The sequence below is a fragment of the Algoriphagus formosus genome (genome assembly GCF_002807035.1).
Classification (GTDB): Bacteria; Bacteroidota; Bacteroidia; order Cytophagales; family Cyclobacteriaceae; genus Algoriphagus; species Algoriphagus formosus.
The window spans coordinates 897,267-954,937 of sequence record NZ_NIUC01000002.1; the positions used below are offsets into that span (position 1 = coordinate 897,267).

The following is a 57,671-nucleotide window of genomic DNA, read 5'->3' on the forward strand; positions in this document are numbered from 1 at the left end:
TCGCCAACAGACACATCGCCAGAAGCATCATTGTCTGCATAGTCGTTGCTCTTCGCAACCGTCAGAGCAGGCGACGCTACCGGAATCGTATTGGTGTCGGTCTCAGGACCTGTCTGATCAGAGTCAGCAGTCGCGATGTTCACGATGCTTGTGCCCAGATCGCTTTCCTGAACCGTGTAATCCAACGTTCCTGTCGCGGTCTCACCTGGAGCCAATGTCGTCGCAGACAAGGTCACTGCTCCTAATTTATCATCCACTACCGTCACGTTAGTCAAGATCGCTGATCCCGTGTTCTCTACCGTAAACGTGTAAGTAATCACATCGCCAACAGACACATCGCCAGAAGCATCATTGTCTGCATAGTCGTTGCTCTTCGCAACCGTCAGAGTACAAATAGGCTGAGCATCAATATCAAATCCAGTCGAAACAACACATGAAGTGCCTACAGTTCTTGCATAAACAGTTCCCGAACTTCCTGCTGCCAGACCTGAAACGGTAATAATTCCATTTATAGGAGTAAGAATAGAAGCTGGGGCAAAATTAGGATCTAATGAATATTCAACATTATTATCTACGTTAAATGAGATTTCACCAGTAGCCACCTGGCAGGTAGGCTGAATTACACTGATTACCGGCGCAATGGGAGTCTCATTTATCACCACATCCACCGGCTCAATTACAAAACAGCCAGCGGCATTCTCAGCTCTGATATAATATGTACCTGAAGCGGCTACAGCAGCTGGATTCTGAAGGGAAACAGTCGCATCCTCATCTGTCCAATAAGTAAATGTCAAATCAGCATCACTTCCCGCAGTAACTGCAGCCGCAGTCAAGTCAACTGTACCTGGAGTACAAACAGCGGCTGGATCTGTTATTACTAAACTAGGTGCTGGATTAACAGTAATAGTAAACTCTGTATAGCAACCAGAGAATATATCTGATTCAAAGGGGAATGCATAGTAAGTACCAGCTCCTGGGAAAGGAGTATTTGCATCAAACTGATTAGCTGTGCTTCTATCCGTACCGTCATAGAATGTATACCCATCAGGGAAGTCATAAATCGCTTCAAGCTCAGCCAGCGTAACCTCATCCTTAGGCGCGCAGAACTGAAAGTCGGAAATAAACTCACCACACTGAACATTGCTGGTGTCAAATGATATTTCGATAGGCCCTCTTAATCCGGTATCGCCGGCACATGGATCCGATGTATCTCGTTCAATTATTAGTCCATCAACTAAAGTTGATCCAGAAATAGCTCCCACTACAGTGACCGATCCATCCACATTCATACTTGGAGTACATGTGTTATCAAAAAGAATCAAACAATCTTCCGTAGCTCTTAATTTATAAGTAAGCGTAGCAAGGACATCATCAACAGTCAAGCCAACATCACTGGATAAAGGCAAATCGCCAAATTCCCAAACTATACGATTAGTAATAGGGTCAAAAAATGGAGCATTATTATTATTAGGTGTTACAACCGGGTGAAATGTACCTGAAAGGCTGGCTACATCTACAATTGAACCAAAAGGAACATTAATTTCCAATACACCCTGCTCATCTCCTTCCGTAAGTGACTTATTGGTCAAATCTACAGTGAACGTCGCTTCCTGCCCTGGTTCAATGGTATTCCCTGGTCCTAGACCATTGATATCAATAACCTGATTGAAAGCCTCTACATCAGGAACATAGGCATCTACCGCAAAGGCTACGAAGTAAATAGCATAGAGATCCTGAGTCGTTCCGTACTTAAATCGAGTGGAAGTCTGACCGTTTGCAATGATTTCATTATTCGTATTATCAATATTCCACATGGCAATATCGATCCCCGTATTATTCAGGATATTTGGATTCCGAGGGTTTACAACAAGATTATTACTTGCATCCCTATTTGGGGTATAAATGGATGAATTAAAAAAGTTGGTTGTTGTGTTTAAAGGGTGGCGTAGTCGTACCCAAGTATTGGTGTTGACTCCTTCTTCGATTTCCAAAAAGTCCCCAGAGATTCCCGTGTCTCCTTCTCCGGCCATTACGCCAAGCTTCACGTTCACATCCCCATTTTGAGCAGCATTGAAGCCAGTTATCGGAAGAATCCCTTCAGCCAATGCTCCAAATCCAGGAGACTGTACAAAAGAAAAACCATCAAACAAGGTAATATCCCTCCAAGGCATTCTTTCATTTTGATATACCACTACGATTCCCCACTGACCAAAATAACCAGTAGCTCCTCCATTTCCTTCGACTAAAGCTAAATCAGCAACCGTATATTCACCTAATCCATTGTCTCTTACATATTGGGTGATATCCGAATAACCGACGAAAATGTCGGCTAGATTACCACCTGAAGAATATTGAATATCAGAGTTATCAGCAGTGATGGTGGTATATGTACCAACTCCAGGACCTTTGAGTTTAACCTGTCTTTTGTCTAGAGTTCTTCCCCCTACATTAACTAAATATTGATCAGAAGTAGATCTTCCTGACCAATATAAGCCTGCATAAAGAATCTCCGAACAAGTAGGGTCAATCCCATTTTCTTGAGAAAAGACCAAAGTGGATGAAGAGGAGTTGAGCGTCTGGGTATCTCCATCTATATCCACATAGATCATTTCATTTTGAGAGTTGTTCTCGTCATCATCATAAAACTCCAAGGTGAGATTGGTATTTCCAATCATGGTGTAGTCACCCTTGATTCGGAAAATTCCATCCGGCGGCGCCGGTGTACCTACACGTTGAGTAAATGGAACGACATTTTGATTCTGTGCATAGGCCTGATTGAAAACGCTCAGTATTAAGAGCATCATCAAAGCAAAAGCTCCGCTGATCTTTCCAAAAATTTTGTATTGCTGATCCATAATATATGGGATTTAGATCTGAATTATTTAATTAGACAGGCTGCGAATAGAAGTAAAGAATTTTCACCGCTGGATTCTGAATAGATGAAACCATAGCTTGAACATCCGATTGGGAAATCGGCACTTGAGACAAAATGAAAACCACTTTCAAGGAAGGCATTTGCTCCTCGATACCGGAAGGCAAAGCGATCGCTTTATCCGAGTCACTAGAAACTTTTAATTGAAGAATCTCCACAGATTCCAAAGCATCAACCACTTCAGATAGACGACTTATCCCATTCATTCTTACTTCGGCTTTGTGAGCACTGCCTTCTTCAGGAAGTTTAATTCTCCCTTGCGTCACATAGATGATCGATTGGCTTCCGTAGAGGTAATCTCGATCTATCCCGAGTTCTGATGCCTCCTGAGATCCTAAAAATTGATTCAACTCACTGATATTCTGTGCATTTACCTTCGAAACAGTGAAAAATGACAGCATCAATAACAATAATCCAAAAATGGAAACCCGAGGGGCTGATTTGGATTTGAAAATCAAGGTAGAAGTATTCATAGCTTTTAAAATTTTCTCGATTCTTTTATCCACCAAATCTCAAGAGGAGATATGATGGCATTAATTTGCTGTAAAAATACACTTTAATGTTTTTCATTTCCAAACCTTTTTCAAAAAAATTTGATACGTAATGCAAAATTTTTGGTATGAAATGAATTTTTACTACTCTAAAATGCAATATTGTTTAATGTTTAGTCTTTTTTATTAAACATTTCGGAAAAAACTTTTTTCTTGCATCTTTTTGTCCAGAATTAATAACTGGACAAAATTTTCAGCCTTTTGACCCACTTTATGTATCTTGATCTCAGAAAAATTTGGTTCTATGGAAAGCACATTAGATATAACGACAACCAATCTTCAAGACATTCTTAAAAAACAGCAACAAACTGCAGTCGCCTGGAGATCTTCTACCGCTCAGGAAAGAATCAATCGATTAAAGGCAATCAGATCTTGGATCAAGGATCATCAACAAGCCATCAGAACAGCTCTTTGGGATGATTTTCAAAAACCGGAAACGGAAACAGATCTTTCGGAAATCTTTCCGGTAACCTCAGAGATCAACCATTCTATCAAACATCTAAAATCTTGGATGAAGCCCAAGTCCGTGTCTACACCGATGCCCATGCTTGGGACTAAAGCCAAGGTACAATTTGAACCAAAAGGTGTGACGCTGATTATTTCACCGTGGAATTACCCATTTAATCTCGCAATAGGGCCATTGGTCTCGGCACTCGCCGCTGGCTGCCCTGCAATTATCAAACCTTCCGAACTCACGCCTCATACATCGGCTTTGATTGCAGAAATGATTCAAGATATATTTAATGTGGATGAAGTGACGGTGATTCAAGGGGATGCATCTACAGCCCAGGCACTTTTGGCCTTGCCTTTTGACCATATATTTTTTACAGGCAGCCCGCAAATCGGTAAAATCGTCATGGAAAATGCTGCAAAGCACCTGACTTCAGTCACTTTAGAGCTAGGAGGAAAGTCACCAACAATCGTTACCGAATCAGCAGATATCAAAGATGCTGCGCAAAAGATCATCTATGGAAAGCTGGTGAATTGCGGGCAAACCTGTGTCGCTCCAGACTATATTTTGGTGCAAGAATCGCAAAAAGACTTACTTCTAGCTGAATTGAAGCAGGCTATTAAGCAAATGTATGACCCGGACTACAAAGGGATAGAAAACTCCAAGGATATGGCGAGGATTGTAAATGATAGGCACTTTTCAAGATTAGAATCCTACTTGGATGATGCTGCAGAAAAGGGAGCTGAAATAGAATTTGGAGGAAAAAAAAATCATCACCATCGATTTATCGAACCTACACTGATTACCAAAGTGCAGGATGAAATGCTAGTCGCTCAAGAAGAAATTTTTGGACCAATTCTTCCAATTCTTACATATACTGATCTTCAAGAAGCCATTGACTATATCAATAAAAAGCCAAAACCCTTGGCGCTTTACATTTTTGATCAAAGTAAGCAATACGAAGAGGTGCTACTCCAAACGAGTGCAGGAGGAGCAGTTATCAATGACTGTGTGCTCCATTTCATCCATAATGAGTTACCTTTTGGGGGTGTGAACAACAGCGGAATTGGAAAAGCTCATGGATATTATGGCTTCTTAACTTTCAGCAATGAAAAAGCCGTATTGAAACAACGCGTGGGCTTAAACAACGCGACCCTTTTACGACCTCCCTTCGGAATAAAAACAAAACAAATTATTCAATCACTTATCAAATGGTTTTAATATGACAAGCGAACAATTTTTATCAAAAGCTTCGAAATGGATTTTTTACAGTTTCTTTTTTGCAGTTGTTCTTCTTCAGGGATGTAGCTCCACAGATGACCCATTACCGGATGGCCCTCTGATGGCCATGGAACTTACCAATGAGGCATATGGAACAGATACCCGCCAAGTGATGGATGTATTTCTCCCTGCCGGGAGGACTTTGGAAGACACCCCCACACTTATATATATACACGGGGGCGCTTGGATAGATGGGTCCAAGGAGGAGTTTTTGGAGTTTCGCACAGCATTCGAACAAGCTTTACCGGACTTTGCCTTTGTCGCCATCAACTACCGCCTTTATAATTTCATTACAGATAGCAATGGATTTCCAACCCAAGAAAATGATGTGATAGCTGCCGTAGAGTATGTGCTGGAAAATCAACTCGAATGGAATATCAGTGATGAAATCTACCTAGCAGGGGCCAGTGCAGGAGGTCATTTGGCACTTTTACATGCCTATAAGCATCAAGAAATCGGAAATATTAAGGCGGTAATGGCTTTGTTCCCTCCTACTGAACTTGAATCACTGCACAGTTTTAACTTTGTAACGCAATCAGGATTGACAGCATTATTGGGAGGAACGCCGGAGTCAAATCCAGATGCTTATTTCCAATCTAGCCCGGTAAATTTTGTTAGTAGCTCTACTGTTCCCAGTATCTTCTTTCATGGTACCGAAGATACGGTAGTACCGATTTCACAGAGTGATTTGCTTGCAGCCGAATTAACTGGCGCTGGGGTAAATTTCCAGTATGAAATCATTGAAGGACAAGGCCATGGTTTTACGCCAGCTACTTATGCATCAGTGATTTCAGACGTGGAAGGCTTTATTAATTCGCTACGCTAAAAAGAAAAAACCCTGCCTATTGGCAGGGTTACCGTTTCCTTAGACTTTTTGAAGTCCCGTAGAATGGGCTCTCGATTTGATAGCCTTTACTACTTTTTCCGAAGGTAGAGGTCGGATTTGATCGAGTGACTCTATCGTGCTCAGCATTTCTAGGTATTCTTGCATGAGATCTTGATCATCCCGCAAGGCCTGCATTAAGAGTTCTTGTTCTACCTCCGGCATTTCCTGATAGATATATCTGACCAGGTCATTTGGGGTAAATAGTTTTGTCATAGGCAAAATTTATTTGTTTCATTTTCTTTCGTAAGTGGATCAATGCGTAGCGCATTCTTCCTAAAGCTGTATTGATGCTGACACCTGTCTGATCGGCAATTTCCTGAAAACTCATATCCATGTAGTGCCGCATAATCAACACTTGCTTTTGAGCTTCTGGCAATTCATCGATCAATCTTCTGACAAGTGCAATCTCTTCTTCTTTCACTTTTTCGTCTTCCGCATTTCCTTCTGAAAAGCGCAAGGAATTGAACACATTGGAACCATCTTCCATCATGATCATCGGATACCGCTTAGCTTTCCGAAAGTGATCTACTGCCAAATTGTGCGCGATTCGCATGATCCAAGGCTGAAACTTGCCTTCTTCATTGTATCGATCAGAATTTAGCGTGTTGATGACTTTCACAAATACCTCTTGCAAGAGATCCTCTGCCAAATCCTGATCTTTTACAATCAGAAAAATAGTAGTGAATACTTTTGACTTATAGCGATCTACTAATAGATCAAAGGCGGCCTCATGGCCATTACGATATTGCGTGATCAACTCACCATCTCGGGGTCCTATCTGCTTACTCATTGTTTATAGTTTATGAACAACGTAAAAGTCTAAGCCATAGTATAGATTTTGGTGATTTTTGATTTTTAGTGAGAAATGGATTTAAAAGTAGTGTTTTAGACTACTTCTCCCAAATGGATTTGAGGATTTTTTTATTCCTCGTAGTTTCCCCAAATTTTATTCTGATTTTATTCAAAATTGTAATTTCTAATCTAAAACTATTGGGAAACTTTAAAACAAAACCAATTCAAGTGCCAAAAAATGTTAAATCCAAAAAAGATGCCTTTTCAAAAAGTAAATTCTGCCAAGGTCTTTCCGTAGGCATTCCTTAACTTCGTCCTTAGAAATATAAAGACTATGGAACTGAGCGGAAAAGTAATTCAAAAACTGGCAGAGGTCAGTGGTAACTCTAGAAACGGAAATACCTGGAGAAAGCAGGAATTCATCATCGAAACTCCTGGAAACTACCCAAAAAAGGTGTGTGTAGCCCTTTGGGGAGACAAAATCGATCAATTCCCAATCTCAGAGGGAGAAGAGGTAAAGCTAAGCGTTGATCCAGAGAGCCGAGAGTACAACGGAAGATGGTACACGGATATCAAAGCATACCGAGTAGAAAAAATGGGAGCTGGCACAGAAAATACTTCTGCAGCCAATGCCCCACTCGATGTGGACACTTTTCATTCTGACGAAGAAGACCAGCTACCCTTTTAAATAAAAAAATCATGTGGGACGATTTTGATGATGAAGATCCGGATTTCGATGGAGATGATGAGTTCGACTTTCGAAAAGAACAGGATAGAATCTACAAGCACCCCTTAATGAAGAAAGCGAAAGATGTCGTAGATCTCACGAGGGCACTGGTCGGAAGTCTTGATGAGGCACGAAAGGAGCTCTATGGTAGCATCATGATGGAAGATGCCATGATTATGAGCGCCAAATTCGCGGGAGCGGAAGCTATTCCTGATTTCGTCGCAAAAATGGAAAATGCCATGCTTATGAAAATCCATGCCAAAAGCCTGAATTCCATGACCTACCAGCTAGCCATGGAAGAAACTCACGCCGAAGAGCATCTTCAACTACTCCGTGCAGCTATTGAAGAATACAGGAAACTATTTTTGGAATGGATCAAGGGTTTTGATCCTTCTGAAAAATACGATGACGGGTGGGGAATCTTTACGGATTGAAAAAAACGCTAATCAAAAAATATGATTCAATTAAGCCGATTGGTATTTCAATCGGCTTTTTTAATATAATCTATTCAAGCTGCCCAGAACCAAACCGAAAGCCCATCCAAGCTCCACCGATCATTAGAACCAGGGCTAAACCGATCAACAAAATCAAGATCGACAGGGGCATTTCCCAATCTTCTCCACTGATTTTGAATTTGACAGGTCTATTCCAGTTCATAGCGTGATAAAACTTCTATTTCTTCACGATAGCCTTCCAGCCTTTGGCCTCAATTTCTTGAGCTGATTGTTCTACTTTTTCCTGAAGACCTTTCTTATAGGCATCTAGATTTTTGCCTACCTGCTCATCGAAAGCTCCTACCATAGATGCCGCCAAAATTCCCGCATTTTTTGCGCCATTCAAGGCTACAGTAGCTACAGGAATCCCTCCCGGCATCTGCAAAATGGATAAAATGCTATCCCATCCATCTATAGAATTGGAACTCTTCACGGGAACTCCGATCACAGGAAGACTGGTCATCGAAGCGACCATACCTGGCAAATGGGCTGCTCCACCTGCTCCAGCCACGATGACTTTCAGCCCCCGCTCGCGAGCAGATCGGGCGTATTCCACCATTCGATCTGGGGTTCGGTGAGCAGACACAACGGTCAATTCATAAGTGACTCCGAGTTCCTCGAGCATTTGTGCTGCTTCAGCCATAACCGGAAGATCTGACTGGCTGCCCATGATGATTCCTACCTGTGGGTTCATGCTTTTATCTTGATTAGGTTTTTGATCGCGATAGCTCGCTTTTTTAAATTATCCACATTTTCGTCCAAAACAGTCACATGGCCCATCTTTCGAAAAGGTTTGGTGATTTTTTTGCCATAAAGATGAATGTAAACACCTTTTTCGGAAACGGCTTCTTCCATTCCTTCTACGTAAGCTTCCCCTGTGTAGCCATCCTCCCCGAGCAAGTTGATCATAGCTGCAGGAGTCCGAAGATCGGTAGCTCCCAAAGGCCAATTCATCACGGAGCGGAGATGCTGTTCAAACTGACTGGTAAAATTAGCTTCAATCGTATGGTGACCACTATTATGCGGACGAGGCGCTATTTCATTGACAAGGACTTCTCCGGTTTTGGTCACAAATAATTCCACAGCCAATATCCCTACCATCCCCAGTTTGGTGATGACCTCTTTGGCTATCTTTTCAGCCTTTTCAGCTACCTCTGAGGAAATACTCGCAGGGGCAAAAAGAAACTCAACCAGGTTAGCTGTTGGGTGAAAAGCACATTCTACAGCTGGATAAGCAATCAAATCCCCTTTTTCATTCCGAGCAACTGTGACGGCTATTTCGGTTTCGAAATCGATCAACTTTTCCAGCAATCCCGGTGCATCAAAGGCCTTATCCAAATCGGATTCATCCCGCAAAATTTGTACTCCTCGGCCATCATATCCATCCTTCCCAAGTTTGTTTACAGCAGGAAGAAAAGCTTTATTTCGAAGCACATCTTCCTGATCCGCTGTCAAAATAAAATCGGCTGTGGGTATCCCGTTTTTCTGGTAAAACTGCTTCTGCTCCCGCTTATCTTGAATGAGTCGAATGATCTCCGGCTGCGGGAACACTTGCTTTCCTTCTTTTTGAAGCTTTTCCAAAGCCTCTGTATTGACGCTCTCGATCTCAATGGTAATGACATCGCAACCTTGTCCAAATTGATAGACTGTATCGAAGTCTCTCAAAGACCCATTTACAAACTTTTGACAAAGATCACGACAAGGTGCATTGGGGTCCGGATCCAAAATATGGATATCCTGATTGTAATTAATGGCTGACTGAATCAGCATCCTTCCTAGCTGACCGCCGCCAAGAACGCCGAGTATTTGATTCTTTTTGCTCATGATTTTAGAATGCCCAAAAATACATCTTTCATTCCGAAGGAAAAATTAAGCGCTTCCATCGAAGCGAATTCCCATCAATTCCATCAGTTTATGGGCATTGAAACTTGGACACGGGCCTTCTTTGATCAGATAGTCAAACTCGATGGTATCTTCCTTGACTTCGGAGTGAAAGCTGAAATTGCGCACATAATCAATTTTCTCCTCCAAGCGGCTCAATTCGATGTCGTGAGTACTGATGATTCCCAAAAAGTCCAATTCCTCCAACTGCCGAATCAATGCCTCACTTCCCGCAATTCGATCTTCGGTATTGGTTCCTTTCAGAATTTCGTCCAAAAGGAAGAACAGCCTTTCTCCAGACTCCAAGCGATCAATCATTCCCTTAATCCGGCTCAGCTCAGCATAGAATGAGCTGACACTTTCACCGAGATTATCCGAATTGCGCATGCTGGTGTAAAGCTGACATTCTCCTACTTGTAGACGCTTCGCAAAAGGACTCACCCCCAGATTCAAAAGGACCAAATTAATCCCAAGGGTACGCATGAAGGTGGTTTTCCCACTCATGTTTGCTCCTGTCAAAAGAATAAGTTTGCCGGATTGATCCTGACGAAAATCATTGGCAACTGCTACCTCAGGATGGAGCAAAGGATGTGTCATGCCAAGAGCAGAGAAACTCAATTCTTTAGAGATTTCTGTTTCACAGGTTTGATTTTCGGCCTTTTCAAAGGCTGCCAAAGAAACCCAAAGTTCCCAATCAGCTAAAGCATCAGGTAGCTCACTGATTAGTGAACCCCATTGACTTTTCCAGGTCATCAGTCGATAATGAAGCAGGAGATCCGTCCAGAAAAATAAATTCAGGGGAATGTATAGCAGGTTGAGACGATTCTGCACCCAAAGCAAATGACCATCCAGTTGCTTCAGAAGTATGGAGGCCTTAGGACCATTTTTCTGAACGATGACCTCTTTTTGTGCAACTAACAGTGGATTTTCAAATTCTTCATCCTCCAAAAGCTCAACCCAAAGCCGGTATGTTTTCAACAAATCAGAAGAGGGTATCCGCTCATCAGCTTCTTTAAGATCTCCAAAAACCAAGCCCAAAAAAGGTATTCCGATCAAAGTCCAAAGCCCTAGCCATGCCAAAGGCAATAGCCCCAAATATCCAAGACTCCCCAATATCAGCCCTCCGATAATCCCGACGATCCCCAATCCTAAGGTGAAGGATTTTTTACGGGCTGGTGCTTTCATCCATGTCTGCCAGGCTGTGGTGGATTTACCTTCTTGATAAAAAGCTTCCCCCACAGACTCAAAAGATCGGAGAAAATCGTTTTTCAAGGAAAGTTCTTTAACTGCTGAGCGGATTTCTTCACTTTTCTGGAGACTAAAAGAAGACTTCAATCGATTAGCTAGCATGGTTCGTGCCTTTTGGGATTGAGTGCGATTGATCAATTGAAAAAGAGAGTGCTCCCCAAAGAGATCCAAGTCATTGGTGAAAGGATGGCTTTTTTCCAAAAATTCTTCTCCCCCATCCAATTCCTTAAGTTTTCGATCCGCTCGGAATTGATTTTCCAACTGAATCTTTTGAAGGCTTTTATAAATGGCTTCCTGGTCTTTTAGATAATTGAAGCGCTGAATTGCTTTGACAAAAGCTCCAGAAATAACCAGCAATGCGAGAATCCAAAATCCTGAATCAGAGAAAAAAAGTACTCCGCTCCCTAGAACTCCCATAAATAATAGAAGTCTCAGAAGAGAAAGGCCTGATATTTGTCTTTTGAGGGAAAGAGTTTTTGCGGGAATTTCGCTAGGGTCAAAATCAAATCCTTTTTGCATCCTCAAATATAGATTTCCCGTGATTATTCTATGTTGATTCTTTGATTTTCATCGTTAGAAAACAGAATTGAAAAAAGTATGTCCAAAAAGAAAAAAGAAAAACATAGCCCTCCTGATTATGAAAATAGCTTTGATTATTCAGAGAAAATGGGGCTTTTTCCAGAAGACATCCCCTTTGGAACTAATATAGGCTGTGGGGGAAAATCAACGAATAAAGACACACAAAAGCCTAAAAACCAATAAAATAAAAGCTAACTTCCCACTTTCAAACTCAAACGATTATGAATAAGAAATCAATAATTTTTAGAAGTATCCTTGCGATAGGACTTCTTGGGATACTTTTCTCCTGTAGCGAAGACACAGATCCAACCACCGCGGAGGTAGATCTTACTCTGGTAAATGAAGATATTACCGTGAATCAGGTATATGAAGATTTGGACAATTTTACGCTGACCGTTTTTCAGTCTCTCAATTTCGGGGGTCGCCTACTCAATGAAGGTTTTGATAAAATATGTCCTGGCGTAGATGTGACTTTCAATGAGGAAGAGAAAAAAATCACTGTGGACTTTGGCGAAGGATGCACCTCGCCGGGAGGAACTGTACGGAAAGGAAAAATCGTATTTACGTACAATCAAAACTTTCTCTTTCCAGGGGCTAAGGTCATAGCAGTTTTTGAAAGCTATGAAGTGGATGGACTCGCGGTGCAAGGCACTCGAACCATAGAAAACCAAAATATCGATATTTTCAATAATCGTGTGACATTAAAAGTGACCGTCACGGATGGAAAAGTTACTTGGCCTGATGGCACTTTCGTCACCTACACTACTACGCAGGAGCGAGTTGTCACCCTCAATGACCAAAATGGGTATGAAATTTCTATCACAGGAAATGCTTCAGGACAAAGTAGAGCAGGACTTGACTATACTACAACTGTCACTTCCCCGCTTTTAGTAACGCAAGATTGTGTAGAAACCGGTGTACTAGTCCCAAGCTCAGGAGTTATGGAATTCAACTACAGCGGGTTCAACGTTTCGGTTGACTATGGCGATGGTCAATGTGACAAAAACATTATAATCACCTATCCGGGAGGGACAAGAGAAGTTACTCTCGATTAAGTTTCGGCTATTCTGCTAAAAACGGCTATCTTCAAGGGTAGCCGTTTTTTTTATGGAAAAGAAAATAATCAAAGGGTTTCCACACCTCAAGTTTGAACATCAGGAATACACCGAGGAAGAACTGATTCAGCGCTCCGATGAATTTTATCAAATGATGAATCGGAGAAGAACCATTCGGGAATTCGATGATCGAGATGTACCAAGAGAGGTATTGGAAAAAATCATTCTTACTGCAGGAACTGCCCCCTCCGGGGCCCACAAGCAGCCTTGGACCTTTTGCCTGATTTCAGACCCCAAGATCAAACAAAAAATCCGGGAAGCAGCTGAAGAGGAAGAACGGATCAGCTATGAATCCAGAATGACCGAAACCTGGAAATCCGATCTAAAGCCCTTAGGAACGGATTGGGAGAAGCCATTTTTGGAAATCGCTCCTTATTTAATTGTAGTATTCAAGCAATCCTATGGAATGGAAGGTGATGAAAAAATCCAACATTACTATGTGAATGAATCCGTGGGAATTGCTTGTGGTTTTTTGATTGCGGCGATCCATCAGGCCGGGTTAGTCACGGTGACACATACTCCTAGCCCGATGAATTTCCTCAGTGATATCCTTAATCGTCCCAAGCATGAGAAGCCTTATCTACTCCTACCGGTAGGTTATCCTAAAAAAGAGACGTTCGTACCGGATATTCATCGAAAGAAATTGGAAGAAATTTTGATAAGCTATTAAACCTATGGCTTTTGCCTCAGTCAAATGGGCAGTTTTGGATATAAAATTTCCCGATCATGAACAGACTACAAAAAACACTAATTGCCCTTGCAGCAGTAGGCTTTCTTTTTACAGCCTGCCAAAAGGAGGATGAAGCTCCCATCAGCCAACTGGAGGACTCGGAAGAGGTAAATCGTGAAACCGACCTGACTGGAACACTAGAAGATATTGATGATGTCGTCCTGACAGGATTTCAGCGAAATGGATTTGCAGACCGGACCGTAGCCACTGTAGAGGAAGACCTTTGCGAGCGGGTGGATATCACCTGGCTACCCAATGAAAAGAAAATGATCCTAGATTTTGGAGATGGATGCACCAGCCCGAGAGGAATCACGCGAAAAGGTAAAGTAATTGTAAACTACACCGGCAGATATTGGGCACCCGGATCTGTCATCACGACTACCTTTGAGGATTTTTACATCAATGAGCGAAAAATCGAAGGGGTCCGAATTGTAAGAAATGAAGGCTTCAATCAAAATGATAGATTTTTCACCTTTATCACTCGAGTAGAAGGCGGGAAAATCACCTGGCCTGATGACACTACCCGTACTTTCGAATCCAGACACACCAAGCGTATCTTCCTACCAAACGGTGATAGAGGTTTTATTTATGCAGTGGACGGAGGGTCTGAAGGAATCAATCGCAGAGGAAATAGCTATCGAGTAGAAATCACCGATCCCTTGATCTACGCACAGCGTTGTATCAATACCGGCATCAAAATTCCTAGCAAAGGTCTCCTTACCTTGAATGTCTCCGAAAGACCTCAAATTTCTGTTGACTTTGGAGATGAGGGTTGCGATCGTGAGGTGACTATTTCCAGAGGTGACCAAAGCAGGACGATCACCATCCCAAGAGGATAATTTTAGACTATATTTCACAAAAAAGGCTGTTCCGATTTATATCAAAACAGCCTTTTTCAATTTTTACCTTTTTGATAATTATCTAATTCGCTCTAGTTGAGAAAAGTAGAAGTTTCCTTCGATCGCTGCATTTTCATCAGAATCGGATCCATGTACTGCATTCGCTTCGATGGATTTTGCAAAGATCTTTCGGATAGTTCCTTCCGCAGCTTGCTCAGGATTAGTTGCTCCAATCAGTTTTCGGAAGTCCTCCACCGCATTGTCTTTTTCCAAGATAGCAGCGATGATAGGTCCTGAAGACATGTATGCACAAAGATCCTTGTAGAAAGGTCTCTCCTTATGAACTTCGTAGAATTTTCCAGCAAGTTCTGTTGTCAATCGGGTAGCTTTCATGGCCACGATCTTAAAGCCTGCTTCTTCGATCATTTTCAAGATAGCCCCTGAATTGCCAGCTTCGAAAGCATCCGGCTTGATCATGGTGAATGTTCTGTTTCCTGCCATGTGTTTTTGAGTTTACATTGGTTTATTTCGGCCGCAAAAATAGCGGAAAAGCCCAGAGTTTCCGAAGATCATGCAGTATTTATCCAGTAGCCCGTTCATTTTCAATAAAATGGGCACTTTGGCATTTGCGAAAAAATTACTGACCTTTGCGGACTACTAGTGCATACGTGCCGTAGAAAACTGACAAATGGAAGCATTAGCCTCATTCAAAAGAGAACTCTCCTCCCCCAAAAATATATTCATTACCACCCACGTAAAACCCGACGCTGACGCTTTAGGGTCTTCGCTTGGTATGGCTGGCTATTTGAAAAAGAAAGGCCACCAAGTAACCGTGGTAACACCGACTGATTATCCTTCTTTCCTAAACTGGATGGAAGGAAATGATGATGTCTTGGATTTTAGCAGGGAGGATCACCGAAAAAAAGCAGATAAAGCTCTAAATCAAGCAGATATTGTCATCTGTTTGGATTTTTCATGCTTGAACAGAGTCAACGAACTCGGAGAGCTTATTCGCAAATCTGACGCCTACATCGTCAACATTGACCATCATCAGGATCCGGAGGATTTTGCAGATTATAGACTCTGGAGTACAGAAGCTGCAGCTACCTGCGAACTGGTGTATGAATTGATAGTAGCCCTGGAGGACAGAGACTTGATCGATGAAAGTATCGCATCTTGCCTCTACGCAGGGATCATGACAGATACCGGTGGGTTTAGACATCCCAATACTACCAAAAACGTCCATCTCGTCGTTGCAGACTTAATCGACCTTGGTGCCAATGTGACCCAGATTGCTAACTGGATCTATGACTCCAATTCGGTCAATAGGCTGAAATTTATTGGTTTTGCTATCAGTAGACGTTTGGTGATTCGTGAAGATCTACACATGGCATACTTTGCCATCAGCAAAAAAGATCTTAAAAAATATCAAAGCCGAACCGGAGATACCGAAGGCTTAGTAAATTACGCGCTTTCTCTGGATGGGATCAAATTAGCAGCCCTTTTCTCTGAGCGGGAGGATGGAATCAAGATTTCATTCCGATCATCAGCAGAAGTGGCCGTGAATAAGTTTGCAGCCGAATACTTCAACGGTGGTGGACATAAAAATGCCTCGGGAGGTAAGTCCGAACTAAGCCTGAAGGAAACGGTTGAAAAGTTTGAAAAGCTCGTAGAAAAGCATCAAACCGAACTTTTTCAAGAGGAAGAGGTCTCTGTCCAGTAACAATTCGTAAAAATTTCTTCAACACCCATATGAAAAATTCACTTCGCCTGACGGCAACACTTGCCAGTTTAGTATTGGCAGCTTCCATTACTTCTTGTAAAAAAACTCAAGTAACTGAGCGGGATGGAATCGAGTACACCTACATCAATGAAGGTTCTCAAAAGCCAGAAAATGGTGAGATTTTGATGTACCACCTTCAGATCAAAAATGCTGAAGACTCCTTGATCTACAATACCTATGATCAGCCTGTACCTGGCTATTTGATGGCGAATGACAGTATCCCAGTCAATAATGGGATGGATGAGATCTTCATGGCATTGAAAAAGGGAGACAGCATTACCTTTACCTCTCAAGTTCAAACCATTTTTGGCCCGAATTTCCCTCCTTTTTTAGACGCTGAAGAGGAGTTGGTAGTGAATCTTGGTGTGATGGATATCATCTCTCAGGATTCTTTGAGCCAATACTTTGCTCAAGTTTCCATTATCGAAAATGAGAAAAGAGCAGAGCGTGCCAAAGTGCTTTTGGTAGAAGACGGAAAGAAAATCGAAGAATATGCCGCTGCCAACAACTTGGATGTACAAAAGACTGAAAATGGTCTGTACTATGTCATCGAGCGGGAAGGCACTGGCCCGGAGACTACTCCTGGTACGACTATGTATGTCAACTATGCTGGATACCTTCTAGATGGCACCATCTTCGACACATCTATTCAAAGTCTTGCGGAAGAAAAAGGAATTTTCAATGCTGGACGCCCTTACGAGCCGCTTCCAGTAAACGTGGGAATGGGCCAGGTTATTCCAGGATGGGATGAAGGATTATTGCTATTGAAAAAAGGATCCAAAGCAAAGTTTCTGATTCCTTCTCCACTTGGCTATGGAGAAAATGGTGCAGGAGCGCTAATTGGACCCAACTCCATTTTGGTTTTTGACGTAGAAGTCACAGACGTACAGAAATAAAAATCACTCAATCCAATCATGAATACAAAGCTTCTATCCTACTTAGGTTTTGTTCTTTTGGCAATCGGATTTACGGCCTGTATAGACTCAGAGTCTACAGTAGAAAGTATCCTAGAAAAAGACAAAAAAGCCATTGAAGAATATTTGGCAGCAAATCCACTTACAGGACCCAAAGACTTTGTGGATGAAGTCTCCGGTTTTCGTGTCATTTGGCAAGAACTTTCGAATAGCGGCAGATTACCAGAAGCGGGAGACACCGTACAGGTAAACTATGTGGGTAAGCTTTTGAATGGTCGAGTTTTCGATACATCGATTGAATCAGTCGCAAGAGAAAACAACATCTTTTCTGAGAATAGAAATTATATACCCTTGCGGTTTATTCTGGGAAGAGGACAATTGATTGAAGGCTTCGAATCAGCAATCGCGATCATGGAGGCTGGGGATAAAGCGACCGTCATCATGCCTTCCCTATTCGGATATGGAGGTGCGGCTCAAGGTGACATACCACCCAATTCTCCCCTCATCTTCGAGCTTGATTTTATAGATTTGAAAAAAGGACCTCAGCAATGATCAAACGACTAAAAGTCTTATCCTTATTTGTATTTTCCTTTGTGGCCTTGATGGCTTGTGAACCCAACAACCCCTTTCAAACAGGCCCAGTTTACGATGAAGCGGGTAATTTGGCCATTGACCGGGAGAAAATTGATGCCTATCTGGATACAGCACGGATTGACAGTCTTTACCGCATCCATGATCCGTCAGGGGTTGTGGTGATTGTTCAGGAGGAAGGAACAGGTACTAGACCTACAAGTGGAACGGTCGTTTATTCAGATTATGTCGGTTCCCTAATTACCGATGGATCTGTTTTCGATACTACGATCGAGCAAGTGGCTATCGATAATGATATTTGGGTAGAAAATAGAGTTTACACCATATTCAGTTTTGTAGTAGGATCTGGCAATGTCATTAGAGGATGGGACTTTGGTTTCAGAAGACTCCGACCAGGATCTAAAGCCGTGATGATTATCCCATCTCCACTTGCATACCGAGACCAAACAAGCAATGCTCGAATTCCTGCGAATTCAGTCCTTAGATTTGATATTGATTTCTACGGAATTGATTGATATTCGAGAATAATATTACAAATGACCCCGTCAAAGTTCATCTCTGACGGGGTTTTTTATTTCACCTAATCTGTTTAGCCAGTAAGGAAAACATATTACCAAAATCTCATTTTGGGAAAGATGGCTGGCACCTCTTCTCTGTATTTTTTATAAGCATCCCCAAACTCAGCGATTAAGTTCTTCTCTTCAAAGTAAATCCCAATCGGCAAATAAGCGATCAGGCAAGCCAGATGTACCATGGCTGAATATGTCCCAGCCACAAAAAAGTATCCCAAAAAGATCAAAAGTAAACCTGCATACAATGGGTGCCGCATTCTACTATACCATCCTGACCGAATCAGTTTCTTTTCAGTTTGTGGTTCTTCGGGCCTAGTACCTATAAACTTCCCGATGGACCACATTTTAGAGCTTTGGACGATGATAATCGTCCCAAAAGTGGCAGCCATGTAACCAAAGTAAATCAGGAGATCACCTTCTGCTAAAAGCCGTTCTGCAGGAATCCTTATACTGTAAAGAACTAAAATCACGAAAAAGAGCAAGGAAAATAAGGAATAAAAAAGGCGATACCATTTATAGGCCTTTCCCAATTTTGACTCAAGTTTTCTTTTTAACTTGCCCGAAGCCAGAAAACTATGACTTGCATAAAAAACTGCCCAAAGCAGAATCAAATAGATGTAGTTCATTTGTAAATTTATCCAGCATCAAGAAAACAACGGTATGAAGATCGGCATTATCCGCGAAGGGAAAAATCCACCGGACAAGCGAGCTCCCTTTTCTCCCGAGCAGCTCCAAAATCTTAATGAGGAATATCAAGGCAAACTCCATTTCTACGTAGAATCAAGCCCGATACGGGGCTATTCGGACGAGGAATATGAATCAGCCGGAGTGGAAGTTTTGGAGGATATCTCTGGCTGTGATGTACTTTTTGGAGTGAAGGAAGTGCCTATTGAAAAGTTGATTCCAAATAAGACCTACTTTTTCTTTTCTCATACGATCAAAAAGCAGCCTTACAATCGAAATTTGCTTCGGGCTGTTTTGGAGAAAAACATCCGACTGATCGATTATGAGGTCCTAACCGATGATAATAAACAGCGAGTAGTCGCCTTCGGACGCTGGGCAGGCGTAGTCGGGGCATACAATGCTTTCTGGACCTACGGTCAAAAGACTGATCTCTTCCACATCAAAAGAGCTCATGAGTGTTTTGACCTAGTGGAGCTAAAAGCCGAACTCAATAAAATTCAGCTTCCGCCGGTGAAGATTGTGTTGACTGGAACAGGACGAGTAGGAGGTGGTTCAAAGGAAATCCTGGACAGTATGGGTATCCGAAAAGTTAGTACGGAGGAGTTCTTGCATCAGTATTTTGAAGAGCCCGTCTATGTGCAATTGGACGTCGGAGATTACAACCGTAGACGCACGGATGGGGCATTTAGCAAAGAGGAATTTTATACTCAGCCGGAGCTTTACGAAAGTCACTTTGCAAAATTTGCCGAAGAGGGTGAAATCTTAATCGGTGCAGTCTATTGGGACCCAAAAGCGCCTCAGCTTTTCCAAAAATCAGAGATCGCCTCGCCGGACTTTTCCATTTCGGTGATTGCTGATATCACATGTGACATCGATGGCTACATCCCCACCACAGTTAGGCCTTCTACGATTGCCTCCCCCGTTTATGATATTGATCGGGAAAGTGGTGAGGAAATCGAAGCTTTTGGAAAGCAAAGCAGCATTTCCGTCATGGCTATCGATAATTTGCCTTGCGAGCTACCCAGGGAGGCCACCAAGGATTTTGGCAGACAGTTGAGTCAGTGGATTGTTCCGGAGCTTCTAGAGGAAAACTCTGCTATTCTTGAGCGGGCCACTATTGCCAGAGATGGTGATTTGACGTTGGAGTTTATGTACTTGAAAGACTACGTGGCAGATGAAGAATAACTTTAATCGATTTTTAGAATCCACTCTGCTAAAGCCTACCATGAAGCAGGCGGAAGTTGAATTATTGATTAGGGAGGCAATCGAATATCAATTTGTGGGTGTTTGCGTTCCGTCTTTTTGGGTCAAAAAAGTCCACCGCGAACTCGAGCAGGAGGATATACAGACAGTCACGGTGATTGGATTCCCTTTTGGATTTGAGGATACAGCTACTAAGGTGGCAGAAACCCGCGAAGCAATCAAAAATGGAGCGGATGAGCTAGATCTCGTTTGGTCACAGACCGCCTTTCACTCAGGAATGAATTGGCCAAAAATAGAAATCGCCCAGATCGCAAAAATCTGCCATGAGGAAGAGCGGGTTTTGAAAGTGATCATCGAAACAGCTTACCTCGATGAAAGTCAAATTCGGGAAGCTTGCCTAATCTGTCAGGATGCTGGTGCCGACTTTGTCAAAACCTCCACCGGTTATGCGCCTTCAGGAGCCAAAGTATCCGATATTCAGCTTATGAGACAGACACTTTCTTCGAATATCGGAATCAAAGCAAGCGGAGGAATCAAAACATTGGACTTTGCTTTGGAACTGATCCAAGCTGGTGCTGACAGAATTGGAACCAGTAGTGCCAAGGTCCTTTTTGAAGCTTGGAAAGACACCCAGTCTTAATCAGAACTGAAGTAAATCAGAAGGAATGGGATGATAAAAAACATGAGCAAAAGGTAAGCAAACCCCCAAATTCTGGATTTTACTGACTTTTTCCCCATAAAGTTTGCCAAACGAATCGGAACCTCTCTGAATCGAGGAATCCCCAAAATCAAAATTGCTCCAATGGTGTTGAACAAAAAGTGTACAATGGCCAAGGCGATTGCAGCTTCGCTTTTATAAAGCGCGGCTATTGCTGCTGTGATGGTAGTTCCAATGTTTGCTCCAACTATGAAAGGAAATACTTTTTTAAGGCTTACTTTTTTGGTAGCAACGAGCGGTACAATCAGCGAGGTCGTCACAGTAGAGGACTGAACAGCTGCCGTGAAAAAGGTCCCGTAAAAAAAAGCAAGGCTGCTATTCTTGAAGATAACTTTATTGATATCCTGAAAACTCTGCACTACAAAGGTTTTGTAAATGGAGGTCGCCAACAGCTTGATCGCGGCAAAAACCAAAAACACGGCAAGGATAGTAGTCAAAAAGGGAATCCCAATAGATTCAACCAGCCAATTGGTGAGAGGCCTGGTAAACAAGGAGTGATAGACTACCGGTCCGGAGAAATCCTCGTTAGGTGCAAACCAATGCGCAAAATATAGAGCCGATTTGGTCAGCGGCTTGAAATAAAGCTCCAAAGGAAGCAGAATAAATACCGTGAAAATATTGAAGATATCATGAATGATACCTGCTGAAAGCGCGCGCTTGAATTGCTTCTTCTTCATGATGTAGGAAAAAGAAACCAGGGTACTGGTCAGCGTCGTGCCGATATTGGCTCCCATGACCAAGGGGACAGCCTGCTCCAAAGAAATAGTCCCGGCTGCAACTACCGCCACTACACTTGCGGTCACTGTACTGCTACTCTGAAGCAAAGCAGTCATCAAAAGACCGATGAATAAGCTTATGAAGGGGTTTTTGGTAGCTGAGAAGAGATCAGTAGCAACTTTGCTATTGAGATCTCCCATGGACACAGTCAGAAGATCAATCGCAAAAATGAATAGCAAAAGCGCAACCAAACCAATGGCATAACTTTTCCATTTTGCTTCTTTTTTTTGCTCTAGATCCCAGCTTTCCATTAAATGCGATAGGTGTTGGCTTGTTTTCTGATCTTCTCACTCATCTGAAAAAACACCGTTAAATTGGCGCTGCTATCCAAATTGCTTTTTGATCAAGGGGCAAAATTTGGAATTTTTTTACGATATACAACATGATGCCAAGCTTAAATAGATTGCTTATTTTTAGCTTAACAATTTCTTAACATGAAGGCCTGAATAACTTCTTTAATTTTGTCCCAAACTCCCACCAGCTAAAACATGGCCAAGAAGAGCATTGACCAAAACATAAATCAGGAAAACCTTTCCAAAACCGCCTACGCACTTTTTGACTTCACAAAAAAGGAAAGGACTTTCTTGATTGTGATATGTGTTTTGATCTCAGTGGCAGCCATCATCGCTCCCTACACCTATCCTGCGATGTGGTTTGGTTTTTTCTTAGCTGCCTATTCAGCCATCGCCAATGACAGTATTCAGACCATTGGTACCTTCATTGCATCCAATCAGCATCGAAAGTGGTATTGGCTTTGGCTCTTTATGGGAATGATTTTCGTCGCGACAGTGACTTACAGTTGGGTCGTTTATGACGGAGATGTCAGTCACCAACGCCTTTCAGTACCCGGCCTTGATCGTGCTCCAGAGGGGTTTGTCTTTTTACAGCTTGCTGCTCCTATTGTACTTTTGATCATGACTAGGCTTAGAATGCCAGTCTCCACTACCTTTTTGCTTCTGAATGTCTTCACCTACAAAGCCGGAACCATTGCTAGTGTGATGGTAAAGAGTTTTATGGGTTACATTTTGGCTTTTGTCTTGGCTATTGTGGTGTGGTTTGCCTTGGAGCGGTTGATGAAAAATTACCTCAAGGGAAAGCCAAAACCTTATTGGACCATCCTTCAGTGGATCACCTCAGGTACGCTTTGGTCGGTTTGGATCATGCAGGATGCGGCAAATATTGCTGTCTTCCTTCCGAGACAGCTTGGAGTTACTGAGTTTTTGATATACACAGGGTTTGTTTTTGTAGGCCTAGGGTTTCTTTTCTACCTGAAAGGTGACAAGATCCAGGGAATCGTCAACGAGAAGACCAATGTCACCGACGTACGGGCTGCAACAATCGTAGACTTTGTTTATGCGATTATCCTTTTCTATTTCAAAATGTACAGCAATGTACCGATGAGTACCACTTGGGTGTTCATTGGTTTGCTAGGAGGTCGTGAATTAGCCATTGCTATTGGAAAGCATGGCAAGGCCAAAAACAAGAAAGCATGGAGATTCCGAGCTTTCAAACTGGCAAGTAATGACCTTTACAAGGCGACCATCGGTTTAGTAGTTTCCTTGATTTTGGCTGTAGTGATCAATGAGGGTATTCGAAATGAAATCCTTGATTATTTCAGGTAAATGGAGCTGTATTCGGACGAATATTTCATGAATGAAGCGCTAAAGCAAGCGCAGATTGCTTTCGAAGAAGGGGAAATCCCCGTAGGTGCAGTGATCGTATCCAAAAACCGAATCATAGCAAAAGCATACAATCAAACGGAAAGGCTAAACGATGTGACCGCCCATGCGGAAATGATAGCCATTACCTCTGCAGCCAATTCTTTGGGAGGAAAATACCTTAATGATTGCCGATTGTATGTAACCCTTGAGCCATGTACCATGTGCGGAGGTGCACTTTTTTGGTCCCAAATAGGGGAAGTTTTCTTTGCAGCAGCGGATCCAAAAAGAGGATTTAGACAAAGTAACCCGAATATTCTCCACCCTAAAACAAAAATTCACGAAGGTATCTTGGCGGCGCAAGCTGAGGAATTAATTCATCGCTTTTTCGAAAAACTACGAAAATGAGATGTTTTTCGACATAAAAGAACCATTTGTCATGGATAGTGGTTACCAAAGCAGATTCTTTAAAGGGATATTTAATACATGTTTCACCATAAATTTTAAAAACAAATGGCTTTTGAACTACCATCCTTACCTTACGCATTTAATGCACTTGAACCGCATATCGATGCGCGTACTATGGAAATCCACCATGGCAAGCACCACAATGGGTATGTGAACAATCTAAACAATGCAGTAGCAGGAACTGACCTTGAAGGCAAATCACTAGAGGAGCTGATGAAAGTGGCAGGTTCCAATACAGCCGTTAGAAATAACGGAGGAGGTCACTACAATCACAGCCTTTTCTGGTCAATTCTTTCTCCAAGCGGCGGCGGAAACCCTACAGGTGAACTAGCTGGTGCTATCGATGCAAAATTTGTGAATTTTGATGAGTTCAAAGACTTGTTTTCAAAGGCAGCAGCTACCCGTTTTGGTTCAGGATGGGCATGGTTGATTGTTACTGCAACAGGCGATTTAGAAATCGTATCTACCGCAAATCAGGACAACCCGCTGATGGATGTTGCTGAAATTAAAGGTACTCCTATCCTCGGATTGGATGTGTGGGAGCACGCCTATTATCTGAATTACCAAAACCGTCGTCCTGATTACATCTCCGCATTCTGGAATGTGATCAATTGGGAAGAAGTTAACAAGCGCTATTTAGCTGCTTTGAAATAATAACTCAAAAATCAAAATTAATCCCCGGACCCAAATCCGGGGATTTTTTTGTTCGGTTTTCGGAACAATAAGTGTTCACAAACGAACACGCTTTTTTTTGTTAAATAGCCTAAAACGCCGCATGTAACAGATTTTAGGGCTTTTTGCAGTATGGCACTTCTTTTTCATTAGCTGGCACGAAAACAAAAAAGAACCAACACAAATGAAAACCGCCAACTTAATTTTTCTTTCTTTTCTATTTTACCTGATGGGCCTAAGCACCCTTGCTGCAAAAGATATCAGCAAGCTCTCAGGAAAAATCGTTGACCAAAATGGAGAGGCAGTTCCTTTCGCAAACGTTGCCTTGATCGAATCCAACAACGGTGGATTAGTGGATGGAGCTGTTTCTGATGAGGAGGGGATATTCTTTATCGAATCAGTAAAGTCTGCAACGGTCAACCTGGTGATCTCTTCAATTGGGTATACGACCTACAGTTCTGAAACCTTCGAGCTAGTTCCTGGGATGACCAAAGATTTTGGTGTCCTCAAATTGGAAGATGAAATGACTGGTCTTGATGAAGTCACTGTACAGTCATCCAGACCGGAAATCATCATCGAACCGGATAAAACTATCGTCAATGTAGAAGGAACCGTGATGGCAGAAGGGTCAAACACCTTGGATGTCATCGGTAGATCTCCAGGTGTCTATGTCGATCAGGATGGAAATATTAATCTAAATGGTCGCACTGGTGTCACAGTGATGATCAACGATAGACCTACTTACATGAGTTCGACTGATTTGGCAAACTACCTTCGGTCAATGCCCGCAGAAAACATCAAAAGTATCGAAGTCATCAACAATCCTTCTGCCCGATTTGATGCTGAAGGTGCTGCAGGTGTAATCAATATAGTATTGAAGAAAAGCACGGTAGATGGAGTCTTTGGAAATATTCAATTAGGGACTCAATACAACGGCTTGAATGCTCCACTTGCTGGTGCAACTATCAATGTGAAAAAAGGAAAATGGTCTACCAATGCGAATTTGAATTACAATGAAATCGCAAATTACAATGACCTGGATATCATCCGAAACTTTGAGCTAGAAGAAGGTACTTCTAAGTTTACTCAAGACTCCAGAATCAAAACTCGCTTCCGTACTCCGAATTTTACCGGATCGGCTAACTACGAGATCAATCCCAATCATAATTTGGGAATCAACCTTCAAGCCTCAAGATCTACCGGAGGATCGAATAATAACTCCTTCACGGAGATTTCTATTCCTGGTGAGTCGGAATTCAACTATTTGAACTCTCGAAATGATGATAATGGAACCAGAGACAGAATTTTTGGAAACCTCCACTATGATGGAAAGCTCGATACCTTAGGGACTAAAATTGCTGCGGACTTGGATTATACCATCATGAAATCAAACTCTGAGTCTTTGCTCTCCAATGAGTATTGGACCGGTGTAGATCAGTCCAATTTTACAACTGATCAAATCCTCACGCTGAATGATATGTACTATACCATCCTGACAGCAAAGGTTGATTTCACCAAACCTTTGAAAAACGGAAAGATCTTGGAAACAGGTCTAAAAGGTAGCTGGGTAGAATCAGACAACAATCTGGATCTGAGCCGTGCGATCGAAGAAGGACCCTTTGAGCCGGATCCAAATTCTAACCAGTTTATCTATAGTGAAAATGTCTTAGCTGCTTACGCTTCCTTGAAAGGGGCTTTCAGTCCAAAAGTAAACTATCAATTTGGCTTAAGAGGTGAGTACTCAGACATTTTGGGAAATTCGGTGACATTGGAACAGCAAAACAAACAACAATATTTTAACCTGTTCCCTAGCTTCTTTGTACAGCATCAGGTGAGCGAGAAGTATCAAATCATCTATAATCTAAACCGTAGAATCACTCGTCCAAACTATCGATTGCTCAATCCATTCATCTATTACATTGATCCATTGACCTCAGAAACCGGAAACCCGAATTTGAGACCTCAGTATTCGAATAACTTCGAGATGAATCATGTCATCAATGGAGCATATCAGTTCACTTTAGGTTATTCTGAGACTGAAGATGCCTTTATGCAGGTATTTATCCAAGATCAGGAAGCTAGAACGACGACCACCTTCACGGATAATTTTGATAAAACCAGAAATGTCAACTTCCGTGGAATCGTACCGGTTGAAATTACAAAGTGGTGGAATGCTTCTAACATGGTACAGGTGAATTATAACCGATTCAAGTCGCAAATTGGAGATGACTTCCTTGACACAGATCAAGTATCCTTCATGGCTCGTACCCAACATAACTTGACCTTGCCGAAAGGCTTCAAATTTGAGTTGGTCGGTATGTATGTAGGTCCACAAATTTGGGGTCAGGGTACCATCAAAGGATTTGCCTGGGTAGATGCAGGGGTGACGAAGACCTTGATGAAGGATAAGCTCACCTTATCTGTCAACGGTACTGACCTTTTCCGCTCACAGATCATCCGTGCCAATGTGGACTTCGCAGACATCAATACAGGCTTTAGACAATACCGAAGCAATCAGGGTGTGCGCTTTACCTTAAGATGGAGATTTGCTCAGGGTGAAAGCTTCCGAGTACGTTCTAGCACAGGTAGCTCAGAAGAAAGAAACCGCCTAGATTAAACTTAATGCTTTGAAAATCAGCTCCTAGCCAATATTTTAGCTAGGAGCTTTTTATATCTAACTAATTCAAATCATGCTTCGAAAATTTACACTTTACCTGTCCTTATTTTGGCTAAGCAGCACAAGCCTATTTGGCCAAAAATCGAATTTTGAGCAAACTGACCGTTTCTTTGACTCATTGGACTTTTATGATAAGTACATGGGAACTGTATTTATCGCAAAAAATGGAGAGCCCGTCTATCAAAAGGCAATAGGCTATGCAGACTTGGAAAAGCAGCAAAAATTGATCCCCACAACCAAATTTAACATCGGGTCAATTTCAAAAATGTTCACCTCAGTTTTGATTTTACAGGCAGTAGAAGAGGGAAAACTTTCATTGGATCAAAAACTGGCAGATTTTTATCCTTCAGTACCCAATGCCGAGGCTATCACCATTGACCAGCTTCTGAGGCATCGAAGCGGAATTGCCAATTTTACCAATAGCCCTCTTTATCTGAGCTATTACACCAAGCCAAAGACTGAGGATGAAATGGTAAAGATCATTGCGGAAGGCGGCAGTATCTTTACTCCTGACTCCAAGGCAGAATACTCAAATTCCAATTATGTCTTGCTGACATTCATTTTGGAAGAAACCTACGGAAAATCCTTTCAAGAACTTTTGGAAGAAAGAATTACAGGCCCGCTAAAGCTAGAAAACACACAAATATTTGATGAGATTAAGCCTGAGGAAAATGAAGCAAGATCCTATTCCTTCAAGGACAATTGGACACTAGAGTCAGAAACTGACCCAAGTATACCACTGGGTGCTGGAGCCATACAGTCCACAGTAGCCGATCTTGCAGTCTTTATCGAGAATCTTTTTGCCGGTGAGCTGATTTCAAAAGAAAGTCTGGACAAAATGACTGAGCTTCAAGATGGCTTCGGTCGAGGTATTTTCTCTTTCCCCTACTATGATCGAAAAGCACTTGGACACAATGGTGGAATTGATGGATTCCAGTCTCTTTTGGCACATTTTCCAGAAGAAAAACTGACGCTGGTTACTCTAGCAAACGCCGTGAATTTTAATACCAACGACGTCACTCTGGCACTTTTGGACTCTTATTTTGGAAAAGAGATCAAATTCCCTTCATTTCAAAGCTACGCGGTGAGTCCAGAGCAGCTTGAGTCTTATTTAGGGGAATATGCCTCTGAGCAGCTTCCGCTTAAATTCAATTTTACCAAGGAAGGAAAAACCTTGATAGTACAAGCTACTGGGCAGCCAGCAATACCTTTAGAAGCCACTGCCGAGCATACCTTCGAATTTCGGCAAGTCGGTGCCACATTTATTTTTGAACCAAGTAAAGGCACACTCACCTTCAAACAAGGAGGCGGTACCTTTACCTATCAAAAACAGTAAAAACATTCAAAGCCGGTTAATCCCGGCTTTTTTTGATCTCCACCTTATTGATTTGAAAAAAGTCCTCCTCGACATCCGGATTTGGCAATACATTAAACCAAAGATTTCCATCTCGGCTAACAAAGACATTCCCAAGTCTATCGGGCATCTCAATATCTAGCAATTTCTCACCCTCCAAAGAAAGGACCTGAAGCCGGGGCTTGTACTTTTCAGCTACCCTTGCATTGAAATCCTGCCATTGATCCTGAGACTGAATCGACTGGTATTCCTCTCGATCAAGGTCTTCATAGCCGGTCGTATAGTTGATTAACAAGTAATCTCCCACAATTGTCAGCTTGCTAATCATCCCATAGCTTGGATCAAAAGAAATAGCTCGGGGATCCGCTTTTTGAGGATCTTCACCAGGATTAACCTGAAAATCAGTCAATTCTAAGGGAATTCGCTTTAATTTTTTGTAGGGTGCTTTCAGCTCATACACATTCAAAAAAGGATCCCCACCGGAAATCACAAATAACTCATCATCCCGGATATCAAAAGTAGCGGAGAGCGTGGTCGGTTCATGCGAGCGGTTATTTTGGAAAATACTCGCAGAGTCCAAATTCAGAAACTGCTCCATACTCCCAGACTGTGGATCAACCCACACGAGTTGCTGAAAAGTATCATAAAACTCGGGCTGCGTTTTATTGTATTCTGTCCGGGGAAGTAGTCCTGTCAGTAACAATCGATCTCCTACCGGGAATATCTCCCGAATAGCATCCATCCTACCCGAAAAGCCTTTAATCTCGTCTTTTGGAGTCTTGGCGCTTCGCATGAGATTTCCTTCCAAATCATATTCAAAGACCCCATACATGGAAACCAGCTGAATTCGATTCTGATCCAAAAATCTACCCGCTGCCATCGGAAAAGACCCAAATCCATCTGGAGAATCGCGATCTTTCGAGAATTGCCCAAGGATATTACCTTGTAAGTCAGTGCTGACAAAGCTCCGCTTCTGCAAATCAAAAAACAAAGCCCTATTCCACTCAGGCTGAATATCCATAAAGGATAAAACGCCTACATAAGGTACGCGAACCGAATCAGTAACTTCCAATTCCAAGTTGATCGGTTCGGAGGCATCTTCAGTCTCCGTGCCTTGACAGGCAAAAAATGCAGCAATTACGAGTAATAGTAGATAGCTTTGTCGAATCATAATCTTTGGTTTTGACCTAAATAAATTGATAAAATATTAGAATTCAAAATGAAACTTTTCGATATCCATACCCATCGATTGAATATTCCGAATAGCCTATTCAATGCAGAAAGGGATATCAACTCCTTATCTCCCAATCAATACTTTTCTATTGGTCTTCACCCTTGGTATTTATATGACAAGTGGGAGGAAAAATGGTCGGAATTCAGAAATTATGTAACCAATCAAAATTGCTTGGCCATAGGCGAAGCAGGTTTTGACCGGCTCCGTGGACCGGAACTTTCCATTCAAAAAGCTGCCTTTGAAGAGCAGGCCAATACCGCAAAAACAGAGGAGATACCCTTGATTCTACACTGCGTCAAAGGGCATGATTTACTTTTGGAAAATTTAAAAAATACAAGCTCGCATCCCCAAATCATCTGGCATGGATGGAACCTAAAAACCCATCTTGCAGAGCAACTATTGCCATTCTCTATAAACTTTTCCTTTGGAGAGAAAATCCTAGACTCCAAATCCAATGCTTCCCAATGGCTTAAAAACTGTCCAAAAGACCGGATTTTTCTTGAAACAGATAATTCGGAGAAAGAAATTGATCAAATTTATCAGGCAGCTTCTTTAATTTTGGGCCTTTCTGTCGAAGACTTGGAGCGGCAGGTCATACAAAATTGGAATCGAATATCAAGTAAGAAATTAAAATGAGTGACTTTGCTTGGCTGAGCAGAACAGAATTAATCACTGGTCGAGAAGGGCTTGAAAAACTAGCTCAAAAACATGTCCTCGTCGTAGGACTTGGGGGTGTGGGGTCCTTTGCAGCGGAATTTATCGCCCGCTCCGGCGTGGGCGAAATGACCATCATCGATGGAGATAGTGTAGACATCAGCAATGTGAATCGTCAACTGCCGGCAACCCAAAAAAATCTAGGACAATCCAAAGCCGAATGGATGGAAGAGCGGCTACTTTCCATCAATCCCAATCTAAAAATCCATACCATACGGGAATTTTTAGAGCCCAAACCCATGACTAGTCTTTTGGAGGAAAATGAGTTTGACTATGTGGTTGATTGCATCGACAGTTTCACTCCAAAACTTCACTTGATCGAAGGGGCATATCGCAGAGGCTTTCCTTTGGTAAGCTCAATGGGCGCAGGTGGCAAAGTAGACCCCACCAAAATCCGGGTGGTGGATATCTCCAAGACACACGAATGCAAACTGGCGCGCCTAATCCGAAAGCGATTGAAAAAAAGGAAGATTTACGATGGGTTTAAGGCAGTATATTCAACAGAAAAGGTCATCAAAGAGAGTCTCATGATGACGGATGGAAGCAACTTCAAAAAGTCAGCCTATGGCACTATGTCTTTCTTACCGGCTGCCTTCGGTTGCTCCTGCGCTGCTACGGTCATCAATGACCTCCTTGCATCCTAATCTTCAAAATGGTACAAGAAGATCAAAACTCCGGCGAAAGCCGGTTTTCTTTGGTCTTTAATCTCCAATTTCACTTCTACCTCAGCTTTAACAGTACCGCGAAGATTGGCTACATTTCTGAGTTTTGCATGTAAACGAACCTCACTATCTACAGTGACGGCTTGCGCAAAGCGTAAATTTTCGATCCCATAATTGATCATCATCTTCAGATTAGTCACCTGTACGATCTGCTCCCAAAGGTGAGGAACAATACTCAGTGTCAAATAGCCATGAGCAATGGTATTGCCGAAGGCTCCTTCTACTTTAGCTCGCTCAGGATCAGTATGAATCCATTGATGATCGTGAGTTGCATCAGCAAAAAGATTGATTTGGTTTTGGGTGATGGTAAAATACTCGGAGGTTCCTATTTCTTGTCCATTGTATTTTTCGAAGTCCTCAAAGCTTCTGATGATTACGGGTTTCATGCTGCAATTTTTCTATTTAAGCCTCCAAGTAGCTTAGATATTTTTTGAAAAGCAAGGAAAAATATCTTGCTCTATGCATAGTTTTAAGTATGAAATGCATGTTTTGTAGTCTGAAAAAATTTTTCGTTTGAAATCTTTTAAAACCCGTTGCTTTTAAAAATTTAATATATATTTTTCGACCAAGTTTTACCCAGTTTTGAATTTATGACTCTTACGATTCTCGCCATTTTGGCAGGGTTATTTACCGCTCATCTTGATTCTTTACCTTCGAAAGAAGTACCCATTTATTCCCATTTAACTCATAGTAAGGAGATTGTGATCGACGAGGACTTTGGCTATACGCTAAAAACTCAAAAAACTGTGACGGTCCTCAGTCCTGAAGGATTGCCCCATGCTTCTGTTGGAATTTTTTATGATAAGCTCGTCCAGATTAAAAATTTCAGCTTGGAGATAATTGATCCTCAGAATGGAAAAACAATCCAAAAAGCAAAAATGAAAGATTTGTCGGATGCAGAATTATTTGATGGGTTTTCGGTTTTTGCTGACAACAGGCAGAAATACTATCAGGTAAATTCTTCCATCTTTCCCATCGAAGTTCATATAGAAACGGAAGTCTATCATCAATCTAATTTTAGCTTTCAGCCTTGGATTCCCGTGGAGCGGGCATTCCAAAAATTGGAGGAGGCAGAGTTAAAAATAAGTTACCCGGAATCCATAGGAATCAGGTACAAAGAGCAGCATCTTTCTGGCAATAGACAGGAAGAAACACTTCCAGACGGGAGGGTTCAGCTGACTTGGAAAGAGTCCGAACTACCTGTTCAAGATCTCAGCATCAAGGAGGAGGATGATCATCGACTGTATATCGCACCGAAGGAATTCAAACTGGATAACTTTCGAGGATCCATGACTGATTGGTCTGAATTGGGACTTTGGAAATACAAGTTGAATGAAGGACGGGATATTTTGCCTGAAGAGTTTAAAGCAAAAATCCTTGAATTAGTCGAGGGCATAGAGGATCCCTATGAGAAAATTGCCGTTTTATACGATTATCTACAGAAGAACTTCCGCTATGTCAGTATCCAATTGGGAATTGGAGGCTGGCAGACAATGACTGCCACGGATGCAGTCAAATATTCCTACGGAGACTGCAAAGGACTCAGCAATTTAATGAAAGCCATGCTAGAGACTGCAGGGATTCCAGCCTATTATACACTGGTCTATGCCGGTGAGGGTGAGTCAGATATTCATACTGATTTGCCATCCAATCAATTCAATCACGTGATTTTACGTGCCGAGGTGGATGAGCAGCCAGTTTGGTTGGAGTGTACTTCCAATAGCCTTCCAGCCGGATACCTGGGCTCATTTACCAATGATAGACATGTGTTGGTCGTCACTCCTACTGGCGGATATTTGGCAAAGACTCCGGGCTACCAGGAAGATCATTGGAATCGAGTAGAAAATGAATTTCATATCAGCTTGGATGATCGTGGAGATGCTCAAATGACCATGAAGCAGCATCTGGAGGGAAATCCAGCTTACACAGCTACCAGTCTTTCCAGACAACTAGACTCCAGACAGCAACGGGATTATTTCAATAAGTACTCTGCGATTTCAGGCTTGATTATTCAGGATTACGAGCTAAAACCAGATCACCTTGATTCCCTTCCGATTGCTGATAGAGAAGTTAAGGGCATCATCCAAAAATTTGCCCAAACAACAGCCAAACGATTATTACTCAAGCCATTTTTCACAAAAATCAAATTAGAAGAAATCGGCTTCAAAAACTTTGATCTATCTGAATCTTATACCATAGACCTTCCTTCAGGAGTTGGTTCAGAATTCAGTTTGATTCCTCTAGAGATTAAGGAAGAGGAATACAGCATTCTAATCGAAAACCGTCTGGAAAACAATCAATTGATCGTCTCCAGAAAAATCAAGGTGTCGCTTTCGGATTCTCAGGATGAAGAGGCTAAAAAACTTATAGTTAGCAAAATCAACTCGGTAGGAAATGGAGCCTATCATTTTACCAAACCCAGCCTAAGTCAACAATAGTATGAAGAAGATTCTATTCTTACTCTTTCTCTCCGGATTGCATATTACCAGCTATGCTCAAAAGGAGAAATTTGGAAAATACAATGCCAATGAAATGGCCTACTCGGAGGTGGACTTCGAGCCAGATGCGGAAGCTGTCATGTTATTCGAAGAGGGAGTTTCTAAATTTTACGGAGATGTTTTTGAGACTTCTTATCATTTCAGAATGAAGATTCTTAAAGAATCTGGCATTTCCCGAGGCGATGTCACCATTCCATTCTATTCAGGGGATAGTAGAACTGAGGAAATTAGCAGTGTGAAAGCCTTGATCACTAATTTTGAAGGAGGGCAAGCTCAAACAATTAAAGTGGAAAAAGACCAGATTTTTGAAGTAGATGTCGCCAATGGTTGGAAGGAAGTCAGGATCACTTTTCCCAATGTCAAAGTCGGCTCTATCATCGAATACACTTTTAAAAAGACTGACAAAAACATTACCATGCTCGATGGTTGGACCTTTCAAAATGATATTCCAACCATCATGTCTACTTACAGCATTACGATGATTCCCCAGTTGGAATATAAAATGATCGGACAGGGGGAGAAATACAACACGACCTCCGAAAAAACAGCAAGCAATGGCACCTATAGCTGGACTCTGAGAAAGCTGAATTCACTAAAGGCGGAGCCATATATGAAAAACTTTGCCGACTACAGAGAGCGCGTTGAATTCCAGCTTTCCCGCTATCAAAAAACTTTGACAGAATGGGAAGATGTCCTCCAAAATTGGGTAGTCCTAGGAAATGAAGTTTTGAAGGATTATGACGAAAAAGGCTATTTCAGGACTGCACCACTGGATAAAGCCACAGTAGGAGCAGACTTTGAAGGAAGTACGGAACTGGAGAAAGCCCAGAAAGCCTATTACTACATCCAGGAAAACTTCCAAATCAATGACGAAAGAGGGTTCTTCCCCGATCAATGGATCAATCAACTGATGAAATCAAAAATCGGATCTCCCTTGGAGTTAGATCTGGCCTTAATGGGAATTCTGACTTCACTGGGAATCGAGTGTCATCCGATCTTGGTAGGATCAAAGGGAAGTGGGCGAAGTGACTTGGTACCTTTTCCTTTTATCAATCAGTTTAACAGTATGGTCTTACTGGCTAATTTGGACGGGAATGAGTACTTATTGGATTTAGAAGACCCCATTGCTCCCTTTGGCTACGTAGACTTGGACAAACATGTCAAGGCAGGATTACTCCTGATCAAGGACAATAGTCAATTGGTCCCGATATCTATTCCGCATAATTCTAACTCAATCTTTATCTCTCAGTTGAAATTTGATGAGGCGAATAATCTGATGGTAGAAGGCAATCTACGGCAGTCCTATTATGAAGGGCTGGTCACTGCCCAACGATCTCATGATTTGGAGAAAAGCAATAAACCTCTCCATGAGCTTTTTACCTTGGATCCTAATTGGGAAGTGGTTGAGTTTGAGGTAGAGGATAAGATGAGGGAAAACAATTTCACCACGACTAATTACAAATTGCGAATTCCTGGTCCAGAATCTGATAATTTGGACTTGATCATGCTCTCTCCATTCAAGATTGCTACTTTCTCAAAAAATCCATTCACTCAAGATTTCCGGATCTTTCCGGTAGATTTTGGCTTTGCATTTTCAGAGACCTACACTGCGATAGTAGAAATCCCTGCCGGCTATGAGTTGGATGATTACCCCTTGAAGGAATCCATTACCATGGAAAATGGGGAAGTTGTCTTTCAATACAATCCGATCATAATGAAAGATAAGGTTCAGATTTCTGCCAAAGTAGAAATCAGAAAACCTAAGATCGATGTCCGGCAATATGGAAACTTAAAGTACTTTATGGAGTCTATTGCTACCAAGATGAATGCACCAATTGTTTTCAAAAAAGTCGTAGATCCTTGAAATTCAAGTTTGGACTTGTCACCCTTTTCCTTGTATTGAATTGGGCGGGTCATGCACAGAGTCTTTTTGGGGAGTATAGTGAGTTTGAGGAGGAGCTGGTGCCCTAGAAAACACGAAGCTATAAAAGCGAGGAAAATTCGGTAATTTTCGAAAATCTATGGGCAACTACATTCACGGATATTTGACAGGAGAGCAAGATAGATTGCTGGAGCAGGCTGGTATGCTGGCTACGTTGATTTATCCTTGGGTCGACTTCGCAGGAAGAAACAAAGTTCTGGAAGTGGGGTCAGGCGTAGGCGCTCAGACTAAGGTACTTTTGGAGCTTTATCCGGAGATGCACCTGACCTGCGTAGAACTCGAAGCTTCTCAGATCGAAAAAGCTCGGATTAACCTTCAAAATTATGCGTCTTCGCAGGTTCAAATCATTCAGCAGGATGCACAGAACCTTGACCTGGAAGAAAAATATGATGGCGCCTTTATTTGTTGGGTTTTGGAGCATGTCTCCCAACCTCAACTTGTTATCGATTCAGTTTTTAATCATTTATTGCCTGGAGGGATTGTGTACATCACAGAAGTCTTCAATTCCAGTTTTCACTATTTTCCACAATGCGACGGTTTAGCAACTTATTATAATGCCTTCAACGAATTGCAAAAAGAGAATGGGGGAAACCCGGACATAGGGCTTCAATTGGGAAACCTGCTTAAGAAATCAGGATTTGAGAACATAGAGCTGAAACCAGGTGGACTCCACCTCGATCAGAGCCAGCCTGCCCGACTGAAACAAATGGTCGAATATTGGAAAAAACTGATGAAAAGTGCAGCGGAAGAACTGATCCTTTCGGGAAAGATCGATCAAGCCACTGTGAAAGCTATGGAAACCGATTTGGATCAACTAGCCCAGCATCCTGAGGCAGTATTTTTCTATCAATTCATTCAGGCCAAGGCCTTCAAGCCATGATCAGGTTTTTGAAGCGAGTAGGTGGATTTTTGCTGAAGTTAGTTCTTGGATTTTTTGCCTTGTCTATCCTTTCGGTATTTCTTTTCAAGTTTGTACCAGTACCGATGACTCCCCTGATGCTCATCCGCACCTTTGAGCAAGCCACTGATGAAAAGCAATCTATCAAGCTGAGTAAAGATTGGGTTCCGGCTTCTGAAATTTCCAAGCATGCATTTCAGGCCGTCTATGCAGCGGAAGATCAGAATTTTCTTAACCACAACGGATTCGACTGGAAAGCTATGGAGAAAGCTTGGGAACAAAACAAAAAAGGAAAGCGAATCAAAGGGGCAAGTACCATCTCTCAGCAAACTGCAAAGAATGTCTTTCTTTGGCCAGCACGAACCTATCTTCGGAAAGGCTTGGAAGCTTATTTTACTGTTTTAATAGAATTGATTTGGGGAAAAGAACGGATTCTGGAAGTCTATCTGAATGTGATAGAAATGGGTCCGGGTATTTATGGAATCGAAGCTGCCGCTGAGACCCATTATGGAAAAACAGCCTCAGAGCTCAACAGAGCCGAAGCAGCCATGATCGCAGCAATTCTTCCCAACCCACGAAAATGGTCACCAAAAAAGCCGACCACCTACCTTAAAGGCCGGCAATCCTGGATCCTAAAACAAATGGGTAACCTCAACCAATTGCCTGTAGGAAAATAAAAGTCGCTAAAAATTGTACTTTGTAAAGTCAATTTACTTTTTACATAGTTAAAATATTATTCGAAAAAAGGAAAGGACAACAAAATCGAAATTAAATTTGTTTTGAATTTTTATTTTGGCCCATTTGAGAATATTAAGGGAAGGTTAAGCTTAGGAAACACTTAGGTAAAAATCGCCCATTTCTGGCTAAATTCAGACATTGAAAAAGTCAAGAATTTTTTATCCACATTTACGTTAATTTATCCACAGTTTTCAACACTATCAATTCATTAATCTGATTATCAGTTAATTAGATGATTACAAATTCGCTGAATTTTGTGGATAATAATAGCTAACTGAAATTTTTTATAGAAATCCACATCGAAAAAAGTGGATAAATTCAAAATCCAAATTTTATTCTAAAAAGGAATTAATCGTGCTTTTTAAAGATCAATTTTTTCCGGTAGGAATTGAATATACGAGACTTGGAAACAAAGCCCAAATAGCGTCCATCCTCAACTACGGGAAGATTCCATGCACCAGACTTTTCAAACTTATCCATAGCTTTTTGCATATTTTCATTAGAAAGTAGGATTTCAGGAGGACTGTGCATCAGACTCTTCACCTCTACTGTAGTTTGCTTCTCGGAGTCAAACATGATGTCCCGAATGTCATCTAGCGTGACAATCCCTCGAAGCTGTTGGTTTTCGTCTACCACAGGAAAAATATTTCGCTTGGATTGTTTTACTAGATTGATCAGGTCCTTCAACTTGGCATTTGGATGAATCGGCAATAAATCCCGCTCAATCACCTGAAGAATTGTAATCATATCGAGAAGTTGCTGATCAGTTGTCTCTGGGAGGTGACGACCCTTTTCTTTGAGTTGTTGCGTGTATAAGCTATCCTTTTGGTAGTATGTTTTAGTCGAAAATGAAATAGCTGATACAAACATAAGCGGGACAAAAAGCTCATATCCACCGGTGATTTCTGCTATCAAGAATATCGCCGAAAGTGGAGAATGCTGTACTCCAGCCATCACTCCACACATAGCCACCAGGGTAAAATGAGCCAAGGGAAGCGGAATATGAAAGCCGAGCATATTTTTGCCGTAGGCAAACAAAAAACCTAAAATACCCCCCACGTATAGCGAAGGAGCAAAAATTCCCCCTGCCCCTCCTGCACTCAAAGTAAGGGCTGATGCTACCGGCTTGATCAATATGACAAATGCTAAGAAAAAGAGAATTAGATAGGGGTTTTGAATGGCTGAGAAAAAAGGAGATCGGTCAAGTAGCTGATCCGAATTTCCTTCAATCAACAAATTCAATGTATCATACCCTTCTCCATAAATAGGCGGGAAAAAGAATAAAATGAATCCAAGCAAAGCGCCCCCATAAAGAATTCGGATCAATTGGCTTTCTAAGCCTTCCATGATCTTTTCGGTCTTCATGACCGCACTGGAAAAATAAAGTGAAATAATCCCACACAAAATCCCCAAAACCAAATAATAGGGCATATGGGAGGCCAAGAAGGTACCTTGAAGATCAAATTTGAATAATTGATCTCTTCCAATTAAAACCATGGAAGTAAGGGACCCCATCACAGAAGCTATCAATAGCGGAATAAAGCTAGCCGTACTGATTTCCATCAGGATTACCTCAATCGCAAAAATCACCGCGCCGATTGGAGCACCGAATATAGCCGATATAGCTCCCGCGGCACCACATCCAATCAGGAGGGTTCTTTTCTTCGCATTGAGATGCATCGATACTCCGATATTGGATCCGATGGCAGAGCCAGTGACTAGCATGGGTGCCTCCAAACCCACAGATCCCCCAAAGCCAACCGTCAGAGCCGAAGTAATGACCCGACTATAGGTTTTAATCCGTGGAATCAAGCTTTGCTTTTTGGAAATGGTAAAAAGTACATCCGGTATACCATGTCCGCCAAAGTCTTTGAAAATGTACTTGCTCAGCAAGTAGGCTGCCGAAATTCCAATGATAGGATATAAAATGTACAGGAAGTTGGCATACTCGACATAAAAATCCTCTGTGAGGAAAACTTGAATAAAATGAACCGCTTTCTTGAGTATCACTGCCGCCAGCCCAGACAGGATCCCAATTACACCACTAAGGATCAAAATAAAATTTTGATTGCTCATGTGCCTGAGCCGCCAGATCAAAAGTCGCGCTATGAAATCATTTTTAGCCAAATTGCTGAATAAGTGGATGTACTGACAAAGTAAAAAACCTTGAACTCAAAGGAAAAAGAAAGGCTCAGAGATTTGAGCCTTTTTGATCGATATTTTTCAGACTGTTTAAAATCAGTTCAGCAACATCCAGGAAAAACCCCTTATCCTTCTGCCGAACCTCATCACTTGGCTGATGGTAGTCCTCATGATCTTCGACCCCAAAATACAGGTGAGGCACTTTTTCCTCAAAAAAAGCACCGTGATCTGAGGACCTCGTCCAATCATCCGATCCTGTACCGGGGATATCATGCCCAAACATTAACTTGGCCTTACTGCCTAAGGCTGACTCTTCCAAAATTTCTTTGTATTCAGGATAATAATAAGTCCCCGAGACATAGATTTCATTTTTATCATTTCGGGAAATCATATCCATATTGACATTCAATAAAACCTGCTCCAGCTCAAATGGAAAATCCTGTACCAAAGCTCTTGCACCCTGCAAGCCCTTTTCTTCTGCGTCCAAGGCTGCAAAAAGCATGGAATGCTGTGGAGGATTCTCGGAGAAATAACGCGCCATCTCTATTAAGGCTGCCGTACCGGAAGCGTTATCATCTGAGCCATTGTAAATAGAATCACCTTGGGCATTTGGTCTCCCTATGCCGACGTGATCAAAGTGAGCAGTCACTACAATGATTTTTTTACTTTCGGTCCCAGGTACGAAAGCCACCACATTATATCCTTCTATAGACTTTTGACTGCGTCTGTCCGTGAATCGAAACTCTTGTATAAAATCCGGATACTGCGAGTCCAACCCCATCTCCTCAAATTGGGCTACGATATAGTCTCTAGCCAGTAAGTTTTCTTTTGTGCCAGATTCTCTTCCCTTCATTTCGTCAGAAGCAAGGTATTCTAAATGCTTCCAAAGTCTATCTCCATCGAGTGATTGAGAAAAAGAATTTTGAGCTGAAAATAAGGCGGCAATAATTAGGAATACTTTAAAGTGATGACGCATAGGCTGGCGAATTTTTCGTTATTTAATGGCGAAATTAAAAAGGAAGTAGCCCAGAAACGCGAATAAATGAAATATTTCTTTGGTCTTTTTGTCTTTTTTTGGCTGACCGAACCGGTAATCGCCCAAAGTGGCCTACCTGAAAGCTTTTTTAATGGAAAGTCAGTAGTACTGGTTTCAGCTGATCCAGCTGCAAGACCGGTAATGGATTGGCAGGTAGTCGCTGATAGTGTCCACCGATATTTGGTAGAGTCAGGAGCAGATCCGGTAGCGTACTATGAATTGGAGCAGGTAGTTCTTTCGGAGGAAGTTCGCTCCGCTTATGCCAAAGCCTTTGAGCAGCGAATGATCAAAAACATCATTTTGGTTACCCGGCAAAAAAACCAAAGCAGTGTCCACACTGGTGAATTTACAGGCGACGCTCAAATGATCTCCTCCACGGCTTTATTTGGCACATCTGGAGGCAAACTTCAAGAGGCTGGTTCACTTTTCGCAGAGGCAGGAAAATCAAGACCTTCCAAAAACCTTCTGGTAATTGATGTTGCCGAATTTCCTGAAATGGCCGGAATGGAAAGCAACAATGCTCAGGCAGCCGCTAAATTTCTACCTAGAAATCCCCTTAACCTAGAAGTATTCAAACTAGGTATACCCCTAGAAGGCAGTAGTGCAGCGACAGGGTTTTTGAGCTTTTTCCGATATGATCTTTACGGAAAATCGCCCGAAGCCGTCCTAGCCGAGCAAGCGGCCCAAAAAAATCAATTGGAATCCATCCTAGAATCGGTTTACCCACATGAGTACGTTTGGCTGACAGAATCTAAAACCGACCAAGAATTGATCAGGGATCGGGTTCAATTCTTGTTGGTTCGCGTAGAAGGACGGGAAGCCGACCTGAAAAAAAGCATGGGATTGGAAGCAAACCAGCAAACCGAGACACAAACAGTAGTCAAATATTACATCAAGCTCATCGTAAGAGATGAACTCTATATCGGACCCGAATGGGATGCAGATGAAGACTGGCGGGTAGCCTTGAGAAGCTTCTTGGAGAATCTAAAAAAATAAACCTCCCCGAAGGGAGGCTTGGTTGCTTTGAGAAATTTAGGGTGATTAAAGCAACTTTTACATCTTATATCAATGTATTCTTTTCGTAAACCAACAAACTATAAGAATAAAGAAGTGAAAAAAATATGAAAGTTCCTATTCACACAAAAATTTTTTTTACTAAAATTGACTTTTTCAAAATTTTTATAGAATAAATCCTATTTATAGAGATTTTTTTGGAGAAAGGGAATTAGAGCCAAAAGAACAGCCTGCTGATAATATTCAGTTCGATTTAGCTTCCCTTTGGTCAAAATGCCCACTGAACCTCCCTTTTGTTTGGAATTATCCTCAGAAAAGACCTCATCATCTGCCTGACCTAGTTCCATTCCTCCCTTGACTAATTCCGCCACCTTCTCAGGCAAATAGAAAGTGCTCGTCTTTGCCTGTCCTTGTTTACCATTTTTATCCAAAACCCATACCCAGGCAAACGCAAAAAGTCCTCTTGCATCTTCCTCTACACCGCCTTCTACTCCTACCCAATAATCTGCTTCAGGGAATGCAGCTTTAGCGGATTTGGCTCTATTCTGAGCTCCCAAAAGAGTCTCTTCTGCCCCGAATGGCTGATCTGAAACTCCCGAAGGAACATTGACACCGGTAATGTGAAAGGAACGATCAAAAGCCAAGGTAAAGGCATCTTCGGTACTTTGCAGCTTGACGGGATTGAGGCTCCCGACAATAATCAATTCTTTGGCCTGTTGGGTGAAATTCTCTCTTTTAGGTAGCTTCATTTGCAAAAAAGCCTAAGCTTAACGCTTAGGCCATGTTTGTATAGACATTGTTTACATCATCATCTTCTTCCAGCTTATCGATCAGCTTATTGATGATTTCCTCTTGCTCCTCATTGAGCTCCACCAAGGTGGTAGGAAAACGCTGAAAATCTGCTGAGATAACCTCAATTCCTTTTTCTTCCAGGGCCTTTTGCATCGTACCAAAGTCACCAAACTCTGTGTAGACGAAAAGCTCTCCCTCATTTTCATCAATGTCGGTTAAGCCAAAATCGATCAATTCCAACTCCAACTCTTCCATGTCCCAATCTCCCTGTGCAAAACGGAAAACCGCTTTGTGATCAAACATAAAGCTTACTGAACCAGAGGTACCCAAAGAGCCTCCAAATTTGGTAAAGTAAGATCGGACGTTGGCAACGGTACGGTTGGTATTGTCAGTAGAAGTTTCCACGATCACAGCTATGCCGTGTGGACCGTATCCTTCATACACAATCTCTTCGTAGTCCTTTTCATCTTTATTGGTAGCCCGCTTAATTGCCGCTTCGATGCGGTCTTTGGGCATCTGGGCACCCTTAGCGTTCTGAATAATGGTCCGTAGCTTGGCATTGCTATCGGGATCAGGTCCTCCCGCTTTGACGGCCATGACGATTTCTTTACCTAGTTTGGTAAAAACCTTGGACATTTTTGCCCATCGCTTAAATTTTCGCTCTTTTCTGAATTCAAATGCTCTTCCCATGGATTTGCTTGATTTGGGCCAAAAATAGCAAATCTTTTCTTTTTGTGGGCAGGAAAGTCATATCAAGCGAATGCAGTAAATTTTATAGCAAAAACTCGGTCCAAGCTCTTCTTTTCTCGTAAAAAGAAACAAAAACCCATGCAAGCACTCCAGGACTCTCCCCTACCCAATATTCCGGTTTCCCAAAATCCAAAAGTCGTCATCATCGGTGCTGGATTTGCTGGACTCAAACTCGCCCGAAGTCTCAACAAAAAGAAGTTTCAGGTAATCCTTTTGGATAAAAACAATTACCATCAGTTTCAGCCGCTTTTTTATCAAGTAGCTACTGCTGGCTTAGAGCCAAGCGCGATTAGTTTCCCCTTGAGAAAGATTTTTCACCACTCCAAAAATGTCATCTTCCGTATGGCTGAAGTCCATGAAGTCGATTCAGAAAAAAAGCGGGTCATTACCAATCTCGGCTTTCTGGAATATGATTATTTGGTTTTGGCTATGGGTGCAGACAGCAATTTTTTTGGAAATAAATCCATAGAAGCCTATTCGTCACCGATGAAAACGGTCTCGGAGGCTTTGTACATACGAAACAAGATTATCTCCAACTATGAGCGTGCTATCAATATCGAAAAACCCGAAAACAGGCGCTCCCTCATGAATGTAGTGATAGTGGGAGGAGGACCTACAGGAGTGGAGCTTGCCGGTGCAGTAGCAGAACTGAGGAATAATGTTCTTCCCATCGACTACCCCGAATTGAGTTTTAAAAACATGAAAGTAGTCCTGATCGAGGCAGGAGAAAACTTATTGGGGCCCATGTCTACAGAAGCAAGACAGAAAGCGAAGGATTATCTCGAAAAGCTCGGTGTAGAAGTCCGACTCAAGACTCTCGTAAAAGACTATGATGGGAAATCAGTGAGATTGGGAAATGAGGAAACCATTGAGACAGAAACTCTACTTTGGGCAGCGGGAATTAAACCTAATAAAATTAAAGGGCTACACGAGGAAATCTATGCCAAGAATGGTAGAATCCATGTGAATGAATATTCCGAAATCAATGGAATGAAGGATGTATTTGCACTTGGAGACATCAGCCTTTTGCAGGAAGAAAAGTACCCATGCGGACACCCTCAGGTAGCGCAGGTAGCCTTGCAGCAAGCAGCACAGCTTGCAAAAAACCTTCCGAAAATTGAACACGGAGAAAAACCCTCTCCCTTCCACTATCGGGATCTGGGCTCCATGGCTACAGTAGGTCGGAAACTCGCAGTAGTGGATTTGCCATTCGTCAAGTTCCAGGGATTGATGGCTTGGCTCACTTGGTTATTTGTGCATTTGATGGCGATTTTGGGAGTCAAAAACAGACTATTCATCTTCTTGGACTGGTCTTGGAACTACCTCAGCTTTGATCCAAGTCTTCGCTTACTGATCAAGCCCAAGTATGTCAGAGAATCCGAACGGGCTGAATTGATTGAGCAAAAGTGAATAAATGTTAAACTCAAGTTTAACTCCAAGGCCGAATAAACCTTGGAAATTTTTTGGAGTCAAATAGCCAAACAAACCACAAAAAGATGAAAAAGCTATTAGTCAGTATCGCAATGATTTTCTTCGTTTCTCTTGGTGTATTTGCCCAGCAACAGCGCCGAGGAGAGAGACCAGATCCGGAAGCAAGGGCCAAAATGATGACCGAGCGAATGGCCGAAGAACTCGGGCTGAATGAAGAACAGAAAGCCAAGATTCTAGAAATCAATTTAGCAAATGCTCAAAAAAGAAAGGCGGCAATGGAATCTCAAAGAGCTGATCGCGAAGCTCTAAAAGAAGAAATGAAAAAACAGGATGAGCAAATCAAAGAAATTCTCACAGAAGAGCAACGGAAGAAATGGGAAGAGTTAAAAGAAACTCGAAGAAGTCGAGGACCAAGAGGAGGTCAGATTGAAGACCGAGAGGAGTTTAGAAAGCGTCGAGGGGGTAATCTCTAAAACAAAAAAAACCACCGTTTTGGTGGTTTTTTTTGTTTAAATCGATATAACAACAATTTATTCAATTCCAGCAATCTCATCCTCCACATGGAAGAAAGACTCGTCTTTTTGAGGAAGAGATGATTCTCCCATCAGGAATTCATCCACTTTCACAGCAGCCTCTCTTCCCTCTGAAATTGCCCAGACAACCAGGGACTGTCCTCGCCGCATATCTCCAGCTAGAAATACCTTTGAATTGCTACTTTGGTAATTCTTGGATTTTGGAAGGGTATTTTCCATGGTATCTACTCCAAAAGCTTCCAAAAGACCATTTTGGGCAGGTCCGGTATAACCAATTGCCAAGAATGCCAAATCACATGGAACTACTCTATCTGTTCCAGCTATTTCTTCAAAGGTCATTTTACCATCCTTCTCCATCCATTCGATATCCACTAGTTTTAAGCCAGTCACCTCTCCGGCCTCATTCCCAATAAACTCCTTGGTCAGGATGGAGAAAACTCGCTCAGCCCCTTCTTCATGGGAGCTGGAAGTTTTAAGGGTCATCGGCCATTCAGGCCATGGATTCAGAACAGTTCGCTGTTTGGGTGGCTTGGGAAGCAATTCCAACTGTGTGATGGAAAGTGCTCCATGCCTATTGGAGGTACCGATACAGTCACTTCCGGTATCGCCTCCACCGATTACTAAGACATGCTTTCCTTTTGCAGAAATTGGGTTTTCTTGGATTTCTCCTCCGATTACCTGATTCTGTTTTCCAAGAAAATCCATCGCAAAGTGGACTCCCTTTAGATCAGATCCTTTGATGTTCAGTGCACGCGGCTGTTGGGCTCCCGTTGCAATCAAAACTGCATCAAAGTTTCGTAGAATATTTTCCGCCTTGATATTGAATCCGACATCTGTATTGCAAATGAAAATCACACCTTCCTGCTTCATCAGATCAATGCGGCGATCGATTACCCACTTTTCAAGTTTGAAATCCGGGATCCCATATCGGAGCAAACCTCCCGGCTTTGCGTCCTTTTCAAAAACAGTAACCTCATGCCCAGCTTGGTTGAGCTGATCTGCAGCAGCCAAACCCGCCGGTCCAGAGCCAATCACCGCTATTTGCTTTCCAGTTCGAGTTTGAGGAGGATTAGGCTGAATCAACCCTAATTCATAAGCCTTTTCGGCAATATTCTTCTCGATTAACTCGATGGCTACCGGGTCCTTGTTGATCCCCAAGACACAACTTGCCTCACATGGAGCGGGGCAGATTCTCCCTGTAAACTCGGGAAAATTATTCGTGCTTTTCAAGATTTGAATTGCCTGCTCCCATTCTTTATTGTAAACCGCGTCGTTAAACTCCGGAATTACATTTCCCAGCGGACAGCCCTGATGACAAAAAGGAATACCGCAATCCATACAGCGTGCTGCTTGATGATTGAGCTTTTCCTCAGGAAAGTCCTCATAGATTTCTTTGTAATCTCCAACCCGCTCTTTGGGGTCTCTACTGATTGGCAGCTCTCGCTGAAATTGTAAAAATCCTTCTTTCGCTCCCATCTTATGCCAATGTTTTTGATTGTTCTTTTGCTCTTTTTTCCAATACCGCCTTGTAATCCCTCGGAATTACCTTGATGAATTTCAGGCTTTGCTTTTCCCAATCGTCTAGAAATACCTGACCAAGCTGACTACCAGTAAGCTTCACATGCTTTCTCAAGAACGATTGGATGGTATCTAGATCTTCTTTGGTAAGTGGATCTACATCCACCAACTCAGGGTTTATTTCTGTGATAAAATCTTGAAGTATGTAGGCGATTCCTCCACTCATACCTGCAGCAAAATTCCGACCTACCTCGCCTAGATTAATCATCAGTCCACCGGTCATATATTCACAACCATGATCACCGATGCCTTCCACGACGGTTTTTACTCCAGAATTTCTCACACAGAAACGCTCTCCTCCCTTTCCATTGATAAATGCCTCACCAGAAGTCGCTCCATAAAAAGCCACATTACCGATGATGATATTTTCCTCTGGTTTGAATCGTGCATTTCTGCTTGGATAGACTGTCAACCTTCCTCCGGAGAGTCCTTTTCCGAAATAGTCGTTAGCCTCTCCTTCTAATTCAAAGCTGACGCCTTTGGTCAAAAATCCACCGAATGTCTGTCCTGCGGATCCAGTGAATTTGATCTGAATCGTATCATCCGGCAAGCCGGGACTACCATAGATTTTAGAAATTTCGTTGGAAAGCATCGCTCCCACGGCACGATCCGTATTTTTGATTTGAAATGCCCCAGTGACTGGAATTCCCTGCTCTAGAGAAGGTTTTGCCGCTTCAATTAGCTTGGTATCCAATACTTCGGACAAGTCCCAATCCTGATCGATTTGCTTGTGAATACCTACATGATCAGGCACCTCCACTTTGTGGAAAATCGGTGATAAATCCACCTTATCCCACTTCCAGTGATTCAGATGTCCTGTAGACTGAAGGACATGACTTTGACCGACCATTTCATCCACCGTGGCAAAGCCCAAAGAGGCCATGATTTCCCGAAGGTCCTGGACAAGGAAGTGGAAATAATTCACCACATGATCAGGATCCCCGGTAAATAGCTTTCTCAACTCCGGATTTTGGGTAGCAATTCCAACAGGACAAGTATTCAAGTGACACTTTCGCATCATGATACAGCCCTCGACCACCAAAGCAGCGGTAGAAATACCCCACTCTTCTGCACCCAATAAAGTAGCGATAGCCAAGTCTCTTCCTGTACGGACCTGACCATCAGTCTGCAATACAACTCGGCTCCGAAGATTATTTTTCACCAAGGTTTGATGAGCTTCAGAAAGCCCAAGCTCCCAAGGTAAGCCCGCATGGCGAATGGATGAAAGTGGCGATGCACCCGTACCTCCATCAGCTCCAGAGATCAAAATGACATCTGCCATTGCTTTTGCTACTCCCGCAGCGACAGTACCAACACCGGCCTGGGAAACCAATTTCACATTGATTCTGGCTTTTCGATTGGCATTTTTCAAATCATAGATCAACTGAGCCAAATCTTCAATCGAATAAATATCATGGTGTGGCGGTGGGGAAATCAATCCAACGCCTGGAGTCGAATGGCGTACTCTTCCGATCCAATCATCTACTTTATGCCCCGGAAGTTGCCCTCCTTCACCAGGCTTGGCTCCTTGAGCCATTTTAATTTGTAATTCGTCTGCGTTTGCCAGATAGTTACTCGTCACTCCAAAACGACCTGAGGCCACCTGCTTGATAGCAGATCGTTCCCAATCACCATTTTCTTTTCGCTCGAATCGAATTTCGTCTTCTCCTCCCTCACCCGAATTGCTTTTCGCACCAATCCGGTTCATGGCTATCGCCAAGGTGGTATGAGCTTCATGCGAAATCGAACCGAAGGACATGGCTCCTGTAGCAAAGCGTCGCAAAATCGACTCCGCAGGCTCCACTTCTTCGATCGGAATAGAAATTCGCTTTTTGAATTCAAAAAGCCCTCTTAGAGTCAGCGCATCCTTGCTTTGCTCATTGATTTTAGATGCAAATTTTTTGTACAGACCGTAATCATTCAGTCGCGTGGACTTTTGAAGCAAATGAATCGTCTCAGGGTTGAACAAGTGTTTTTCTCCCTTTCGCTTCCATTGATACACCCCTCCTGTTTCCAAAATCGGGCTATTGCTATGATAAGCTGCTCGATGACGAATCAAAACCTCCTCTGCAAGCTCATCAAAAGAAACTCCGGAAATTCGGGAAATAGTCCCTTTGAAACATCGATCAATCACCTCAGGCCCTAATCCAATCGCTTCGAAAATCTGAGCTCCTTGATAGGACTGAAGCGTAGAGATTCCCATTTTTGAAAGCACCTTTAGCAAGCCCTTGCCAATGGCTTTTTGATAATTGGAGAAAAGCGCCTTTCGATCTTTGATCTCAGGGAATTGTCCTTTCTCATACATGGAAAGTAAAGATTCCAATGCCAGATATGGATTGATGGCTGAAGCACCATATCCAATCGCTGTCGCAAAGTGATGCGTCTCTCGAATATCCCCTGACTCTAAGACCAATCCAGCCTTGGTCCGGATTTTCTTTTTCACCAAGTGATGATGAACTGCTCCAATAGCCAACAAAGAAGGAATAGGAGCCCATTCTTCGTCACTGTTTCGGTCAGAGATAATGAGAATATTTTTCTTCGCTGCAATGGCTTCTTCAGCTGCTTTGCAAAGGCTATCCAAGGCTTCTAGCAGTCTTCCCGGCTGATGATCTGCCTTGAAATGTGCAAACAGCTTTTCGGAACGATAGCCCTGAGATTCCATGTTTTGAATCTTCTCAAGAGACTCATTCAGGAGCACCGGTTGAGAAATATGGATCTGCCGGGTGTGCTGCGGACTTTCTTCCAAAATATTGTAGCCTTCCCCAATTCTGGTGAAAAGAGACATCACCAATCGCTCTCTTATCGGATCAATCGGCGGATTGCTAACCTGCGCAAAAAGCTGCTTGAAATAATTAGCGATATGCTGGCTCTGCTTGCTCAAAACCGCCAAAGGAGTATCTGCCCCCATCGACCCCAACGCTTCCTGGCCATTGCCTCCCATAGGAGCAAGGACCACTTTTAGTTCCTCGGAAGTGTACCCAAAGACTGTTTGGCATTTCTTGATATTTTCAGTGGAGTATGGATGAGTCAAGACTTCCGGATCAGGCTCAAGACGAAGCTTAATTCGCTGTTCATTGACCCATTTTTCGTAGGGCTGACTCTGACAGATTTCAGACTTGATATCCTCGTCAAATCTTACTTTTCCTTGTTTCAGGTCTGCTAAAATCATTTTCCCGGGACTGATTCTTCCTTTTTGAACAATGGTAGCTTCCCGGATAGGCAAAGCACCAGCTTCGGAAGAAAGCACCAATCGCTCGTCTTTCGTAATGAAATAACGAAGTGGGCGAAGTCCATTTCGATCCAAGGTCGCACCTACATTTTCCCCATCGGTGAATAAAAGTGCTGCCGGACCATCCCAAGGCTCAACCAAGGAGGCATGAAACTTATAGAAAGCCTTTCGGTCTCTATCCATGACCTCATTGTCCTGCCAAGCTTCCGGCACGAGCATCATCATGGCATGGGAAATGGACCTTCCGGAGAGAGACAGCAGCTCGACCATTGCATCCAAATTAGCTGAATCCGAATTCAACTTATTAGTGATCGGCATCAGCATCTGAAGCTCTTCATCCGAGAAGAACTTAGACTTCATCAGCGTCTCTTTGGACTTCATTTTATTCAGGTTTCCCCGAATCGTATTAATCTCTCCATTGTGAGATAAGCATCTAAAGGGCTGTGCCAGACGCCAATTTGGGAACGTATTGGTAGAAAACCTGGAGTGTACGATCGCAAAAGCGGATTCGATTTTACTATTCTGTAGATCCTTGTAAAAAGGTAAAACTTGATCTGTACGAAGCTGCCCTTTATATATAAGTGTTTTGCTACTCAGTGAGGCAAAGTAGAAAGACTGGTTTACACCCGGAATATTCTGATTGATATGAGTAGTCGCATGGTTTCGTAAAACATATAATTTACGCTCCAAATCCAATCCCGTGAGTCCCTTTTTATGCTTAACAAAAAGCTGCTCAATATTTGGCATCACTTCCAAAGCGCCTGAACCCGGTACAGTCTCATCAACGGGTACTGGTCTGTAGCCTATCAGCTCAAACCCAAGCTCATCGATGATGGCATTGAGCTGTGCTTTTGACTTCTGGAAAAGCTGCTTATTTCTGGGAAAAAAAGTCATACCCACTCCGTAAGAGCCTTTTTCGGGTAATTCTATTTCCGTTCTTGCTGTGATATCCTTTAAAAAATCGTGCGGGACTTGGATCAAAATCCCTGCTCCGTCTCCCGTTTTGGGATCTGAGCCTCTTCCTCCCCGGTGTTCCATATTGCTCAACATAAACAACGCATCACTGATCGTTTCATGCGTCGCTTGAGCTGTCAAATCCACCACCGCTCCGATACCACAGGAATCATGTTCCAGATCGGGACGGTACATTCCATTTTGCATATATTTTACGATTTAATAGGTTCAAAATTTTCGAAAAATTACTAAAAAATTTCCTTTTTTTAAAATAAAGGCAATAGATCACCTTTATGGATGATTTATTTTTTAGAAAATCAATTTTTTTTGAATTTTCGGCAATTGAATTTTTAAAGAAAAAATAAACCCACTTTCAATAAATTGATCAATTTTTTGGAAAAGATGGATGAAAATTAAACCAGTTTTTGCGCGAAAATCAAATTAGTCAGGCAAACAGGTTTATTGGTGATTTATTAAAAAAAATTATCTACAAATAATCAGATGACTTCTCAAACTGAGGACAGTCTAATTATTCAACCAAATTTTATTTTGCTAAAATGGAAATAAGCCGAATTAAGCTCAATCAATGTTCTCGCCTATCCCATCCTTCTCACTATGTCTGATGTGGACTTTGACTTTCTTGATTCGCCGAGTATCTACAGCTAAGATGGTAAATTCAAAATTTTCAAAACCGATCTTGGTGCCGTTCTTGGGAAGTTTGCTGTTCAGCTCAAGTAATAAACCTCCTAGAGATTCACTTTCTCCCTTCACTTCATCAAAAATCTGCGAGTCTAGCTCAAGCTTTTTGCAAAAGTCATTTAATGAAATCTTTCCTTCAAAAATAAAGGTCTGAGGATCAAGTTCCTTAAAGAAAAAGTCGTCTGCATCATCAAACTCATCATTGATCTCTCCTATGATTTCCTCAATCAAGTCCTCTAAAGTCACCAAACCTGAAGTGCCGCCATATTCATCTACCACGATGGCCATATGCACCCGCTTTTGTTGAAAATCCTTCAAGAGGGAATCAACCTTTTTGTTTTCGGGCACAAAGAAACTCTTCCGGATAAGCTCTTGCCAGGCAAAATTCTCATCCCGCTCGATGTAAGGCAATAGATCTTTGATGTACAATATCCCCTGAATATTGTCAATAGTCTCATGAAAAACCGGAATTCTGGAATAGCCACTTTTATTGATCTTATCCATGAGTTCATGAAAATCCATCTCTGTATCGACAGCTGTGATTTCCATTCGGCTTCGCATCACCTGACGCACCGTAAGCGTACCAAAATTCACGATGCCTTTCAAGATCTCACGCTCCTCAGTAGGGGTATCCTCCGTGGTAAGCTCCAAGGCCTGATTCAATTCCTCCACCGAAAGTGTGTAACCCCTCTTTTCAATCCGTCTCTCAATAAGGTTGCTGATGGACATTAAGAAAATGGAAATCGGCTTCAATACAGAAGCAAAAAGATTCATGGTTGGGGCCATTCCAAGGCTAAATTCCTTTCTAGCTTTATTGGCATAGACCTTAGGGACAATTTCCCCAAAAAACACAATTGCAAATGTAATTCCGACGGTCTGTACCAGTATAACAATGATCCCTGTGGTATTCATCCCGAAAATAGTCCACACCACAAAGGTTGTCAGGGTCACAATGGCGATATTGATCATGTTATTCAGGATCAATATGGTGCTCAATAATACCTTCGGACGCTTGAGCAAATCAAGAACAGTTTTGCTTTTCGGAGTATCTTGATTGTACAGATCATCGAGGTCATCATTATTTAATGAGAAAAAAGCAACCTCAGAACCTGATACCAGGGCAGAACAAATAAGCAAAAGGATAAAAATCACTCCGTTGATTAGGAGGTAAGTAGGGCTGATTTCAGCGATTTGAGCGAGTAAATAGGCACTCGGGTAAGGGTCGTCCATGGACAAAACACGATGGTTAGTGCAAAATTACAAAATCCCCTGAATATTTCAGGGGATTGAATTAAAACGGAAGATCATCGTCGTCGTCGGACGGCGCTGAGATATCTGGTGCTGCCTCGGCTTTTGGTTGATTTGCCATTGGGTTTGAAGCAGGTTTATTTTCAGAATAACCTCCAGGAGCTCCTCCGCCCGGATTATCTGACTTGGAACCGAGCATGGTAAAGCTTAGCACACGAATCTTGGTCCGCTTCCGGTTATTCCCCTCTTGGTCTTGCCAGGTATCAGACTTTATTTTTCCTTCGACATAGAGCTGCATTCCTTTTTTAAGGTATTGCTCGGCGATTTTCGCTTGTCCGCCCCAAAGCTCCAAATCATGCCACTCAGTCTGCTCCACCCGATTTCCATTTCGGTCTTTGTAAGACTCTGTGGTTGCAAGTCGAAGATTGGCTACCACATTATCTCCTTCTAAATACTTGACTTCTGGGTCCGCACCGAGATTTCCCAAAAGAATAACTTTATTAACTCCTGCCATGATTTATTTGCTTGTTTTTGATTGAAAATTGAAGTTAATCAAAAGCCCTGATCGGTCAAAAAATTAACAATCAACTTGGGCTTAGCGAGGTATTCGATTTTTTCCTCCTCTACTAATAGATATCCTTCTTGCTCAGCCCAATTCTCAAGACTCGAACGGTTTTCATCTGGAATTTCAATCTCGGAAAATTCTGCATGCAGGCGCTGATGTGACAAAATATGTCGGTATTTTTTGGGAAACTTCTTTGGTTCACCAGCTTTTAGCAGAATGGCTAACCCTTCTTCCAGCGACTCCTTCTCCTTTTCAATCACCGGAAAATCAAACAGTCCTTCCCAGATATCTCCGGAGCTACGTTTTTTCCAGACCCAGCTTTCTCCACAGCGAATGACAAAATAATGCAGATGCCTGTCCCGAACTTTAGTTTTATTGATTTTGACAGGAAGATCATTGACGAGTTGATTATTGAAGGCAAAGCAAGAGCCTTGAATCGGGCAATTCACACAGTCGGGCTTATTGGGCACGCAAAGCCTCGCCCCAAAATCCATCATCGCCTGATTGTATTCAGCGGGATTGTCCTGAGGGATCAACTGATCGGCCAATTCCTGAAATTCCCGCTTCCCTTTTCCGCTGGCAATGTCTGTTTCGATCCCGAAAACTCGGGCAAGCACCCGAAATACATTTCCATCCACTACCGCTTTGGCTTCAGAAAAGGCAAAACTCGCTATTGCCGCTGCCGTGTAGATCCCCACCCCTTTAAGTTTTAAAAGCTCCGAATACGAATTGGGAAACTCTCCTGCCCTTTCAAACCAGATTTGCTTGGCACAAAAATGTAGGTTTCTGGCCCGACTGTAATATCCCAATCCTTGCCATAGTCTCAGCACTTCTTCCTCTGGTGCCTCTGCCAGGTCTTTGACCGTGGGATACTGCTCCACAAACTTGTAATAATAAGGTAGGCCTTGCGCGACTCTGGTTTGCTGCAAAATGATTTCCGAAAGCCAAATTTTATAGGGATCAGTGGTGCCTCTCCAAGGTAATTCTCTTGGATTTGTGCGATACCACTTGAGAATTTCTTTTGAAAAGGCTTGATTATCAGTTGATTTAAAATTCATTTGCTAAGAATAGGTCCAGCACAAAACTGGTTAATTTTTATGGATTTGTTTTTTAATTGAGCAGGTTCTCTTACATTTGCAGTCCCAAAAACACTTGGTTAATAGGTTGTTAAGCTTATTTAATAATTTCTAAATCTAAATCACCGTGACAAAAGCAGAAGTAATCACCAAAATCTCGGACATGACCGGGATCCAAAAGGATGATGTTACCCAGACAGTTGAAGCGTTTTTCAGCGTGGTCAAAGAATCCATGGCTGAAGGCGAAAACATTTATGTAAGAGGCTTTGGTAGCTTTATCAACAAGAAAAGAGCGAAAAAAATCGCTAGAAATATTTCTAAAAACACTGCCATTGTCATCGATGAGCATTACATCCCGGCTTTCAAGCCTTCAAAGGTGTTTATCGAAAAGATTAAAAGCAGTGACAAAATCAAAGAATTAGCTCCACAAGAATAGGTCTTAGGAGAAATTTGAAATGAAAAAAACACAGCTTATCCTCATTGTCGTCGGCCTTTTGGCAATAGCAGGGCTCTATTCCCTCCCAAAATTCGTCGTGGACAATGAGGGGCAAGCTGAAACAGCCACAGCACAGTCTTCTGCTGAAACTGCTTCCGACCCTGCCGCTATGCATGAGGCAGAGTTAAGTGAGGAAGCCGAAAGAAGTCTTGCTGAATTGCGATCCAAAGTAAGCAGTGAAGAAATTTCCCTGGAAGAACTGGAGCAAATGGCTGAACTTTACAAAGAAAAATCCTTGTACGACAGTGCGGGGTATTTTCTATCTTTGGCGGCAGAGCGATCTGATGAGATTTCTTGGGACGAAAAAACCGGTAATGCTTATTTTGAGGCTTTTACCTTTGCCTTGAATCCTGAGAAAGTCGAAGCTACCGCCCAACTCGTCAGAGAGTACCTCGGCACTGTGCTGGAAAACGATCCGGCACGCAGTGATTTGAAATCAAAAATAGCCATGACCTATGTGTCATCTTCCAATCCCATGCAAGGCATTATGATGCTTCGGGAGATTTTGGAAGAAGACCCTCAAAATGAAGATGCGCTTTTCAATATGGGCATCCTATCCATGCAGTCCGGACAGTATAAGCGGGCCGTGGAGCGATTTGAGGAGTTAATTAACTATCACCCTGACAATCTTCAGGGGCAGTTTTACTTAGGTGTAAGCTATTTCGAAGCCAATCAAAGAAATAAAGCAAGGGCTCAATTCGAAGCAGTGAAGGACATGACACAGGATGCGATGATTCTGGAAAGTGTGCAAAGCTACCTGGATAGGCTCTAAATAAAATTGTATCACTTTAAAACAACAAGACTATGCCTTGCGGAAAAAAAAGAAAAAGACATAAGATCTCTACGCACAAGCGTAAGAAAAGACTAAGAAAAAACAGACATAAGAAGAAGTAATACACTTCTTCTTATACCCGTTTTTAGACAAAAACACACGTTCATTTACATAGTATAAGACTAGATTTTGAGTACGGAATTGTTAATTGATTCTGCTCAAAACGGAAGTCGGATTGCCCTCCTTCAGGACAAAAGCTTGGTTGAACTGCACTCAGAAGGTGTAGACAATCAGTTTAAAGTGGGAGACATCTACCTGGGTACGGTAAGGAAAATAGTCAATGGGCTGAATGCAGCTTTCATTGATGTCGGCTACGAAAAAGATGCCTTCCTTCACTACCAAGACATGGGTCCCAATATTCGAAGCTTGCAGAAGTTCACCAAAATGGTGCGCAACAACAACTATTCGAATTACAACCTGAAGGGCTTTGAAAACGAGCCGGAAATAGACAAGATTGGAAAGATTTCTAACATCCTGTCTAAAAATAACCAAGTGCTCGTACAGGTTGTCAAAGAACCTATTTCGACGAAAGGCCCCCGACTATCTTGTGAGCTCTCTCTTCCTGGTCGCTACCTCGTTCTCGTTCCATTCTCAGATACAGTCAATGTATCCAAAAAGATTCGGAGCAGTGACGAGCGAAAAAGACTTTTGAGGCTTATCACTTCTATCAAACCTGCCAACTTCGGAGTAATCATCCGGACTGTGGCCGAAGGTCAGTCAGTCACCGAACTGGACAAAGACCTTCGAAACCTTCTCAATAATTGGGAAGAAGGAATGAAAAAGCTGCTAAAAGCCAAGAGTCGCGACAAAATTATTGGAGAGATGAGTATGGCCTCCTCACTAGTGAGAGACCTGCTCAATGAATCCTTCGATGCAATCACCGTAGAAGAAGAATCTACCTACGATCAGATTAAATCCTACATCAGGACAATAGCTCCTGAAAAAGAAAAAATTGTCAAGCTTTACAACGGTAAGGCTAAATTATTTGAAAGTTTTGGGATCGAAAAACAGATCAAAAGTCTGTTTGGACAGACGGTCAGCTTACCACAAGGAGGCTATGTGATCATCGAGCACACAGAAGCGCTCCATGTCATTGACGTCAATAGTGGCAATAAATCCAATCAGGAAAGCGACCAAGAATCTACCGCTTTGAAGACCAATATGGTTGCAGCCAAAGAGATCGCCAGACAGCTTCGCCTCCGGGATATGGGAGGTATCATCGTAGTCGATTTTATCGATATGAAGCGGGCCGAAAACAAAAAGGCCATCTATGATGCGATGAAAAATGAGCTGAAGGCAGACCGGTCCAAACATACGGTTCTACCGCTGACAAAATTCGGATTGATGCAAATCACCCGTCAGCGTGTTCGTCCAGAGGTCAATATCGTCACCAAGGAAGTCTGCCCTGCCTGCAATGGCACCGGCAAGATTCAAGCTTCAATTTTGGTGGCAGACAAACTGGAGAAAGACCTGGAGCACCTGCTGACTATGCAGAATATAGCCAAAGTCCAAATCGGACTGCATCCATATCTGCATGCCTACTTTACCCAAGGCATCATGAGCCGAAGGGTCAAGTGGTTTTTCAAATATTACAAATGGATAAAACTGATCAAAGACTCTTCCCTACCGGTGACGGAATACAGATTTGAAGATGAATCTGGAGAGGAAATAGAACTTAAAGTAAAAAGCGAGACTGAATAAGTCTCGCTTTTTTTATCATTTCATTTTTGAAAAATCCAGTCTTACAAAACCCACTTTTTCTTCTACTCCTAAATTTCCAATGGAATAATAGAATCCAACAGGGGTAGAAAACCCATTCCGATTTTCAGATAGATCGACTTCACCGAGCTTTTCAAAATCTTCATTCAAGACGATTAACTTCACTTTATATGGTCCTTTTGATTCTCGCACAGACTCAGGCCACAGACCTGTAATTACCTGCCTCAGATACACTTTTTGCACTTGATCAAAAG

At 42.3% G+C, this 57,671-nt stretch carries 54 protein-coding genes (1 of these 54 only partly in view); 31 read left to right on the top strand and 23 right to left on the bottom strand.

The annotated features are described in order from the left end of the window. A partial coding sequence (locus CDH51_RS10035; RefSeq protein ID WP_100628461.1) for a DUF7507 domain-containing protein occupies positions 1 to 2,855 on the bottom strand: 2,855 nt, incomplete at its 3' end. A gap of 31 nt (positions 2,856 to 2,886) precedes the next feature. Beyond that, positions 2,887 to 3,405 (bottom strand): hypothetical protein, encoded by a 519-nt coding sequence (locus CDH51_RS10040; RefSeq protein ID WP_100628462.1) that lies wholly within the window; start codon positions 3,403 to 3,405, stop codon positions 2,887 to 2,889. A 322-nt stretch (positions 3,406 to 3,727) separates the two neighbouring features. On the opposite strand from CDH51_RS10040, the gene CDH51_RS10045 reads away from it, so the two are divergent. Both CDH51_RS10045 and CDH51_RS10050 read left to right on the top strand, forming a co-directional pair. Beyond that, positions 3,728 to 5,155: an aldehyde dehydrogenase family protein gene (locus CDH51_RS10045; protein ID WP_100629405.1), complete on the top strand. Its 1,428-nt coding sequence runs from the start codon at positions 3,728 to 3,730 to the stop codon at positions 5,153 to 5,155. 1 nt (position 5,156) lies between these two features. Further along, positions 5,157 to 6,041: an alpha/beta hydrolase gene (locus CDH51_RS10050; protein WP_100628463.1), complete on the top strand. Its 885-nt coding sequence runs from the start codon at positions 5,157 to 5,159 to the stop codon at positions 6,039 to 6,041. A 39-nt stretch (positions 6,042 to 6,080) separates the two neighbouring features. On the opposite strand, the gene CDH51_RS10055 is transcribed toward CDH51_RS10050, so the two are convergent. Both CDH51_RS10055 and CDH51_RS10060 read right to left on the bottom strand, forming a co-directional pair. Continuing rightward, positions 6,081 to 6,314 carry a hypothetical protein gene (locus tag CDH51_RS10055; RefSeq protein WP_026946430.1) on the bottom strand — a complete coding sequence of 78 codons (234 nt, stop codon included), beginning with the start codon at positions 6,312 to 6,314 and terminating at the stop codon, positions 6,081 to 6,083. Further along, the gene (locus CDH51_RS10060; RefSeq protein ID WP_026946429.1) at positions 6,289 to 6,891 is read right to left on the bottom strand and encodes an RNA polymerase sigma factor; all 603 of its coding nucleotides are present in this window, start codon (positions 6,889 to 6,891) and stop codon (positions 6,289 to 6,291) included. The genes CDH51_RS10055 and CDH51_RS10060 overlap by 26 nt, the downstream gene beginning before the upstream one ends. A gap of 336 nt (positions 6,892 to 7,227) precedes the next feature. Between CDH51_RS10060 and CDH51_RS10070 the strand changes: the two genes are divergently transcribed. Both CDH51_RS10070 and CDH51_RS10075 read left to right on the top strand, forming a co-directional pair. Further along, a complete protein-coding gene (locus CDH51_RS10070) occupies positions 7,228 to 7,581 on the top strand; it encodes a DUF3127 domain-containing protein (protein ID WP_100628465.1) in 354 nt (117 codons plus the stop codon). 11 nt (positions 7,582 to 7,592) lie between these two features. After that, positions 7,593 to 8,054 carry a hypothetical protein gene (locus CDH51_RS10075; RefSeq protein WP_026946426.1) on the top strand — a complete coding sequence of 154 codons (462 nt, stop codon included), beginning with the start codon at positions 7,593 to 7,595 and terminating at the stop codon, positions 8,052 to 8,054. A gap of 70 nt (positions 8,055 to 8,124) precedes the next feature. Here CDH51_RS10075 and CDH51_RS20195 read toward each other — a convergent pair whose 3' ends face one another. The 4 genes from CDH51_RS20195 to CDH51_RS10090 are packed head-to-tail and all read right to left on the bottom strand — an operon-like array spanning position 8,125 to position 11,762. Then, positions 8,125 to 8,277: a hypothetical protein gene (locus CDH51_RS20195; protein WP_198514297.1), complete on the bottom strand. Its 153-nt coding sequence runs from the start codon at positions 8,275 to 8,277 to the stop codon at positions 8,125 to 8,127. A 15-nt stretch (positions 8,278 to 8,292) separates the two neighbouring features. Then, positions 8,293 to 8,808, bottom strand: coding sequence for a 5-(carboxyamino)imidazole ribonucleotide mutase (purE, locus tag CDH51_RS10080; protein WP_100628466.1), 516 nt, complete (start codon positions 8,806 to 8,808; stop codon positions 8,293 to 8,295). Further along, entirely contained in the window at positions 8,805 to 9,938 is a 1,134-nt protein-coding gene (locus CDH51_RS10085; RefSeq protein ID WP_100628467.1) for a 5-(carboxyamino)imidazole ribonucleotide synthase, read from the bottom strand. The genes purE and CDH51_RS10085 overlap by 4 nt, the downstream gene beginning before the upstream one ends. 45 nt (positions 9,939 to 9,983) lie before the next feature. After that, positions 9,984 to 11,762 carry a MutS-related protein gene (locus CDH51_RS10090; RefSeq protein ID WP_100628468.1) on the bottom strand — a complete coding sequence of 593 codons (1,779 nt, stop codon included), beginning with the start codon at positions 11,760 to 11,762 and terminating at the stop codon, positions 9,984 to 9,986. A 78-nt stretch (positions 11,763 to 11,840) separates the two neighbouring features. On the opposite strand from CDH51_RS10090, the gene CDH51_RS20050 reads away from it, so the two are divergent. The 4 genes from CDH51_RS20050 to CDH51_RS10105 are packed head-to-tail and all read left to right on the top strand — an operon-like array spanning position 11,841 to position 14,506. Further along, complete coding sequence (locus CDH51_RS20050) at positions 11,841 to 12,005, top strand: hypothetical protein (RefSeq protein ID WP_157807082.1); 165 nt, start codon at positions 11,841 to 11,843, stop codon at positions 12,003 to 12,005. Between the two features lie 38 nt (positions 12,006 to 12,043). After that, entirely contained in the window at positions 12,044 to 12,877 is an 834-nt protein-coding gene (locus CDH51_RS10095) for a hypothetical protein (protein ID WP_100628469.1), read from the top strand. A 52-nt stretch (positions 12,878 to 12,929) separates the two neighbouring features. Further along, positions 12,930 to 13,607 carry a nitroreductase family protein gene (locus CDH51_RS10100; protein WP_100628470.1) on the top strand — a complete coding sequence of 226 codons (678 nt, stop codon included), beginning with the start codon at positions 12,930 to 12,932 and terminating at the stop codon, positions 13,605 to 13,607. A 56-nt stretch (positions 13,608 to 13,663) separates the two neighbouring features. Next, complete coding sequence (locus CDH51_RS10105) at positions 13,664 to 14,506, top strand: hypothetical protein (RefSeq protein WP_100628471.1); 843 nt, start codon at positions 13,664 to 13,666, stop codon at positions 14,504 to 14,506. Between the two features lie 78 nt (positions 14,507 to 14,584). On the opposite strand, the gene CDH51_RS10110 is transcribed toward CDH51_RS10105, so the two are convergent. Continuing rightward, positions 14,585 to 15,007, bottom strand: a complete 423-nt coding sequence (locus CDH51_RS10110; RefSeq protein WP_100628472.1) for a nucleoside-diphosphate kinase — start codon at positions 15,005 to 15,007, stop codon at positions 14,585 to 14,587. A gap of 187 nt (positions 15,008 to 15,194) precedes the next feature. On the opposite strand from CDH51_RS10110, the gene CDH51_RS10115 reads away from it, so the two are divergent. The 4 genes from CDH51_RS10115 to CDH51_RS10130 are packed head-to-tail and all read left to right on the top strand — an operon-like array spanning position 15,195 to position 18,309. Continuing rightward, positions 15,195 to 16,229, top strand: coding sequence for a DHH family phosphoesterase (locus CDH51_RS10115; RefSeq protein WP_100628473.1), 1,035 nt, complete (start codon positions 15,195 to 15,197; stop codon positions 16,227 to 16,229). 29 nt (positions 16,230 to 16,258) lie between these two features. Further along, positions 16,259 to 17,185 carry an FKBP-type peptidyl-prolyl cis-trans isomerase gene (locus CDH51_RS10120; RefSeq protein ID WP_100628474.1) on the top strand — a complete coding sequence of 309 codons (927 nt, stop codon included), beginning with the start codon at positions 16,259 to 16,261 and terminating at the stop codon, positions 17,183 to 17,185. An 18-nt stretch (positions 17,186 to 17,203) separates the two neighbouring features. After that, the gene (locus CDH51_RS10125; RefSeq protein ID WP_100628475.1) at positions 17,204 to 17,755 is read left to right on the top strand and encodes an FKBP-type peptidyl-prolyl cis-trans isomerase; all 552 of its coding nucleotides are present in this window, start codon (positions 17,204 to 17,206) and stop codon (positions 17,753 to 17,755) included. Further along, positions 17,752 to 18,309: an FKBP-type peptidyl-prolyl cis-trans isomerase gene (locus tag CDH51_RS10130; RefSeq protein WP_232724792.1), complete on the top strand. Its 558-nt coding sequence runs from the start codon at positions 17,752 to 17,754 to the stop codon at positions 18,307 to 18,309. Before CDH51_RS10125 ends, CDH51_RS10130 begins: the two co-directional genes overlap by 4 nt. 95 nt (positions 18,310 to 18,404) lie before the next feature. Here CDH51_RS10130 and CDH51_RS10135 read toward each other — a convergent pair whose 3' ends face one another. Beyond that, positions 18,405 to 18,992: a methyltransferase family protein gene (locus CDH51_RS10135; RefSeq protein ID WP_100628476.1), complete on the bottom strand. Its 588-nt coding sequence runs from the start codon at positions 18,990 to 18,992 to the stop codon at positions 18,405 to 18,407. A 34-nt stretch (positions 18,993 to 19,026) separates the two neighbouring features. On the opposite strand from CDH51_RS10135, the gene CDH51_RS10140 reads away from it, so the two are divergent. Both CDH51_RS10140 and deoC read left to right on the top strand, forming a co-directional pair. Then, complete coding sequence (locus CDH51_RS10140; protein WP_100628477.1) at positions 19,027 to 20,235, top strand: NAD(P)-dependent oxidoreductase; 1,209 nt, start codon at positions 19,027 to 19,029, stop codon at positions 20,233 to 20,235. Beyond that, entirely contained in the window at positions 20,225 to 20,893 is a 669-nt protein-coding gene (deoC, locus tag CDH51_RS10145) for a deoxyribose-phosphate aldolase (RefSeq protein WP_100628478.1), read from the top strand. The genes CDH51_RS10140 and deoC overlap by 11 nt, the downstream gene beginning before the upstream one ends. On the opposite strand, the gene CDH51_RS10150 is transcribed toward deoC, so the two are convergent. Continuing rightward, entirely contained in the window at positions 20,890 to 21,999 is a 1,110-nt protein-coding gene (locus CDH51_RS10150; protein WP_100628479.1) for a Na/Pi symporter, read from the bottom strand. The genes deoC and CDH51_RS10150 overlap by 4 nt on opposite strands. Before the next feature lie 237 nt (positions 22,000 to 22,236). Here CDH51_RS10150 and CDH51_RS10155 point away from each other — a divergent pair, with 237 nt between their 5' ends. The 5 genes from CDH51_RS10155 to CDH51_RS10175 all read left to right on the top strand — a co-directional run bounded on the left by CDH51_RS10155 (position 22,237) and on the right by CDH51_RS10175 (position 28,559). Then, complete coding sequence (locus CDH51_RS10155; RefSeq protein ID WP_026946410.1) at positions 22,237 to 23,370, top strand: hypothetical protein; 1,134 nt, start codon at positions 22,237 to 22,239, stop codon at positions 23,368 to 23,370. Next, positions 23,371 to 23,814 carry a nucleoside deaminase gene (locus CDH51_RS10160; protein ID WP_100628480.1) on the top strand — a complete coding sequence of 148 codons (444 nt, stop codon included), beginning with the start codon at positions 23,371 to 23,373 and terminating at the stop codon, positions 23,812 to 23,814. A gap of 105 nt (positions 23,815 to 23,919) precedes the next feature. Further along, the gene (locus CDH51_RS10165) at positions 23,920 to 24,528 is read left to right on the top strand and encodes a superoxide dismutase (protein ID WP_100628481.1); all 609 of its coding nucleotides are present in this window, start codon (positions 23,920 to 23,922) and stop codon (positions 24,526 to 24,528) included. 202 nt (positions 24,529 to 24,730) lie between these two features. Further along, positions 24,731 to 27,163 (top strand): outer membrane beta-barrel family protein, encoded by a 2,433-nt coding sequence (locus CDH51_RS10170; RefSeq protein WP_100628482.1) that lies wholly within the window; start codon positions 24,731 to 24,733, stop codon positions 27,161 to 27,163. Positions 27,164 to 27,236: 73 nt separating this feature from the next. Then, a complete protein-coding gene (locus CDH51_RS10175) occupies positions 27,237 to 28,559 on the top strand; it encodes a serine hydrolase domain-containing protein (RefSeq protein ID WP_100628483.1) in 1,323 nt (440 codons plus the stop codon). 16 nt (positions 28,560 to 28,575) lie between these two features. On the opposite strand, the gene CDH51_RS10180 is transcribed toward CDH51_RS10175, so the two are convergent. Next, positions 28,576 to 29,748, bottom strand: a complete 1,173-nt coding sequence (locus tag CDH51_RS10180; RefSeq protein WP_100628484.1) for a DUF4221 family protein — start codon at positions 29,746 to 29,748, stop codon at positions 28,576 to 28,578. A gap of 48 nt (positions 29,749 to 29,796) precedes the next feature. Between CDH51_RS10180 and CDH51_RS10185 the strand changes: the two genes are divergently transcribed. Together CDH51_RS10185 and CDH51_RS10190 are read left to right on the top strand one after the other, a co-directional pair. Continuing rightward, positions 29,797 to 30,447: a TatD family hydrolase gene (locus tag CDH51_RS10185; RefSeq protein WP_100628485.1), complete on the top strand. Its 651-nt coding sequence runs from the start codon at positions 29,797 to 29,799 to the stop codon at positions 30,445 to 30,447. After that, a complete protein-coding gene (locus CDH51_RS10190) occupies positions 30,444 to 31,169 on the top strand; it encodes a tRNA threonylcarbamoyladenosine dehydratase (protein ID WP_100628486.1) in 726 nt (241 codons plus the stop codon). Before CDH51_RS10185 ends, CDH51_RS10190 begins: the two co-directional genes overlap by 4 nt. Here CDH51_RS10190 and CDH51_RS10195 read toward each other — a convergent pair. Beyond that, the gene (locus CDH51_RS10195) at positions 31,166 to 31,633 is read right to left on the bottom strand and encodes a MaoC family dehydratase (protein WP_100628487.1); all 468 of its coding nucleotides are present in this window, start codon (positions 31,631 to 31,633) and stop codon (positions 31,166 to 31,168) included. The genes CDH51_RS10190 and CDH51_RS10195 overlap by 4 nt on opposite strands. 204 nt (positions 31,634 to 31,837) lie before the next feature. Between CDH51_RS10195 and CDH51_RS10200 the strand changes: the two genes are divergently transcribed. From CDH51_RS10200 to mtgA, 4 genes are all read left to right on the top strand, one after another. Next, the gene (locus CDH51_RS10200; protein ID WP_100628488.1) at positions 31,838 to 33,685 is read left to right on the top strand and encodes a DUF3857 domain-containing protein; all 1,848 of its coding nucleotides are present in this window, start codon (positions 31,838 to 31,840) and stop codon (positions 33,683 to 33,685) included. A 1-nt stretch (position 33,686) separates the two neighbouring features. Continuing rightward, complete coding sequence (locus CDH51_RS10205; RefSeq protein WP_100628489.1) at positions 33,687 to 35,609, top strand: DUF3857 domain-containing protein; 1,923 nt, start codon at positions 33,687 to 33,689, stop codon at positions 35,607 to 35,609. A 157-nt stretch (positions 35,610 to 35,766) separates the two neighbouring features. After that, positions 35,767 to 36,567, top strand: coding sequence for a class I SAM-dependent methyltransferase (locus CDH51_RS10210; RefSeq protein ID WP_100628490.1), 801 nt, complete (start codon positions 35,767 to 35,769; stop codon positions 36,565 to 36,567). After that, complete coding sequence (mtgA, locus tag CDH51_RS10215) at positions 36,564 to 37,262, top strand: monofunctional biosynthetic peptidoglycan transglycosylase (RefSeq protein WP_394335569.1); 699 nt, start codon at positions 36,564 to 36,566, stop codon at positions 37,260 to 37,262. The genes CDH51_RS10210 and mtgA overlap by 4 nt, the downstream gene beginning before the upstream one ends. Positions 37,263 to 37,671: 409 nt before the next feature. Here the strand turns inward: mtgA and CDH51_RS10220 are convergent, their stop codons facing one another. Next, on the bottom strand, positions 37,672 to 39,399 hold the full coding sequence (locus tag CDH51_RS10220; RefSeq protein WP_232724793.1) for a chloride channel protein: 1,728 nt from the start codon (positions 39,397 to 39,399) through the stop codon (positions 37,672 to 37,674). A gap of 115 nt (positions 39,400 to 39,514) precedes the next feature. Further along, positions 39,515 to 40,441: a M28 family peptidase gene (locus CDH51_RS10225; RefSeq protein ID WP_100628492.1), complete on the bottom strand. Its 927-nt coding sequence runs from the start codon at positions 40,439 to 40,441 to the stop codon at positions 39,515 to 39,517. 66 nt (positions 40,442 to 40,507) lie between these two features. Here CDH51_RS10225 and CDH51_RS10230 point away from each other — a divergent pair, with 66 nt between their 5' ends. Then, on the top strand, positions 40,508 to 41,497 hold the full coding sequence (locus CDH51_RS10230) for an NTPase (RefSeq protein ID WP_100628493.1): 990 nt from the start codon (positions 40,508 to 40,510) through the stop codon (positions 41,495 to 41,497). 197 nt (positions 41,498 to 41,694) lie between these two features. Here CDH51_RS10230 and yjjX read toward each other — a convergent pair whose 3' ends face one another. Together yjjX and CDH51_RS10240 are read right to left on the bottom strand one after the other, a co-directional pair. After that, entirely contained in the window at positions 41,695 to 42,264 is a 570-nt protein-coding gene (gene yjjX / locus CDH51_RS10235; protein ID WP_100628494.1) for an inosine/xanthosine triphosphatase, read from the bottom strand. A gap of 25 nt (positions 42,265 to 42,289) precedes the next feature. Next, a complete protein-coding gene (locus CDH51_RS10240; protein WP_024284432.1) occupies positions 42,290 to 42,997 on the bottom strand; it encodes a YebC/PmpR family DNA-binding transcriptional regulator in 708 nt (235 codons plus the stop codon). A 138-nt stretch (positions 42,998 to 43,135) separates the two neighbouring features. Here CDH51_RS10240 and CDH51_RS10245 point away from each other — a divergent pair, with 138 nt between their 5' ends. Then, positions 43,136 to 44,467, top strand: a complete 1,332-nt coding sequence (locus CDH51_RS10245) for an NAD(P)/FAD-dependent oxidoreductase (protein ID WP_100629408.1) — start codon at positions 43,136 to 43,138, stop codon at positions 44,465 to 44,467. Positions 44,468 to 44,553: 86 nt separating this feature from the next. Next, the gene (locus CDH51_RS10250) at positions 44,554 to 44,961 is read left to right on the top strand and encodes a Spy/CpxP family protein refolding chaperone (RefSeq protein ID WP_100628495.1); all 408 of its coding nucleotides are present in this window, start codon (positions 44,554 to 44,556) and stop codon (positions 44,959 to 44,961) included. 57 nt (positions 44,962 to 45,018) lie between these two features. Here CDH51_RS10250 and CDH51_RS10255 read toward each other — a convergent pair whose 3' ends face one another. The 5 genes from CDH51_RS10255 to mutY all read right to left on the bottom strand — a co-directional run bounded on the left by CDH51_RS10255 (position 45,019) and on the right by mutY (position 54,352). Beyond that, positions 45,019 to 46,497, bottom strand: a complete 1,479-nt coding sequence (locus CDH51_RS10255) for a glutamate synthase subunit beta (RefSeq protein WP_100628496.1) — start codon at positions 46,495 to 46,497, stop codon at positions 45,019 to 45,021. Position 46,498: 1 nt separating this feature from the next. After that, positions 46,499 to 50,989: a glutamate synthase large subunit gene (gltB, locus tag CDH51_RS10260; RefSeq protein WP_100628497.1), complete on the bottom strand. Its 4,491-nt coding sequence runs from the start codon at positions 50,987 to 50,989 to the stop codon at positions 46,499 to 46,501. A gap of 372 nt (positions 50,990 to 51,361) precedes the next feature. Next, a complete protein-coding gene (gene gldE / locus CDH51_RS10265; protein ID WP_026946387.1) occupies positions 51,362 to 52,711 on the bottom strand; it encodes a gliding motility-associated protein GldE in 1,350 nt (449 codons plus the stop codon). 61 nt (positions 52,712 to 52,772) lie between these two features. Further along, on the bottom strand, positions 52,773 to 53,243 hold the full coding sequence (locus CDH51_RS10270) for a single-stranded DNA-binding protein (RefSeq protein ID WP_100628498.1): 471 nt from the start codon (positions 53,241 to 53,243) through the stop codon (positions 52,773 to 52,775). A 38-nt stretch (positions 53,244 to 53,281) separates the two neighbouring features. Continuing rightward, positions 53,282 to 54,352: an A/G-specific adenine glycosylase gene (mutY, locus tag CDH51_RS10275; RefSeq protein ID WP_100628499.1), complete on the bottom strand. Its 1,071-nt coding sequence runs from the start codon at positions 54,350 to 54,352 to the stop codon at positions 53,282 to 53,284. 145 nt (positions 54,353 to 54,497) lie between these two features. Here mutY and CDH51_RS10280 point away from each other — a divergent pair, with 145 nt between their 5' ends. The 3 genes from CDH51_RS10280 to CDH51_RS10290 all read left to right on the top strand — a co-directional run bounded on the left by CDH51_RS10280 (position 54,498) and on the right by CDH51_RS10290 (position 57,399). Next, on the top strand, positions 54,498 to 54,806 hold the full coding sequence (locus tag CDH51_RS10280; RefSeq protein ID WP_024284423.1) for an HU family DNA-binding protein: 309 nt from the start codon (positions 54,498 to 54,500) through the stop codon (positions 54,804 to 54,806). A 19-nt stretch (positions 54,807 to 54,825) separates the two neighbouring features. Next, positions 54,826 to 55,638 carry a tetratricopeptide repeat protein gene (locus CDH51_RS10285; protein ID WP_100628500.1) on the top strand — a complete coding sequence of 271 codons (813 nt, stop codon included), beginning with the start codon at positions 54,826 to 54,828 and terminating at the stop codon, positions 55,636 to 55,638. Positions 55,639 to 55,827: 189 nt separating this feature from the next. After that, positions 55,828 to 57,399 carry an Rne/Rng family ribonuclease gene (locus tag CDH51_RS10290; protein WP_026946383.1) on the top strand — a complete coding sequence of 524 codons (1,572 nt, stop codon included), beginning with the start codon at positions 55,828 to 55,830 and terminating at the stop codon, positions 57,397 to 57,399. Positions 57,400 to 57,414: 15 nt separating this feature from the next. Here the strand turns inward: CDH51_RS10290 and CDH51_RS10295 are convergent, their stop codons facing one another. Further along, a protein-coding gene (locus tag CDH51_RS10295; protein WP_100628501.1) for a DUF4221 family protein crosses the window boundary here: on the bottom strand, positions 57,415 to 57,671 show its 3' end. The gene runs 844 nt beyond the window's last position; only the last 257 of its 1,101 coding nucleotides appear in the window; its start codon lies off the right edge, out of view; the stop codon is at positions 57,415 to 57,417.

Bases quoted from the DNA above. Each gene is read 5' to 3' on its own strand.
- CDH51_RS10045 (WP_100629405.1), top strand. From the start codon at position 3,728: ATGGAAAGCACATTAGATATAACGACAACCAATCTTCAAGACATTCTT.
- CDH51_RS10060 (WP_026946429.1), bottom strand. From the start codon at position 6,891: ATGAGTAAGCAGATAGGACCCCGAGATGGTGAGTTGATCACGCAATAT.
- CDH51_RS10075 (WP_026946426.1), top strand. From the start codon at position 7,593: ATGTGGGACGATTTTGATGATGAAGATCCGGATTTCGATGGAGATGAT.
- CDH51_RS10085 (WP_100628467.1), bottom strand. From the start codon at position 9,938: ATGAGCAAAAAGAATCAAATACTCGGCGTTCTTGGCGGCGGTCAGCTA.
- CDH51_RS10195 (WP_100628487.1), bottom strand. From the start codon at position 31,633: ATGAAACCCGTAATCATCAGAAGCTTTGAGGACTTCGAAAAATACAAT.
- CDH51_RS10120 (WP_100628474.1), top strand. From the start codon at position 16,259: ATGAAAAATTCACTTCGCCTGACGGCAACACTTGCCAGTTTAGTATTG.
- CDH51_RS10230 (WP_100628493.1), top strand. From the start codon at position 40,508: ATGAAATATTTCTTTGGTCTTTTTGTCTTTTTTTGGCTGACCGAACCG.
- gltB (WP_100628497.1), bottom strand. From the start codon at position 50,989: ATGCAAAATGGAATGTACCGTCCCGATCTGGAACATGATTCCTGTGGT.
- CDH51_RS10175 (WP_100628483.1), top strand. From the start codon at position 27,237: ATGCTTCGAAAATTTACACTTTACCTGTCCTTATTTTGGCTAAGCAGC.
- CDH51_RS10240 (WP_024284432.1), bottom strand. From the start codon at position 42,997: ATGGGAAGAGCATTTGAATTCAGAAAAGAGCGAAAATTTAAGCGATGG.
- CDH51_RS10270 (WP_100628498.1), bottom strand. From the start codon at position 53,243: ATGGCAGGAGTTAATAAAGTTATTCTTTTGGGAAATCTCGGTGCGGAC.
- CDH51_RS10210 (WP_100628490.1), top strand. From the start codon at position 35,767: ATGGGCAACTACATTCACGGATATTTGACAGGAGAGCAAGATAGATTG.
- mutY (WP_100628499.1), bottom strand. From the start codon at position 54,352: ATGAATTTTAAATCAACTGATAATCAAGCCTTTTCAAAAGAAATTCTC.
- CDH51_RS10245 (WP_100629408.1), top strand. From the start codon at position 43,136: ATGCAAGCACTCCAGGACTCTCCCCTACCCAATATTCCGGTTTCCCAA.
- CDH51_RS10125 (WP_100628475.1), top strand. From the start codon at position 17,204: ATGAATACAAAGCTTCTATCCTACTTAGGTTTTGTTCTTTTGGCAATC.
- CDH51_RS10170 (WP_100628482.1), top strand. From the start codon at position 24,731: ATGAAAACCGCCAACTTAATTTTTCTTTCTTTTCTATTTTACCTGATG.
- CDH51_RS10200 (WP_100628488.1), top strand. From the start codon at position 31,838: ATGACTCTTACGATTCTCGCCATTTTGGCAGGGTTATTTACCGCTCAT.
- CDH51_RS10165 (WP_100628481.1), top strand. From the start codon at position 23,920: ATGGCTTTTGAACTACCATCCTTACCTTACGCATTTAATGCACTTGAA.
- CDH51_RS20195 (WP_198514297.1), bottom strand. From the start codon at position 8,277: ATGAACTGGAATAGACCTGTCAAATTCAAAATCAGTGGAGAAGATTGG.
- CDH51_RS10160 (WP_100628480.1), top strand. From the start codon at position 23,371: ATGGAGCTGTATTCGGACGAATATTTCATGAATGAAGCGCTAAAGCAA.
- CDH51_RS10225 (WP_100628492.1), bottom strand. From the start codon at position 40,441: ATGCGTCATCACTTTAAAGTATTCCTAATTATTGCCGCCTTATTTTCA.
- CDH51_RS10155 (WP_026946410.1), top strand. From the start codon at position 22,237: ATGGCCAAGAAGAGCATTGACCAAAACATAAATCAGGAAAACCTTTCC.
- CDH51_RS10100 (WP_100628470.1), top strand. From the start codon at position 12,930: ATGGAAAAGAAAATAATCAAAGGGTTTCCACACCTCAAGTTTGAACAT.
- CDH51_RS10050 (WP_100628463.1), top strand. From the start codon at position 5,157: ATGACAAGCGAACAATTTTTATCAAAAGCTTCGAAATGGATTTTTTAC.
- deoC (WP_100628478.1), top strand. From the start codon at position 20,225: ATGAAGAATAACTTTAATCGATTTTTAGAATCCACTCTGCTAAAGCCT.
- CDH51_RS10190 (WP_100628486.1), top strand. From the start codon at position 30,444: ATGAGTGACTTTGCTTGGCTGAGCAGAACAGAATTAATCACTGGTCGA.
- CDH51_RS10110 (WP_100628472.1), bottom strand. From the start codon at position 15,007: ATGGCAGGAAACAGAACATTCACCATGATCAAGCCGGATGCTTTCGAA.
- CDH51_RS10090 (WP_100628468.1), bottom strand. From the start codon at position 11,762: ATGCAAAAAGGATTTGATTTTGACCCTAGCGAAATTCCCGCAAAAACT.
- CDH51_RS20050 (WP_157807082.1), top strand. From the start codon at position 11,841: ATGTCCAAAAAGAAAAAAGAAAAACATAGCCCTCCTGATTATGAAAAT.
- gldE (WP_026946387.1), bottom strand. From the start codon at position 52,711: ATGGACGACCCTTACCCGAGTGCCTATTTACTCGCTCAAATCGCTGAA.
- CDH51_RS10255 (WP_100628496.1), bottom strand. From the start codon at position 46,497: ATGGGAGCGAAAGAAGGATTTTTACAATTTCAGCGAGAGCTGCCAATC.
- CDH51_RS10105 (WP_100628471.1), top strand. From the start codon at position 13,664: ATGAACAGACTACAAAAAACACTAATTGCCCTTGCAGCAGTAGGCTTT.
- CDH51_RS10285 (WP_100628500.1), top strand. From the start codon at position 54,826: ATGAAAAAAACACAGCTTATCCTCATTGTCGTCGGCCTTTTGGCAATA.
- CDH51_RS10040 (WP_100628462.1), bottom strand. From the start codon at position 3,405: ATGAATACTTCTACCTTGATTTTCAAATCCAAATCAGCCCCTCGGGTT.
- CDH51_RS10130 (WP_232724792.1), top strand. From the start codon at position 17,752: ATGATCAAACGACTAAAAGTCTTATCCTTATTTGTATTTTCCTTTGTG.
- CDH51_RS10055 (WP_026946430.1), bottom strand. From the start codon at position 6,314: ATGACAAAACTATTTACCCCAAATGACCTGGTCAGATATATCTATCAG.
- CDH51_RS10220 (WP_232724793.1), bottom strand. From the start codon at position 39,399: ATGAGCAATCAAAATTTTATTTTGATCCTTAGTGGTGTAATTGGGATC.
- CDH51_RS10150 (WP_100628479.1), bottom strand. From the start codon at position 21,999: ATGGAAAGCTGGGATCTAGAGCAAAAAAAAGAAGCAAAATGGAAAAGT.
- CDH51_RS10140 (WP_100628477.1), top strand. From the start codon at position 19,027: ATGAAGATCGGCATTATCCGCGAAGGGAAAAATCCACCGGACAAGCGA.
- yjjX (WP_100628494.1), bottom strand. From the start codon at position 42,264: ATGAAGCTACCTAAAAGAGAGAATTTCACCCAACAGGCCAAAGAATTG.
- CDH51_RS10135 (WP_100628476.1), bottom strand. From the start codon at position 18,992: ATGAACTACATCTATTTGATTCTGCTTTGGGCAGTTTTTTATGCAAGT.
- purE (WP_100628466.1), bottom strand. From the start codon at position 8,808: ATGAACCCACAGGTAGGAATCATCATGGGCAGCCAGTCAGATCTTCCG.
- CDH51_RS10070 (WP_100628465.1), top strand. From the start codon at position 7,228: ATGGAACTGAGCGGAAAAGTAATTCAAAAACTGGCAGAGGTCAGTGGT.
- CDH51_RS10205 (WP_100628489.1), top strand. From the start codon at position 33,687: ATGAAGAAGATTCTATTCTTACTCTTTCTCTCCGGATTGCATATTACC.
- mtgA (WP_394335569.1), top strand. From the start codon at position 36,564: ATGATCAGGTTTTTGAAGCGAGTAGGTGGATTTTTGCTGAAGTTAGTT.
- CDH51_RS10185 (WP_100628485.1), top strand. From the start codon at position 29,797: ATGAAACTTTTCGATATCCATACCCATCGATTGAATATTCCGAATAGC.
- CDH51_RS10250 (WP_100628495.1), top strand. From the start codon at position 44,554: ATGAAAAAGCTATTAGTCAGTATCGCAATGATTTTCTTCGTTTCTCTT.
- CDH51_RS10095 (WP_100628469.1), top strand. From the start codon at position 12,044: ATGAATAAGAAATCAATAATTTTTAGAAGTATCCTTGCGATAGGACTT.
- CDH51_RS10180 (WP_100628484.1), bottom strand. From the start codon at position 29,748: ATGATTCGACAAAGCTATCTACTATTACTCGTAATTGCTGCATTTTTT.
- CDH51_RS10115 (WP_100628473.1), top strand. From the start codon at position 15,195: ATGGAAGCATTAGCCTCATTCAAAAGAGAACTCTCCTCCCCCAAAAAT.